The sequence below is a fragment of the Rhizobium sp. L43 genome, assembly GCF_002531725.1.
Classification (GTDB): domain Bacteria; phylum Pseudomonadota; class Alphaproteobacteria; order Rhizobiales; family Rhizobiaceae; genus Rhizobium.
This window is the reverse complement of the sequence record NZ_NWSQ01000016.1, coordinates 1-56,415: the sequence shown is the minus strand read 5'-3', so window position 1 is coordinate 56,415 and position 56,415 is coordinate 1. Positions and strand designations below refer to the sequence as shown.

The 56,415-nt window shown below is 61.4% G+C and carries 55 protein-coding genes (1 of these 55 only partly in view); 30 read left to right on the top strand and 25 right to left on the bottom strand.

The window, feature by feature from the left end:
• Positions 1-466 carry the 5' portion of an NUDIX domain-containing protein gene (locus tag CO667_RS21250; protein ID WP_097620247.1) on the bottom strand. The gene continues 14 nt to the left of window position 1, outside the view, so only the first 466 of its 480 coding nucleotides appear in the window; the start codon lies at positions 464-466; its stop codon lies off the left edge, out of view.
• 70 nt (positions 467-536) lie between these two features.
• On the opposite strand from CO667_RS21250, the gene CO667_RS21245 reads away from it, so the two are divergent.
• The 4 genes from CO667_RS21245 (at position 537) to CO667_RS21230 (ending at position 3,707) form a co-directional block, all read left to right on the top strand.
• The gene (locus tag CO667_RS21245) at positions 537-1,445 is read left to right on the top strand and encodes a metallophosphoesterase (protein ID WP_097620246.1); all 909 of its coding nucleotides are present in this window, start codon (positions 537-539) and stop codon (positions 1,443-1,445) included.
• Between the two features lie 159 nt (positions 1,446-1,604).
• The gene (locus CO667_RS21240; RefSeq protein ID WP_097620245.1) at positions 1,605-2,165 is read left to right on the top strand and encodes a hypothetical protein; all 561 of its coding nucleotides are present in this window, start codon (positions 1,605-1,607) and stop codon (positions 2,163-2,165) included.
• A 187-nt stretch (positions 2,166-2,352) separates the two neighbouring features.
• Positions 2,353-2,862: an RNA polymerase sigma factor gene (locus tag CO667_RS21235; protein ID WP_097620244.1), complete on the top strand. Its 510-nt coding sequence runs from the start codon at positions 2,353-2,355 to the stop codon at positions 2,860-2,862.
• A 2-nt stretch (positions 2,863-2,864) separates the two neighbouring features.
• Positions 2,865-3,707 carry an anti-sigma factor gene (locus CO667_RS21230; protein WP_097620243.1) on the top strand — a complete coding sequence of 281 codons (843 nt, stop codon included), beginning with the start codon at positions 2,865-2,867 and terminating at the stop codon, positions 3,705-3,707.
• Positions 3,708-3,885: 178 nt separating this feature from the next.
• On the opposite strand, the gene leuA is transcribed toward CO667_RS21230, so the two are convergent.
• From leuA to CO667_RS21215, 4 genes are all read right to left on the bottom strand, one after another.
• Complete coding sequence (gene leuA, locus CO667_RS21225) at positions 3,886-5,610, bottom strand: 2-isopropylmalate synthase (protein ID WP_097620242.1); 1,725 nt, start codon at positions 5,608-5,610, stop codon at positions 3,886-3,888.
• A 155-nt stretch (positions 5,611-5,765) separates the two neighbouring features.
• Complete coding sequence (locus CO667_RS36270) at positions 5,766-5,891, bottom strand: hypothetical protein (RefSeq protein ID WP_280953233.1); 126 nt, start codon at positions 5,889-5,891, stop codon at positions 5,766-5,768.
• Positions 5,892-5,952: 61 nt separating this feature from the next.
• A complete protein-coding gene (locus CO667_RS21220; protein WP_097620241.1) occupies positions 5,953-7,182 on the bottom strand; it encodes a benzoate/H(+) symporter BenE family transporter in 1,230 nt (409 codons plus the stop codon).
• Between the two features lie 159 nt (positions 7,183-7,341).
• Positions 7,342-7,926: an ATP-dependent Clp protease proteolytic subunit gene (locus CO667_RS21215; protein WP_097620240.1), complete on the bottom strand. Its 585-nt coding sequence runs from the start codon at positions 7,924-7,926 to the stop codon at positions 7,342-7,344.
• A gap of 231 nt (positions 7,927-8,157) precedes the next feature.
• On the opposite strand from CO667_RS21215, the gene CO667_RS21210 reads away from it, so the two are divergent.
• A complete protein-coding gene (locus CO667_RS21210; protein WP_097620239.1) occupies positions 8,158-8,931 on the top strand; it encodes a DUF2076 domain-containing protein in 774 nt (257 codons plus the stop codon).
• 136 nt (positions 8,932-9,067) lie between these two features.
• On the opposite strand, the gene queF is transcribed toward CO667_RS21210, so the two are convergent.
• The 6 genes from queF to CO667_RS21180 form a co-directional block, all read right to left on the bottom strand.
• Positions 9,068-9,532 (bottom strand): preQ(1) synthase, encoded by a 465-nt coding sequence (gene queF / locus CO667_RS21205; protein WP_097620238.1) that lies wholly within the window; start codon positions 9,530-9,532, stop codon positions 9,068-9,070.
• Positions 9,532-10,446, bottom strand: a complete 915-nt coding sequence (emfA, locus tag CO667_RS21200; protein ID WP_097620237.1) for a CDF family cation efflux transporter EmfA — start codon at positions 10,444-10,446, stop codon at positions 9,532-9,534. Before emfA ends, queF begins: the two co-directional genes overlap by 1 nt.
• Before the next feature lie 211 nt (positions 10,447-10,657).
• Complete coding sequence (locus tag CO667_RS21195; protein ID WP_097620236.1) at positions 10,658-11,329, bottom strand: DUF2161 family putative PD-(D/E)XK-type phosphodiesterase; 672 nt, start codon at positions 11,327-11,329, stop codon at positions 10,658-10,660.
• Between the two features lie 15 nt (positions 11,330-11,344).
• A complete protein-coding gene (locus CO667_RS21190; RefSeq protein WP_003561395.1) occupies positions 11,345-11,584 on the bottom strand; it encodes a hypothetical protein in 240 nt (79 codons plus the stop codon).
• 302 nt (positions 11,585-11,886) lie between these two features.
• A complete protein-coding gene (locus CO667_RS21185; RefSeq protein ID WP_097620235.1) occupies positions 11,887-14,076 on the bottom strand; it encodes an anthranilate synthase in 2,190 nt (729 codons plus the stop codon).
• A gap of 274 nt (positions 14,077-14,350) precedes the next feature.
• Positions 14,351-16,603, bottom strand: a complete 2,253-nt coding sequence (locus tag CO667_RS21180) for a TonB-dependent hemoglobin/transferrin/lactoferrin family receptor (protein WP_097620234.1) — start codon at positions 16,601-16,603, stop codon at positions 14,351-14,353.
• A gap of 250 nt (positions 16,604-16,853) precedes the next feature.
• Between CO667_RS21180 and CO667_RS21175 the strand changes: the two genes are divergently transcribed.
• Both CO667_RS21175 and CO667_RS35935 read left to right on the top strand, forming a co-directional pair.
• Entirely contained in the window at positions 16,854-17,849 is a 996-nt protein-coding gene (locus CO667_RS21175) for an extensin family protein (RefSeq protein ID WP_097620233.1), read from the top strand.
• Positions 17,850-17,949: 100 nt separating this feature from the next.
• On the top strand, positions 17,950-18,159 hold the full coding sequence (locus CO667_RS35935; protein WP_097620232.1) for a hypothetical protein: 210 nt from the start codon (positions 17,950-17,952) through the stop codon (positions 18,157-18,159).
• Here CO667_RS35935 and CO667_RS21165 read toward each other — a convergent pair.
• Positions 18,138-19,817 (bottom strand): formate--tetrahydrofolate ligase, encoded by a 1,680-nt coding sequence (locus CO667_RS21165; protein ID WP_097620231.1) that lies wholly within the window; start codon positions 19,815-19,817, stop codon positions 18,138-18,140. The genes CO667_RS35935 and CO667_RS21165 overlap by 22 nt on opposite strands.
• Before the next feature lie 159 nt (positions 19,818-19,976).
• Between CO667_RS21165 and CO667_RS21160 the strand changes: the two genes are divergently transcribed.
• The gene (locus tag CO667_RS21160) at positions 19,977-20,507 is read left to right on the top strand and encodes a TIGR00645 family protein (RefSeq protein WP_097620230.1); all 531 of its coding nucleotides are present in this window, start codon (positions 19,977-19,979) and stop codon (positions 20,505-20,507) included.
• Positions 20,508-20,578: 71 nt separating this feature from the next.
• Here CO667_RS21160 and CO667_RS21155 read toward each other — a convergent pair whose 3' ends face one another.
• Complete coding sequence (locus CO667_RS21155; RefSeq protein ID WP_245433191.1) at positions 20,579-22,108, bottom strand: hypothetical protein; 1,530 nt, start codon at positions 22,106-22,108, stop codon at positions 20,579-20,581.
• A 465-nt stretch (positions 22,109-22,573) separates the two neighbouring features.
• On the opposite strand from CO667_RS21155, the gene CO667_RS21150 reads away from it, so the two are divergent.
• Positions 22,574-23,299: a LuxR C-terminal-related transcriptional regulator gene (locus tag CO667_RS21150; protein WP_097620228.1), complete on the top strand. Its 726-nt coding sequence runs from the start codon at positions 22,574-22,576 to the stop codon at positions 23,297-23,299.
• A gap of 171 nt (positions 23,300-23,470) precedes the next feature.
• Positions 23,471-23,932, top strand: a complete 462-nt coding sequence (locus tag CO667_RS21145) for a PAS domain-containing protein (RefSeq protein ID WP_097620227.1) — start codon at positions 23,471-23,473, stop codon at positions 23,930-23,932.
• A 9-nt stretch (positions 23,933-23,941) separates the two neighbouring features.
• Here CO667_RS21145 and CO667_RS21140 read toward each other — a convergent pair whose 3' ends face one another.
• The 3 genes from CO667_RS21140 to CO667_RS21130 form a co-directional block, all read right to left on the bottom strand.
• On the bottom strand, positions 23,942-25,066 hold the full coding sequence (locus tag CO667_RS21140) for a DUF2333 family protein (protein WP_097620226.1): 1,125 nt from the start codon (positions 25,064-25,066) through the stop codon (positions 23,942-23,944).
• A gap of 149 nt (positions 25,067-25,215) precedes the next feature.
• On the bottom strand, positions 25,216-26,286 hold the full coding sequence (locus tag CO667_RS21135; protein ID WP_097620225.1) for a hypothetical protein: 1,071 nt from the start codon (positions 26,284-26,286) through the stop codon (positions 25,216-25,218).
• 74 nt (positions 26,287-26,360) lie between these two features.
• Positions 26,361-26,963 carry a thymidine kinase gene (locus tag CO667_RS21130; RefSeq protein WP_097620224.1) on the bottom strand — a complete coding sequence of 201 codons (603 nt, stop codon included), beginning with the start codon at positions 26,961-26,963 and terminating at the stop codon, positions 26,361-26,363.
• A 236-nt stretch (positions 26,964-27,199) separates the two neighbouring features.
• Between CO667_RS21130 and CO667_RS21125 the strand changes: the two genes are divergently transcribed.
• The 6 genes from CO667_RS21125 to CO667_RS21100 all read left to right on the top strand — a co-directional run bounded on the left by CO667_RS21125 (position 27,200) and on the right by CO667_RS21100 (position 33,015).
• A complete protein-coding gene (locus CO667_RS21125) occupies positions 27,200-28,156 on the top strand; it encodes a choline ABC transporter substrate-binding protein (protein ID WP_097620223.1) in 957 nt (318 codons plus the stop codon).
• 72 nt (positions 28,157-28,228) lie between these two features.
• Positions 28,229-29,074: a choline ABC transporter permease subunit gene (gene choW / locus CO667_RS21120; protein ID WP_097620222.1), complete on the top strand. Its 846-nt coding sequence runs from the start codon at positions 28,229-28,231 to the stop codon at positions 29,072-29,074.
• On the top strand, positions 29,071-30,123 hold the full coding sequence (choV, locus tag CO667_RS21115) for a choline ABC transporter ATP-binding protein (protein ID WP_097620221.1): 1,053 nt from the start codon (positions 29,071-29,073) through the stop codon (positions 30,121-30,123). The genes choW and choV overlap by 4 nt, the downstream gene beginning before the upstream one ends.
• Before the next feature lie 31 nt (positions 30,124-30,154).
• A complete protein-coding gene (locus tag CO667_RS21110; RefSeq protein WP_097620220.1) occupies positions 30,155-30,904 on the top strand; it encodes a pyridoxamine 5'-phosphate oxidase family protein in 750 nt (249 codons plus the stop codon).
• Between the two features lie 115 nt (positions 30,905-31,019).
• Positions 31,020-31,337 carry a metalloregulator ArsR/SmtB family transcription factor gene (locus tag CO667_RS21105; protein ID WP_049736138.1) on the top strand — a complete coding sequence of 106 codons (318 nt, stop codon included), beginning with the start codon at positions 31,020-31,022 and terminating at the stop codon, positions 31,335-31,337.
• 352 nt (positions 31,338-31,689) lie between these two features.
• Entirely contained in the window at positions 31,690-33,015 is a 1,326-nt protein-coding gene (locus tag CO667_RS21100) for an aspartate aminotransferase family protein (protein ID WP_097620219.1), read from the top strand.
• Positions 33,016-33,095: 80 nt separating this feature from the next.
• Here CO667_RS21100 and CO667_RS21095 read toward each other — a convergent pair whose 3' ends face one another.
• Positions 33,096-34,010, bottom strand: coding sequence for an HD-GYP domain-containing protein (locus tag CO667_RS21095; RefSeq protein WP_097620218.1), 915 nt, complete (start codon positions 34,008-34,010; stop codon positions 33,096-33,098).
• A gap of 451 nt (positions 34,011-34,461) precedes the next feature.
• Between CO667_RS21095 and CO667_RS21090 the strand changes: the two genes are divergently transcribed.
• Positions 34,462-35,565, top strand: a complete 1,104-nt coding sequence (locus tag CO667_RS21090; protein ID WP_097620217.1) for a branched-chain amino acid ABC transporter substrate-binding protein — start codon at positions 34,462-34,464, stop codon at positions 35,563-35,565.
• A 116-nt stretch (positions 35,566-35,681) separates the two neighbouring features.
• Positions 35,682-37,376: an adenine deaminase gene (ade, locus tag CO667_RS21085; protein ID WP_097620216.1), complete on the top strand. Its 1,695-nt coding sequence runs from the start codon at positions 35,682-35,684 to the stop codon at positions 37,374-37,376.
• A gap of 28 nt (positions 37,377-37,404) precedes the next feature.
• Here the strand turns inward: ade and CO667_RS21080 are convergent, their stop codons facing one another.
• The 3 genes from CO667_RS21080 to CO667_RS21070 all read right to left on the bottom strand — a co-directional run bounded on the left by CO667_RS21080 (position 37,405) and on the right by CO667_RS21070 (position 39,709).
• The gene (locus CO667_RS21080; protein WP_097620215.1) at positions 37,405-37,695 is read right to left on the bottom strand and encodes an addiction module antidote protein; all 291 of its coding nucleotides are present in this window, start codon (positions 37,693-37,695) and stop codon (positions 37,405-37,407) included.
• Positions 37,688-37,912: a type II toxin-antitoxin system RelE/ParE family toxin gene (locus tag CO667_RS21075; RefSeq protein WP_020051162.1), complete on the bottom strand. Its 225-nt coding sequence runs from the start codon at positions 37,910-37,912 to the stop codon at positions 37,688-37,690. The genes CO667_RS21080 and CO667_RS21075 overlap by 8 nt, the downstream gene beginning before the upstream one ends.
• 150 nt (positions 37,913-38,062) lie before the next feature.
• Positions 38,063-39,709, bottom strand: coding sequence for an alpha-glucosidase family protein (locus CO667_RS21070; RefSeq protein ID WP_097620213.1), 1,647 nt, complete (start codon positions 39,707-39,709; stop codon positions 38,063-38,065).
• A 284-nt stretch (positions 39,710-39,993) separates the two neighbouring features.
• Between CO667_RS21070 and CO667_RS21065 the strand changes: the two genes are divergently transcribed.
• The 7 genes from CO667_RS21065 (at position 39,994) to CO667_RS21035 (ending at position 47,001) form a co-directional block, all read left to right on the top strand.
• The gene (locus CO667_RS21065; RefSeq protein ID WP_097620212.1) at positions 39,994-41,574 is read left to right on the top strand and encodes a peptide ABC transporter substrate-binding protein; all 1,581 of its coding nucleotides are present in this window, start codon (positions 39,994-39,996) and stop codon (positions 41,572-41,574) included.
• Between the two features lie 48 nt (positions 41,575-41,622).
• Positions 41,623-42,546 carry an ABC transporter permease subunit gene (locus tag CO667_RS21060; RefSeq protein WP_097620211.1) on the top strand — a complete coding sequence of 308 codons (924 nt, stop codon included), beginning with the start codon at positions 41,623-41,625 and terminating at the stop codon, positions 42,544-42,546.
• Positions 42,543-43,460 (top strand): ABC transporter permease subunit, encoded by a 918-nt coding sequence (locus CO667_RS21055; protein ID WP_097620210.1) that lies wholly within the window; start codon positions 42,543-42,545, stop codon positions 43,458-43,460. The genes CO667_RS21060 and CO667_RS21055 overlap by 4 nt, the downstream gene beginning before the upstream one ends.
• A gap of 3 nt (positions 43,461-43,463) precedes the next feature.
• Positions 43,464-44,471: an ABC transporter ATP-binding protein gene (locus CO667_RS21050; protein ID WP_097620209.1), complete on the top strand. Its 1,008-nt coding sequence runs from the start codon at positions 43,464-43,466 to the stop codon at positions 44,469-44,471.
• The gene (locus CO667_RS21045) at positions 44,464-45,450 is read left to right on the top strand and encodes an oligopeptide/dipeptide ABC transporter ATP-binding protein (RefSeq protein WP_012558549.1); all 987 of its coding nucleotides are present in this window, start codon (positions 44,464-44,466) and stop codon (positions 45,448-45,450) included. Before CO667_RS21050 ends, CO667_RS21045 begins: the two co-directional genes overlap by 8 nt.
• A 109-nt stretch (positions 45,451-45,559) precedes the next feature.
• On the top strand, positions 45,560-45,901 hold the full coding sequence (locus tag CO667_RS21040; protein WP_097620208.1) for a hypothetical protein: 342 nt from the start codon (positions 45,560-45,562) through the stop codon (positions 45,899-45,901).
• A gap of 182 nt (positions 45,902-46,083) precedes the next feature.
• Complete coding sequence (locus CO667_RS21035; RefSeq protein ID WP_097620207.1) at positions 46,084-47,001, top strand: sugar kinase; 918 nt, start codon at positions 46,084-46,086, stop codon at positions 46,999-47,001.
• Positions 47,002-47,085: 84 nt separating this feature from the next.
• On the opposite strand, the gene gstI is transcribed toward CO667_RS21035, so the two are convergent.
• The gene (gene gstI / locus CO667_RS21030) at positions 47,086-47,277 is read right to left on the bottom strand and encodes a glutamine synthetase translation inhibitor GstI (RefSeq protein ID WP_097620361.1); all 192 of its coding nucleotides are present in this window, start codon (positions 47,275-47,277) and stop codon (positions 47,086-47,088) included.
• 117 nt (positions 47,278-47,394) lie between these two features.
• Here gstI and CO667_RS34930 point away from each other — a divergent pair, with 117 nt between their 5' ends.
• From CO667_RS34930 to CO667_RS21020, 3 genes are all read left to right on the top strand, one after another.
• On the top strand, positions 47,395-47,700 hold the full coding sequence (locus CO667_RS34930; RefSeq protein WP_143540733.1) for a hypothetical protein: 306 nt from the start codon (positions 47,395-47,397) through the stop codon (positions 47,698-47,700).
• 10 nt (positions 47,701-47,710) lie between these two features.
• Entirely contained in the window at positions 47,711-48,751 is a 1,041-nt protein-coding gene (locus CO667_RS21025; protein ID WP_097620206.1) for a glutamine synthetase beta-grasp domain-containing protein, read from the top strand.
• A 238-nt stretch (positions 48,752-48,989) separates the two neighbouring features.
• Positions 48,990-50,171 (top strand): glycosyltransferase family 1 protein, encoded by a 1,182-nt coding sequence (locus tag CO667_RS21020; RefSeq protein ID WP_097620205.1) that lies wholly within the window; start codon positions 48,990-48,992, stop codon positions 50,169-50,171.
• Here CO667_RS21020 and CO667_RS21015 read toward each other — a convergent pair whose 3' ends face one another.
• Complete coding sequence (locus tag CO667_RS21015) at positions 50,172-51,191, bottom strand: alpha/beta hydrolase (RefSeq protein ID WP_097620204.1); 1,020 nt, start codon at positions 51,189-51,191, stop codon at positions 50,172-50,174.
• Between the two features lie 162 nt (positions 51,192-51,353).
• On the opposite strand from CO667_RS21015, the gene CO667_RS21010 reads away from it, so the two are divergent.
• On the top strand, positions 51,354-51,791 hold the full coding sequence (locus tag CO667_RS21010) for a MarR family transcriptional regulator (protein ID WP_097620203.1): 438 nt from the start codon (positions 51,354-51,356) through the stop codon (positions 51,789-51,791).
• A gap of 254 nt (positions 51,792-52,045) precedes the next feature.
• On the opposite strand, the gene der is transcribed toward CO667_RS21010, so the two are convergent.
• From der to CO667_RS20995, 3 genes are all read right to left on the bottom strand, one after another.
• A complete protein-coding gene (der, locus tag CO667_RS21005) occupies positions 52,046-53,467 on the bottom strand; it encodes a ribosome biogenesis GTPase Der (RefSeq protein WP_097620202.1) in 1,422 nt (473 codons plus the stop codon).
• A gap of 16 nt (positions 53,468-53,483) precedes the next feature.
• Positions 53,484-54,167 carry a tetratricopeptide repeat protein gene (locus CO667_RS21000; protein WP_097620201.1) on the bottom strand — a complete coding sequence of 228 codons (684 nt, stop codon included), beginning with the start codon at positions 54,165-54,167 and terminating at the stop codon, positions 53,484-53,486.
• 327 nt (positions 54,168-54,494) lie between these two features.
• Entirely contained in the window at positions 54,495-55,079 is a 585-nt protein-coding gene (locus CO667_RS20995; protein ID WP_097620200.1) for an NnrU family protein, read from the bottom strand.
• 121 nt (positions 55,080-55,200) lie between these two features.
• Here CO667_RS20995 and CO667_RS20990 point away from each other — a divergent pair, with 121 nt between their 5' ends.
• Entirely contained in the window at positions 55,201-56,190 is a 990-nt protein-coding gene (locus CO667_RS20990; RefSeq protein ID WP_097620199.1) for a polysaccharide deacetylase, read from the top strand.
• Positions 56,191-56,415 lie beyond the last annotated feature (225 nt).

Below are 56,415 nucleotides of genomic sequence, written 5' to 3'. Positions count from 1 at the left end.
CGGGCTCCTGTTCGCCCCGAAGCTCGGCGAGGCGGCGATGCGTCGCCAGGGTCGTGCCCTCGGGCAGGCTGTCGAGCGAGAAGAAACCGCTGTCGGAGATCTCCCAGTCCGGCGGGCGCGGCGCCGTCTGCTCGACGCTCGCCCGGTAGAACACGACATGGTCGCGCCGTGTGGTCGTGGTGTTGAAATAGACTTGGACCAGCTGCGGTTTGCCGATGATCCTGAGATTGCCCTCCTCGCGCAGTTCCTTGGCGAGCGCTTCTTCGACCGTTTCGTTGCGTTCCAGCCCGCCGCCCGGCATATGCCAGCCACCGACATAGCTGTGACGCACGAGGAAAATCCGGCCTTCCGCGTCGAAGCAGGCAGCCCTGACACCCATCGTCATCCCCCGGGCGAAAGAGAAATAGACATGCAGGAGGCGCAGGGCCGTCCTGATGTGAAGGGGTCGCTTCTCTTTATCCACCATCGCTCCGTTTCAGCTCTTCATCGCGCCGGATGTGTTTGATTTGTCAATAAGCTGGTCTATGTCTCGTAGCATGTTCAAGCTCGCGCATATTTCCGACGTCCACCTCGGGCCGTTGCCCCGCCTTTCCATCCAGGAGTTGTTTTCAAAACGCATAACGGGCTTTGTGAACTGGCATCGAAATCGACGCAAGCACCTTTTCGGCAGCACGCTGGATCTGTTGCTCGACGACATCCGCGCCCATCAGGCCGATCATCTGGCCGTCACCGGCGACCTTGTCAATCTGGCGAGCGGCATTGAGATTCGCGCCGCCGCCGCCTGGCTGCGCGAACTCGGCGACCCCGCCGATACCTCGGTCGTTCCCGGCAATCACGATGCCTATGTGCCCGGCGCCTACGAGAAGTCGATGCGCGCCTGGTACGAATACGTCCGCGGCGATCTTTCCCCGCCGCAATGGCAGGAAGACCGCCACATCTTCCCCTATCTGCGCATCCGCGGCAAAATCGCGATCGTCGGCTGCTCCACCGCGGTTGCCACCCCTCCCTTTGCCGCCTCGGGCTTCTTCGGCGCGCGCCAGGCCCGCGACACGGTCAACATGCTGCGCGCGGCCGGTGAAGCCGGTCTCTTCCGCGTCGTCATGATCCACCATCCGCCGATCCGCGGCGCCACCGCCTTCTACAAGCGCATGATCGGCATCCGCCGTTTCGCCGCGGTGATTTCCACCGGCGGCGCCGAGCTCGTGCTGCACGGCCACACGCACCTCAACACGCTGCACTGGCTGCGCGGCCAGGTGCAGCCGGTGCCCGTCGTCGGCATCGCGTCGGCCTCGCAGGGACCAGGCAGTATCAAGCCGCCCGCCGCCTACAACCTCTTCTCGATCGACGGCTCTCCCGGCGCCTGGGAGCTCAGCGGCCAGCGCTTCAGCATCAACCGGTCCGGCGATGCAGTGATGCCGGAAAGCGCCGATATTTTCGCACGTTAGCGCCGGCTCCGGACTCATTTCATGCAGCACTGGAATCGATCTGCGAGGACGTCGGGCCATCGCCGCAACAATTGCCACGGAGGCCGCTTACCCTCTTGGTATTTTTAGCGGTAAGCGTACAATCCGAGCAACCGCATCGCCTCAGAACGGAGCCCGCCCATGACTTCTTCCTTCCGTCACCTGTCCAGACTTTCGCTCGCCGCCGGCTTCGCCTTCGGCATTGCCACGGCCGCTTTTGCGGTCGGCGGCGGCAATGATGACACCAATCCGCCGCCGAAGACCGAGACGACCAAGACCTGCACCGGCGGCAAGGTTTGGGACAAGGCCAAGAAGGAATGCGTCAACCCGAAGAAGAGCAGCTTCAACGACGACGATCTCTTTAAATTCGCCCGGGAATTTGCCTATGCCGGCCAATATGAGAACGCCATCACCGTGCTCAATCTCGCCCGCAACCAGAACGACCCGCGCATCCTGAACTATCTCGGCTACGCCAACCGCAAGGCCGGCCGCATGGAACTCGGCATGTCTTACTACCGCAAGGCGCTGCAGGCGGATGAAAACTACATCCTCGCCCGCTCCTACATGGGCATGGCGCTGGTGGAACAGGGAGATATCCAGGGAGCCCGCGTCCAACTCGTCGAAATCCGCGATCGCGGCGGCGAGGGCACATGGGCCTATCGCGCTCTGCTGCAGAGCTTGAACGGCTACAAGACATATTGACGCAAGTTTTGTGGGCCACAATACGAAAATCCCTTGAGAAAGGGGGATGAGGACCGCCGGATGCTTGCGAAGTGCAGGAGACTTGTTTCATAAAGCACATGCATCGTCGGCGTCGATAAGGCCGGCTTCGCGCCCGAGGGCGAACCCTTCGTCCGCGAAACCATTGTGAATGCTTCTTGGATAGACAATGCGTCAACCCGCAACGACCATCGATCTCCGGCGTGATCTCGTCGGCCTTCTGCCCCGCCTTCGCCGCTTCGCGATCACGCTCGCGGGTGAGGCTGCCGTGGCCGACGAACTCGTTCAGGCCGTCTGTCAGCGCGCCATCGCCAAGGGTCATCAATGGAGCGGTGAAGGCCGGCTGGAAAGCTGGATCTACACGCTTGCCCGCCAGCAATGGACCGACGACAGCCGCAAGCGCAAGCCGAAGGCTTCCGCCCGCGGCAACGTCACCGATATCAGGGAGGCCGCGCGCGAACGCTCGGCTGCGGTCGATCCCGACGCCATCCATCGCATGATCGCCGATATGCCGGAGGGCCTGTCCAGCATGTTCCTGCTCGTCGACGTCGAAGGCCACAGCTACCAGCAGGCGGCCGACATCATGGGCACGCCAGTGGCAAATGTCGTCTCGCAGCTCGCCACCGCAAGGCTGCACTTTGCCGGGCTTGCCGGCACCCACCCGATTCACAGGTACTGAATTTGCTCGATCTCAGGAAATTGCCGCTCGAAGCCCAGCTCACCGCCCTTCTCGATGGCGAAGTCTCGCCCGAACAGCGCCACGAGCTGGAGCAGCGCCTGGCAGACGACGAGAACGCGCGCCGGCTGCATGAGAAGCTGCGCCACGGCGCCGATTTCGGCCGCCGTCGCTTCGACGACATCCTGAAGGAGCCGGTGCCGCTCGCCCTCGTCCGCTCGATCAAGAGCACGCAGCCGCCGAAGACGCCGATCGCCCAGCGCGCCACGCGCCCGCACGTAAAACTGGCGCCGAGCGGCCCGCAGGCGCTGGCCGCCGCGCTCATCCTCTTCGCCGTCGGTTGCGGCATCGGCTATTTCGTCGGCACCAGCCCGGATGCCGACGAGATCGCCACCACGACCACCGCCACCGCGCCTGTCAACACCAGCGACTGGCTGGGCGATGTCACCGCCTATCAGCGCCTGCTGATCCGTCAGCCCCGGCATCTCGTCGAAGTGCCCGCCTCGCAGGCCGAGGAAATCTCCAGCTGGCTGACAACCGCGATCGGCGTGCCTTTCCGTGTGCCCGATCTCAGCGCCGAATCCTGGACGTTCCAGGGTGCCCGCGTCATTCTCGGCGACAGCCGTCCTGTCGGCCAGCTCGTCTATTCCAATGCCGACGGCGACGTCATCTCCATCTGCTTCCGCAAGGACGCGCAGCCACCGGAGACCGACGACTTCAAGGAAACGATCAAGGACGAGATCGGTCTTGTCACATGGCACAATGCCGGCACGTCCTACGTGCTTGCCGGTCCCTCCGCCGAAGCGGCACTCGGCCAGCTCGCCATGAAAATCGCCACGGCGATCTGATTCCGCCTATCGCATGTGGCGAAGCGTGAGCGTGCCAGCGAACCAAAATCGACCCGTAGGGCGGATGAGGGGGCCACACGGCACGCCCTTCATTGCCCTTCGCTTGCGCTCAGCGAAGCCAGCCTTAATCGTTAGGCCGCGCCGCACCGACGCAATCGCGGCCTGATTCTTTCCGGGATCAGGCCTTGCCGGCCCTCACCTCGAGCACACGGTTGGCTGCCGAGACGATCGCTTCCAGCGAAGCCGCGACGATGTTGGTGTTGATGCCGGCGCCGAAGAGCTTGCCGCCGGGATAGGAGGTCTCGACATAGGAGATCGCCGCCGCGTTCGAGCCGTGCTGCAGCGAATGCTCGGAATAATCCTCGACCGACATCTCGATGCCGAGATAATGCGACAGCGCGTTGATGAAGCCGTCGATCGGGCCGTTGCCGCGCCCTTCGATGCGCTTGATCTCGCCATTGTCGGTGATCTCGGCGGCCACGATCCGCTGACCCTTGCGCTCCGTGTCGGGATAGGTGTGGTGGTCGACGAACTTGAGACGCGCGCTCGGCTGCGTCACGTAGCGCTCTACGAAACGGTCGTGAATCCGCTTCGAAGGAAGCTCCTTGCCCTCGACGTCGGTGATGCGCTGGATATCCTCGCGGAATTCGACCTGCAGGTTGCGCGGCAGGTTGAGCCCGTAATCCTGCTGCAGGATATAGGCGATGCCGCCCTTGCCGGACTGCGAGTTGATGCGGATGATCGCCTCGTAGGAACGACCGACGTCGCGCGGGTCGATCGGCAGATACGGGACCTCCCAAACGGGATGGTTGGCGACCTGGGCCGCCTTCATGCCCTTGTTGATCGCATCCTGATGCGAACCCGAGAAGGCGGTATAGACCAGCTCGCCGACGTAAGGATGGCGCTCGGAAATCGCCATCTGGTTCGAATATTCGAACACTTCCTTGATGCGCTCGATATTCGAGCAATCGATCTCGGGGTCGACCCCCTGCGTGAACATGTTCAGCGCCATCGTCACCATGTCGACATTGCCGGTGCGCTCGCCATTGCCGAAGAGCGTGCCTTCGACGCGGTCGGCGCCTGCCAGCAAGGCCAGTTCGGCGGCGGCGATGCCGGTGCCGCGGTCGTTATGCGGATGCAGGGAAATGATCAGGTTCTCGCGATTGTCGAGGTTGCGGCACATCCATTCGATCTGGTCGGCATAGACATTCGGCGTCGCCATCTCGACGGTAGACGGCAGATTGATGATCAGCTTGTTATCGGGCGTCGGCTTGACGACCTCGATGACGCCATTGCAGATTTCCAGCGCCACTTCGAGTTCCGTGCCGGTAAAGCTCTCCGGCGAATATTCGAAACGGTAGCCGCCGCCGGCCTTGACGGCCATGTCGGTAATCATCTTGGCGGCATCGACGGCGATCTGCTTGATGCCCTGCACATCCTTGGCGAAAACAACACGGCGCTGCAGCTCGCTGGTCGAGTTGTAGAAATGCACGATCGGCCGGTTTGCGCCTTCCAGCGCTTCGAAGGTGCGGGTGATGAGTTCCGGGCGGCACTGCACCAGCACCTGCAGTGAGACGTCGGCGGGCACATTACCCTCCTCGACGCACCAGCGGGCAAAATCGAAGTCGGTCTGCGAAGCCGAGGGGAAGCCGATCTCGATTTCCTTGAAGCCCATCTCCAGCAGCAGCTGGAACATGCGGGCCTTGCGGTCGTGGCCCATCGGGTCGACGAGCGCCTGGTTGCCGTCGCGCAGATCGACCGAACACCAGACCGGCGCCTTGGTGATGGTCTTCGTCGGCCAAGTGCGGTCGGGAATATTCACCTGCGGATAGGGCCGGTATTTCACCGCCGCATCGGGCATGCCTTTTGCAGCGCTTTTGGAGGATTGCGTCTTCGCGTCCATTGTCTTGTCTCCTCGTCCCGGCATTTGCCCGCTCTTAGCCGATCACATCGGGCTTGGCGATAAACAAATGCGGACCTTCGTCGGTCGTTAGGTCAATTTTGAAAGTGAGTCGCGAGGAGCGATGGCCGGGCGGGCTTTCGGCCGCCGGGCGCTCCTCAAAGGACCCGGCAACCGCGCGTAAGGCCGAGGAGAAGAAGCGAGGTCAGGGCGCGCGAGTTGTCACGCAGGGCGATGCGGCCGCGTGCAATCGTCTCGGAAATCTTGGCGCCAGTGGTCTTCATGGCCGCGCTTATAACCTTGGGCGGAGGAACTGGCAAGCCCTCGCGGCGCGCCGACCTTGCCTCACTTCGACTGAGACCCGCTTTTCGCCATCTTCACCAGCTGCGACAGCGCGAGCATCAGGCCGCCCGCGATCAATCCCCAGAAGGCGCCTGAGATGCCGCCGAAGGAAATGCCGGAGGCGGTGACGAGGAAGGTGATTGCCGCTGCCTCGCGCGATTCCGGCGCCTGGAAGGCCGACATTGCCGAGGACGAGAAGGCGCCGACCAGCGCCAGTCCCGCCACCGCCTCGATCAGGATGGGAGGCGCCAAGGCGACGAAAGCCGTCACCGCGCCGGCCAGCAAGCCGAGGATGATATAACCGACGCCGGCGATCAGCGATGCCCAGTAGCGCCGCTTCGGATCGGCATGGGCATCCTGGCTCGCGCACATCGCCGCAGTGATTGCCGCCAGATTGACGGCGTGGCCGCCGAACGGCGCCGACAGCAGCGAGAAGAAGCCGGTGACGGCAAAGAGCGGACCGGGCTTCGGATCGTAGTGATTGACCTTCAGCACCGCGATGCCGGGAATGTTCTGCGATGCCATGGTGACGATGAAGAGCGGCAGCGCGATCGACACGAAACCGGCAAGGTTGAACACCGGCCGGACGATTTCAGCCGTCGGCACCAGCGATCGTTCGAGCGAGGCGAAGGCGCCCTCGGGAATATCGACGCCGAAGGCAAGCACCAGCACGAAGGCCGCGAGTGCCGCCGGCACCGCCCAGAGCCGCTTGAAGGCGCCGACGACGATCCAGGCGACAACGATCGGAAGCCCGAACAGCGGATTGAAGCCGATTGCCTTCACCGGCGCGAAGCAGAGGCCGATCAGCACCCCGGAAAGCATCGCATTGGCAAGCGGCGCGGGAATGGCGGCAACCGCCCGGCCAAGCGGCTTGAACAGCCCGGCGACGATGATCAGCGCGGCGCAGATCAGGAAGGCCCCGACCGCCGCGTTGAAGCCGCCCTCGATCGCCCCGGTGCTTGCCAGCAGCGCCGCACCCGGCGTCGACCAGGCGATACTGATCGGCAATCGCGTCACGGCGCTGAGCACGATCGCGCAGACGCCCATGGAGATCGACAATGCCATCAGCCCGGACGCCGCCTGCGCATCCGTCGCGCCGACCGCCTCGAGCCCGTGCAGCACGACGGCGAAGGAACTGGCGGAGCCGACGAAGGCGGTCAGCAGCCCCATGAACAGGGCCTGGACGGAAAAATGTTTGAGCATGGCAGGACTCGCGGCTGCGGAATGGCGCATGGAGCATGAGGATTGCCTCGCGTGCAAGTCCGGATTCAGCCCTTTCCGTTCAGCGCCCGCGTCATCAGATCGGCCGGCCTCTCTTTGCCGGACAAACAAAACGCCCTCGCCTGCGGTCAGCGGGCAAGGGCGGTACTTTGCAGCTTCGGCTGAGAAAACTCAGATATCGGCCTGCGAGGTCACGATCCGCGAAACCAGGCCGTAGTCCTTCGCCTCTTCGGCCGAAAGCCAGTAGTCGCGATCCGTATCCTTGGCGATCTTGTCGAGCGGCTGGCCGGTGGCCTCCGCCATGATCCTGTTCAGGCGCTCGTTCATCTTGATGATCTCGCGCGCCTGGATCTCGATGTCGGATGCCATGCCGCGCGTGCCGCCGGAGGGCTGGTGCAGCAGGAAGCGGGTGTTCGGCAGGCAGAGGCGCCGCTCCTTCGGAGTGGCGACATAGATCAGCGCACCGGCCGAGGCGACCCAGCCTGTGCCGATCATCCAGACCTTCGGCTTGATGAACTTGATCATGTCATGGATGGAATCGCCGGATTCGACATGGCCGCCGGGCGAATTGACATAGATGCGGATGTCGTCGTCGCTGGCCGCGGCAAGCGCCACGAGCTGCGAGCAGACCTTCTGCGCCAATTCCTGATTGATCGGTCCGTAGATGAAGATCGAACGCGACTTGAAAAGATTCGCCTCCGTTTCCTTGCCGAGCGGCAGTTCCTTCGTCTTGTCGTCCTGGTCTTCGTCGTTCATTCGAACCTCTTGGAGATGAATTCGGGTTCCTCGCACATAGTGCGACTCAATGCCTAAAACAATGCGGGAAAAACACAAGGCACCGAAGCGATGGAGATATCCTTAAGAAGCCGCGCGCCGTTCTGCAAGCCTTACTGAAATGTAACGGTGAAAGGCTTTGAAAAGCCTGAATCGGTTCCTACCTCACCCCTCAAGCGGCAACCGCTCTATGAGATCAACAGGAGGCAGGACATGTCACCGGAAGAACGCCAATTATTGACCGCCCTCTTCGACCGCGTGCGCACCGCCGCGGCCCAGCCGCGCGACCGCGAGGCCGAAGCCCTGATCGACCAGGCAACGCGCGAGCAGCCGTCGGCCACCTATTATCTGGCCCAGGCCGTCATCGTTCAGGAAAAAGGGCTCGAGGCAGCAGCCAACCATATCAAGGAACTCGAGGAGCATGTCCGCCAGCTGGAAGCCGGCGCGAGTGAACACCGCCAGGCCGAACAGGGCGGCGGCTTCCTGAGCTCGATCTTCGGCAATACGCAGACGCAGCAGCCCGCACCTGTCCCGTCCAATCCCGGTCCCTGGGGCCAGTCCTCCCGCGGCTATGACGATTCCCGCGGCTACGACCGCGATGCCCGCCAGCCGCAGCAACAGCCGAGCGGCCCCTGGAGCCAGCAGGCCTCTGCACCCTCGGCCGGCGGCAGCTTCCTGCGCGGCGCGCTCGGCACGGCGGCGGGCGTTGCCGGCGGCATGCTGCTTGCCAATTCGCTGAGCGGCATCTTCGGCAACCACATGTCCTCGCTCGGCTGGGGGTCACCCTTCGGCGCCAATCCTTTCGGCAATGCCAGCGCGCCGACCGAGGAAACCGTCATCAACAATTTTTACGGCAATGACGACAGCCGCCAGGCTTCGGACAACGCCGCCGATGACAAGGACGACGCCAACGTGCAGCAGGCCGATTATGACGACGGCGACGATTATTCCGATGATTCGTCCGGCGACGACGTCACGGATGTCTGAAGTGTAATAGCCGGAGAATGGGCGGCAGTTTGTATTCAGTTGCCGCGCCGTTGCCCGGCCCTTCGCTAAGGCTCAGGGCGTTCGCTGCTGCAATCGATTCACTGGATCGATTGCTCGGGCTGCGCCCGACCGCAACTCACCCACGTCCACGATAGGTGGCAACGCCCTGGTCCGGCAGCCACACACCTTCCGGTGGTTTGCTCGTCTGCCAGAAGACGTCGATCGGAATGCCGCCGCGCGGATACCAGTAGGCGCCGATTCTGAGCCATTTGGGGTCAAGCAGCTCAACGATGCGCTTGGCGATATAGACCGAGCAATCCTCGTGGAAAGCGCCGTGATTGCGGAAGGAATGCAGGAAGAGCTTCAGCGACTTCGATTCCACCAGCCATTCGCCCGGAATATAATCGATGACGATATGGGCGAAATCCGGCTGCCCGGTCATCGGGCAGAGCGACGTGAATTCCGGCGCGGTGAAGCGCACGACGTAATCGGTGCCGGCATGATTGGAGGGCACTTTTTCAAGCACCGCCTCCTCAGGCGATTTGGCGGTTTCGGTTTGCTGGCCCAGCATCGACAGGCTGGAAACATCGGTATTCGGCATCATGCCTCCTTGACGACTTTGACGCGGATGCCATGGGCTTTTTCGCCCTCCGGCTCCACATGAATGGCTATTTTGGCGCCCTCGTGCACCGCACTGATGGCATCCTCAAGGCGGTCGCATATATCATGCGCCTGCCGCACGGACATAGAGCCGGGCACCACCATGTGGAAATCGATGAAGGTGACGGTGCCCGCCCGCCGCGTTTTCAGGTCATGCACACCGATCGAGCCCGCCGCATGGGTGGCGATCGCCTGCTTGATCGCTTCTTCGTCCCGCGGATCGACCGCCTGGTCCATCAGCCCGCCGATTGATTGCGAGATCACCTTCCAGCCCTGATAGAGGATGTTGACGGCAACGAGAATGGCAAGCACCGGGTCGAAGATCGCATAACCCGTCGCCAGCGCCAGCAACAGGCCGATCAGCACGCCGACGGAGGTCACGACGTCGGACATGATATGTTGACCGTCGGCTGCGAGCGCCGCCGAGCGGTATTTGCGTCCGGTCCGGATCAACAGCCGAGCCCAGACCGCATTGATGACACCGGCCGCCAAATTGATCGCAAGGCCGAGCCCCGGCGCGTCAAGCATGCGCGGCTCGGCGAGATAACCCACAGCCTCGTTGACGATCAGCAGGGCGGCGACGACGATCAGCACGCCCTCGGTGACGGCAGACAGATATTCCGCCTTGTGATGGCCGAAAGGATGGTCGTGATCGGCCGGCTTCTGCGCGTAACGGATGACGAAGAAGGCAATGAAGGCGGCCACGACGTTGACCGTTGATTCAAGCCCGTCCGACAGCAGCGCCACCGAGCCGGTGACCCACCAGGCCACCATCTTCAGTCCCATGACGCCGAGCGAAAGCGGAATTCCCCACATCGCCAGCTTCCGAACCGTAAGGTCGCCGTAATCGCTCATATCGTCCCCCTGCGGTTGCGAATGAATTGCAGCTTTCCAGCCGTTGAAACGCAAAACCGCCCACGCGAATGTCGCGCAGGCGGTTCAGTTGAGGGTGATATGGGCGATGACGCAGGATTTGTCAAAGGGAATGACGCGCCGTTCACAGGCCTCGCCATCCTCGGCCGGAAGCAGGCCCGCCACGTGATCCCCGCGCCACCCATAGCCCGGCTCAGGAAGCCGGGTCGGAAAGCACAGCTTGCGGCCACCGCAACAGAGCAGCCTGCCCCGCCGGTGTCAGAGCGTAGATGCCCTTTTCCACTCGCTCGAACCATCCGTAGACATTGTCGCGCAGGATCGGGCCGGCCTTGGGTGCAAGCATCGTCATCTCCCGCGGCCGTTTCAGGCCCTGCTCGAGTGCCGAAGCACAGAGCAGTGCCTGCTGGCGGTAGGCGGTCATGATCGGCGCCCGCGAACCGCCGCCGACGGCAGGATCGCCACGGCGGCGCTGATGCTCCCTGACGAGGCGCGTCCGCCGCTTCGGATTGGTACGCGGCATCGGCGAGACGGAGCTGACGATGACGCTGACCTCGCCGCCGTCGGAGACGCCGAGCATGCCGATGCCGAGCCGCCGGCAGAGGTCGTGGTAGCGTTTGTCGGCCTCCCGCCCCCGCCCCTTGGCCGAAACGCGGGCCGCGATCCAGACTTCATCGCTCATAGCGGCGCGGTCGACCGCCTGCAGAAGCAGCTCGAGGTTGAAGGAAAGTTTCAGTTCGCAGACCACCACGACCGGCGGCTCGCCCTCGCTCAGGCCGACGAGATCGCATCCGCCGACCTCGCCCTTCACGACATAGCCAGCCGCCTCCAGGAAGGTTTTGACCGGCAGGTAAAGCGACGTCTCCATGGCAAAAACGGCGCCTCAGGCGGCGTTGAGATCGGCAATCTCGCCATATCGGGCGAGCAGTCGCGGCGAGGACATGTCGCCGGTTTCCTCGTCGACGATCACGGCATAAGCCGCCACGCCGACGAACCGCTCAGCCATCGCCGAAGCGATTTTTTCCGCACTGACGGAATTCGATGCCTGGCGCATTTCGCCGGGCACGAGATTGCCGCGGTTCTTGCGGTAAGGGAGCACGATGAACTTTTCAGCATTGGCCACGGCGATGGGTTCCGATTGATCGTTCCTGAAATGTTCTGATTTGCCTGATAAAGTCAACCTCGGAATGCCCGCCCCGCCCTTCGAGGCGTCGCCCTACTGGCTACACACCTCAGGCTGAGGCTCTCTCGGCCTCTGCAGCGGCTTGTCGCGGCATCCTCTACGCCCGTGCATCGGCACGGCATCCTCCAACATCCTCATCCTGAGGCGCGCAGCTCATAGGGCGAAGCCTCGAAGGACACGCTCGACGCCGCTTTTGAGCGCCCGGCCCTTCCCGCACGCAGGAAGGGCCGGGCGGATTGCCATCACGCCGCCTTCGTCTTCGCCTTGCGCGCCAGATGCGCCACGACATTCTCGATCATCCGCATGCCGGCATCGCCGCCGAGCGTCATGATCGATTCCGGATGGAACTGGACCGCGGCGATCGGCTCCTTTTCGTGTTCGATGCCCATGATCGTGCCGTCCTCGCTTTCCGCCGTGATGATGAACTCGCGCGGCAGCGTCGAGGGATCGGCGAAGATCGAGTGGTAGCGGCCGACCGTCACTTCCTTCGACAGGCCGGAGAAGACGATGCCCGGTTCCAGCACGCGGATGCGCGAGGGCTTGCCGTGCATCGGCAGCGCCAGATGGCGCAGTTCCCCGCCATAGGCTTCGGCAAGCGCCTGCAGGCCGAGGCAGACGCCGAAGATCGGCAGGTTGCGCGCCCGCGCCTTCTTGATCGTCGCCTTGCAGTCGAAATCCTTGGGCGTCCCGGGTCCGGGCGACAGCACGACGAGGTCCGGGTTCAGTCGATCGAAGATTTCCTCCGGCACCGGCGTGCGCACGGTCGAAACCGTCGCCCCCGTCTGGCGGAAATAATTGGCGAGCGTGTGAACGAAGCTGTCCTCATGGTCGACGAGCAGGATGCTGACGCCCTTGCCGACGCTTGCGACGTCGCGCTGGATCTTGCTGGAATTGCCCGTTTTGGCGTCGCGGATGGCGGAAAGCATGGCGGAGGCCTTCAGTTCTGTTTCGGCTTCTTCTTCCTCTGGAATGGAATCATTCAACAGCGTCGCACCGGCGCGCACCTCGGCAATGCCGTCCTTGATGCGCACGGTGCGCAGTGTCAGGCCGGTATTCATGTCGCCGTTGAAGCCGACCATGCCGATCGCCCCACCATACCATGCACGCGGGCTCTTTTCATGGCTCTCGATAAAGCGCATCGCCCAGAGTTTCGGCGCGCCGGTGACGGTGACGGCCCAGGCGTGGCTGAGGAATCCGTCGAAGGCATCCATGTCGTCGCGCAGCCGTCCCTCGATATGGTCGACCGTGTGGATGAGGCGCGAATACATCTCGATCTGCCGGCGGCCGATCACCTTGACCGAGCCCGGTTCGCAAACGCGGCTCTTGTCGTTGCGGTCGACATCCGAGCACATGGTCAGTTCGGATTCGTCCTTCTTGGAATTCAATAGCTTCAGGATCTGCTCGCTGTCGGCGATCGGATCGTCGCCGCGCTTGATCGTGCCCGAAATCGGGCAGGTCTCGATGCGGCGGCCGGACACGCGCACGAACATTTCGGGCGATGCCCCGACCAGATATTCCTGATGGCCGAGATTGATGAAGAAGGAATAGGGCGACGGATTGATCGCCTTCAACCGCCTGGAAATGTCGGAAGGCTTGCTGTCGCAGCGCTCCATGAATTTCTGCCCCGGCACGACTTCGAAGAGGTCGCCCTTGCGGAAGCTTTCCTTCGCCTTGGTGACGAGCTCGGCATATTCGCCCGGCCGGTGATCGCTCTTCGGTGGAATGGAATCCGTGTGCTTGAAGGGTTCTGGCGCGATATCGCCTGCCTTGCCCTCGGTCGACACGCCGCCCTTTTCGAAATCGTAGCGGTCGACCCAGGCCTTGGCGGCGTAATTGTCGACGACCAGGATCTCGTCCGGCAGGTAGAGCACCATGTCGCGCTGGTCGGCAGGCCGCGTCAGCTTCAGATTGATCGCGTCGAACTGAAAGGCAATGTCGTAGCCGAAGGCGCCATAGAGCCCGAGGCTGGCATCCGCCTGCGAATAGAACAGGTCGGTCACGGCGCGCAGCACGGTGAAGACCGTCGGAATCTTCGAGCGCTCTTCCTCGGTGAACACCCGGTCCGGCATCTTGACGGCAAGGTCGAGACGGCGAGCGGAAGAAGCGCCGAGTACGAGCTCCGACACGGTCTTCAGCCGTTCGGCCACGAAGCCGAGGATCACCTCGCCGCGTTCATTATAGGCCTCGATCCAGACGTCGCGCCCGAAGGAGGAGATGCCGAGCGGCGGATCGACAACCGCCGTATCCCAGCGCGTATAGCGGCCCGGATATTCGTAGTTCGACGAGAACACCGCGCCGCGGCGTTCGTCGAGCTTGTCGATATAGGAAGAGACCGCATCGCCGTAGGGGATTGCCCGCCGCTGCCGCGTGACGGATATGCCGCCCTTGGTCTCGTAGATTTCCGCACCATCATCCCGCAGGATCGTTACCATTGTTCCACTCCGTTATCGGGGCCCGGACGAGAGGCGGCGATAAAAACAAAAAAGCCGCCTCGAAGTTTCGGGCGGCTCACTCGTCGTCGTCTTTGGACACGATTGGTCGAGGCCGCCTTAGCGAGCCCACCACCAAACAGCAATGTTCAAGGACTTGATCATGGGGAAAATTGTTAGCCTGAGATCAGCCATTGCGCAAGAGGCGATCGCGGGAATGAAAAAGGGCGGCCCGAAAGCCGCCCGATCTGACGTCGTGATCTGTCCGGTGATCGGATCAGAAAATTTTCGTCAGCGAGATCTTGAAGGTGCGGCCGGGCTCGGAATACCAGTCGCGCGGCTGCGTTGCTGTCGAGCTCAAGTTGACATCACGCACGGCGAGCGCATTGAAATATTCCTGGTCGAAAATGTTGTAGACGCCGGCCTGCACGCGCAGGCCCGGCACCTGTTCCGGCGTCCACCAGCCGGTCAGGTCGACGATTGCATAGCCGGGCGCATCGAAGGTCGTATCGGGCTTCGTGCCGACGGTATTCAGATGGTCGGTGAGCATGCCGGCCGAAAGCGTCGAGGAAAGATCGAAGCCGAAGGTCTCGTTGCTCCAACCACCGCCAACGATCGCCTTGAATGGCGCCACCGAGCGCAGGCGCTGGGCGGTTTCCTCGTTCCGGCCATAAGCATAGGCAAGCGCTGCATGCAGGTTGATGCCGTTGTCGAACGTCTTATTGGCGCTCGCTTCGACACCCGAGATCGTCACACTGCTGACGTTGGTATAGTTGAACTCCGTGATGCCGGTGGAGGCGTTTACGCTCGTCTTCGTTTCAATGAAGTTGTGATAGCGGTTGTGGAAGAGCGCCAGGCGACCGTTGAAATCGCCTGTGTCGAAATTGGCGCCCATTTCGACACCGTAGCCTGTCTCGGGCTTCAGGTCGGGATTGCCGAGCTGGGCATAGTTGCCGCCCGCATTGTAAAAGCGGCTGTAGAGCTCGTCGACGGTGGGCGCGCGGAAGGCCGACGACAGCTGGGTGTAGATCTGCACATCGGGTGTCAGTTCGTAGGTGGCGAGCACCTTCGGCGAAACATGCTGATCGCTGCGGTCGGACAGCGCACCGAACTTGGCAAGCGCCGGATTGCTGGCGAAACCGCCGCCCGTCGACGGATCATAGCTGAACCAGTCGAAACGAACGCTTGGCGTCAGCGCAAAATTCGTATCTGCGAATTCGATCTTGTCTTCGATCGACAGGCCGATCGTCTTGCTGTCGACGTCCGGCACTTCCGACTGGTTGTTGAGCGAAGGGCACGTCGTCGGCGTCGGGCAAAGCGCAGAGCTGTACTGGTTCCAGCCCGACGTTGTCGCTTCGAGGGTTACCTTCACCGAATGGCGGACGTTCGAATATTCGAAGTCCTTGGTAACAGTGCCGTTGAAGCCCCAGGTCTTATTTTCGATCTCGTTGTTGCGGCCGTAGGCGACATTGGCCGACGTGCGTCCCTTGCTGCCCGACTCCTTCTTCAGATCCTGCCAATAGAGGGTGGCCCGGGCGCTGGTGAAGAATGCATCCGAAGACTGCGCTTCGTAATCGTAGTCGAGAGACACGCGATCGCGGTCGCGCAGTTCGCGGCCGTCATAATTGTCGGTCAGGAAGGTGCGGGGAGCAGCACCCTGGAGTTCGCGCAGGTCGGTCTTGAGATCGCGGCGGAACCGTTCCGCCGTCAGACCGATGCGATGCCCGCCTTCCAATTCCTGGCGGAGCTTGAACAGCAGGTTGTGCTGATCGAAATCGGCGGGATCCGCCTCGGTGCGGAAACGACCGTAACTGTCGTTGTCGCCCATATTGTCGCGTTCATGGCCCTTGCGGTAGCCGCCCTGAAACAGGATCGATGTGCTGCCGATCTTCTTGGCGGCAGCGGCCGAACCGGAAAGGCTGCTGTCTTCGCTGTCATAGGTCGACTTGACGATCGCACCCCAGTCGCGGCCTTCAGGAATGATATCCTCCGGCTCCAGCGTATTGACGACGATCGCACCGCCGAGCATGCCCGAGCCGCCCTTGCTCGAATCCGCGCCGCGCACGATATCGAGCGACGAGAGCGAGTTGAAATCGAACGTGTCGCCGCCGCCATTGGCGTTGGCCGGCGCAAATGCACCCTGGCGCGCGCTGTTCGAGAGATAGGGGATCGGAATGCCGTCGACAACGGTCAGGATGCGTGCGCCGGAGAGGCCGCGCAGATTGACGCCGGCGTCGCCGCGCGAGAAATTCACGCCGGGATCGATGCTGCGACCGAGATCTTCGAGATTGGTAACCTGTTTCTCCTCGAGCTGCTTGTCGGTGATCTCGGTCGCAAGCGGCGTGTCGGCGACGCTGCCCGGCGCCACGCGTTTGCCCTTGACGACGATCTTCTGCAGGACCGTGCTGTCTTCCGCGGTGGCTTGCGGCGCCGTTGCCGGAGCGCTTTGCGCAAAAGACTGTGAAACAGGAAGAACAACTGTGGCTGCCGTGCAGACCAAGAGAACCGAACGCCAATACCGGACGATCATAACCTACCCTCTCATGATGATTACCGGGCTGGCTGGTCGTGGCGCGTCGAACGCTCGAGGGGCTGGCTGGGCTTTGCGGATGAAGACGCAGAATTTCGCCTTCTTTTCGCCGCATAAAAAACATGAGCAATCCTGTCAAGATAAGGCGGAAGCTTATGTTGAATATTATCTTCAAGTTTTAATGATCTTCCCGGACGTTGCGCAATTGCAACGAAAACCGCCACAATGCGTTATATGCTCCGCTATCGACATGACGGAACCGGATGCATTGAGAAAACTTTCGATACTGGCGATCCTCGCCGCTACCGCCTTTCTTGCCGGCGCCCGCCTGCCCCCGCATGGCCCCTTGCCCCAAGCTCGACCGGACGCCGGGGAGACAACTCCCGCCCCGCTGCCCGATGAGGCTGAACCGCCTGCGCCGGGTGATGTGCCAGCGCCGCAGCCGAAGCCTGATGTGCCAAAGCCTGATGTGAAGGGGGAACCGGAAGCACCGGCGCCGGACCAGCCGTCGGCGCCACCGACCGACCCGGCAAAGCCCGAACAGTCAAAGCCGGAGCCTGCAGAACCGATGCAGGGCCCGCCGCTGCCGCCGGGCGGGCTCAAAAGCCCGCAGACGCCGGCGGAAGACGACAAGCCACCTGCCGAGCAGACACTCGAAGAGCAGCATCTGACAATCGAACCCGAAAGCGATGCCGACCACGCCGAATGCACTGCGGCACTCCAGGCGCTCGGCGTCGTCTTCAAGGACACACCGCGCATCGACGACGGCAACGGCTGCGGCATCGACAAGCCGATTATCGTCTCTGAACCCCTGCCCGGCATCAAGCTCAAGCCGGAGGCGACGATCCGCTGCCCGACAGCCCTTGCCCTTGCCCGCTGGATGAAGGAGAGCGTCATCCCCGCCGCCTCCGCCGCCCTGCCGGAACAGGGCCGCATCACATCAGTCAACCAGGCGACGGCCTATATGTGCCGCCTGCGCAATGGTGCCGGAACAGGCAAGATCTCCGAGCACGCCCGCGGCAACGCCATCGATATTGCGAGCTTCCATTTCGAAAAGGGCGAGGATGTCGCCGTCCGCTCGCGCCGCGAGGACGCAACGCTCACCGGCGCCTTCCAGCGCACCGTGAGTGCGGCCGGCTGCCTCTATTTCACCACCGTCCTCGACCCCGAAAGCGACGCCGCCCACGAAACGCATTTCCACCTCGACGTGATCGAGCGGAAGGGCGGCTATCGTTATTGCCATTGATCATTCAGTGGCTGCGATCCTTGCTTGAATCATGCGGCGAAATAACCACATAGAAGCTGCAAAATGGGTGGAGGGGGTCAGCAGCGAATGAAGATCAAGCATCATCGCGGTTCTCCTGATCGTCGCTGTCGGCTATATTTTCACCGGTGAATTGCATTGGCACTTTGCCATCGGAATGCTGTTACTCGGCACGCTACAAGGCCTTTTCATCTGGCTATTTATCGATCCGGATTTTGAAAAACGCCGGGAGCGTCGTCTGGTCGAGCGCTTTGGAAAGCCATCCGCTGATCAGAATAGCCCCTCGATATAGCCCTGATCGTTCAGGAAAATCCGCTCCGCTGACGGCGATTTCGGCAGGCCGGGCATTGTCATGATTTCGCCGGTGATGGCGACGACGAAGCCGGCTCCCGCCGAAAGCCGCACTTCCCGCACGGTGACGATGTGGCCTTCCGGCGCGCCGCGCAGGTTCGGATCGGTAGAGAAGGAATATTGCGTCTTCGCCATGCAGATCGGCAGCTTGCCGTAACCCTGCTCTTCCCATGTCTGCAACTGGTCGCGCACCGCCTTGTCGGCAGTCACCTCGCCGGCGTGATAGATCTTCGAGGCGACGATCTCGATCTTCTCGAACAGCGAAAGATCGTCGCCGTAGAGCGGCTGGAATTTCGCCTGTCCTGACTCGGCCAGTTCCACCACCTTGTGTGCCAGTTCCTCGATGCCCGCCGAACCTTTCGCCCAATGCTGGCAGAGGATCGCCTCGGCGCCGAGTCTCGAGACGAATTCCTTCACCGCGGCGATCTCGGCATCGGTGTCCGAGACGAAATGATTGATCGCCACGACGACGGGCACGCCGAAACGGCGGACATTGGCGACGTGCCGGCCGAGATTGGCGCAGCCCTTCTTCAATGCGACGACATCCTCCGTGCCGAGATCGTCCTTCTTCACCCCGCCATTCATCTTCAGCGCCCGGACGGTGGCGACGATCACCGCCGCATCCGGCTTCAGCCCGGCCTTGCGGCATTTGATGTCGAAGAATTTCTCCGCTCCGAGATCGGCGCCGAAGCCTGCTTCCGTCACCACATAGTCGCCGAGCTTCAGCGCCGTCTTCGTCGCCGTTACCGAATTGCAGCCATGGGCGATGTTGGCGAAAGGCCCGCCATGCACGAAGGCCGGATTGTTCTCCAGCGTCTGTACCAGGTTCGGCTGCATCGCATCTTTCAACAGCACCGCCATGGCGCCGTCGGCTTTCAGATCGCGCGCATGCACCGGCGTCCGGTCGAAACGATAGCCGATGATGATGTCGCCGAGCCGCCGCTCCAGATCCTTGAGATCGGTGGCAAGGCAGAGGATCGCCATCACCTCGGAGGCGACGGTGATGTCGAACCCGCCCTGGCGCGGGAACCCGTTGGCAACGCCGCCGAGCGAAGAGACCATGCTGCGGAGTGCCCGGTCGTTCATGTCCATGACCCGCCGCCAGGTGATGCGGCGGATGTCGATATTCTCTTCGTTGCCCCAGTAGATGTGGTTGTCGACCATCGCCGCCAGAAGATTGTGCGCCGAGGTGATCGCATGGAAATCGCCGGTGAAATGCAGGTTGATGTCTTCCATCGGCACGACCTGCGCATAACCGCCGCCGGCCGCTCCGCCCTTGACGCCGAAGCAGGGGCCGAGCGAAGCTTCGCGGATGCAGACGATCGCCTTTTTGCCGATCCGGTTCAGCCCGTCGCCGAGCCCGACGGTGGTCGTCGTCTTGCCCTCGCCCGCCGGCGTCGGATTGATCGCGGTGACGAGGATCAGCTTGCCGTCCTTCTTGCCCGCCTGCCCGGCGATGAACTCGGCGCTGACCTTTGCCTTGTCGTGACCATAGGGAGCGAGCTGCTCGACCGGAATGCCGAGCTTCGCCCCGATCTCGAAAATCGGCTTCTTGGCTGCGGCGCGCGCGATCTCGATATCGGATTTGATGGATGGCATGAATGTTCCCCGTCCCGACCTCCGCAGACGCGGAGCTATTTGTTCTTTCTTTATCGGGATAGCGAAATATCGGCGGGGTGTGAATAGCGCCACGCCTTGCGGCCGCCACGCCGGATGTTTATGTGGCGGGCAACGATCGCGGTTTTACAGGGTGAAGACATGAAAGCACTGGAACTCATCATCGAGCGCATCATCCTGTCGAGCCGCTGGATCCTCGTCGCCTTCTATATCGGCCTGGTAGCGGCGCTCGCCGTCTACGCGGTTTCCTTCGGCTACAAGCTCCTGAAGATCGCTTCCGGCGTCTTCGCCCTCGACGAGGCGGAGATGATCCTTGCCATGCTCAGCCTGATCGATGCGGCCCTCGTCGCAAGCCTGATCGTCATGGTGATGATCTCGGGTTACGAGAATTTCGTCAGCCGCTTCGATGAGGCCAGCGAAGCCGACAACGAAGTCTCCTTTCTCGGCAAGCTCGATTCAGGCAGCCTGAAGATCAAGGTCGCCTCCTCGATCGTCGCCATCTCCTCCATCCACCTGCTGCAGGTCTTTCTCAATGCCGACAAATACGACGACGGCAAGATCATGTGGCTGACCCTGATGCACCTCGCCTTCGTCGCGTCCGCCGTCATGCTCGGCTTCCTGGAAAAGCTGATGAGCGTGACGTCGAAGAATGATTTGAAGGATAAGGCTTAGAAGTACCTTCGAAGGGTGAACAAGCAGCAGCCCGACGCAAACGCCGAGCTATGCCCTTTCCTGTCGTGAGATCAATTGACCGAAGCAGCAGGAACGATCTTCACCTCAGCCTTTCTGTGGCATCGAAGGCTTTCCTTGGCATCGGGTCCACACAGGTGATAACCGGGCTCTTCATCATCAGGGATGATACCATTGATGATGCCAAGCTCGAGCGCCTGAGAACGAAATATAGTCCCTCGCTCAATTGATGTCGCGAGCATCATCGTCTCATATGCCTCGGCACTGATGCCCATCTCGTCGAAATAGGCGAAGAATTCCCTGTATTCAGCCGCCGTAGGTCTGACGAGGCCGATAGAGGAATATCCGACAACCCGCGGCCTTCCTCCCATCAGGGCCAGAGTACAGGTCGAAAGGCAGGACGCACGGCCGGCAAAGACTTTGCCCTCGGTCGGCCCGCTTTCGGCGATGCTGGCTTTGCAACGCGGATCCAGCTTTGGACAATTCGGCAATTGCGTTCTGCCAATCGAGGTCTCCAGACCTGCAGCACGGATCATACGCCCCACCGCGAAAGCCGCCTCCATGTCCCCGCCATTGGACTGAAAGACGATCGGCAGCTTTCTTCCGCCGAGCGTCTTCAGGATCGCCTCCAACCGCGCCGGCGTCTCCGGCGTGATGTCTCCATCCGCAGAGATCCACTGGGTGCACTCCTCCTGGCAATTGCCATTGGACATCAGCAGAAAATCCATCGGATGGGTGGTCGGCAGCTTCACGCTCGTATCTGCGGCCGCAGCCTGCGCGGGCGCCTCAGCCGCCGCAGGGGCCTCGACCGCCGGATGGCCGTGGCAGACGGCCTCGGCGGCTGCACCTGGCGCGCAGAGCGGCATGCCCGGCCACTCGTTGTAAGCCAGCATGTCGGTGTTCAGCCCCATCCGAATTGCATCTGTGGGCGGTACGATAGTGATGCGATCAGGAGGGGTACTCATCATCAAAGCGATAAGATCGGCACTGACGCCCATTTCCTTCAAATAGCCCGTCAGGGCAGCGGCGGCCTTCTTTCCAAGTTTCGTGGAACTACTCTGCCCCGCGGATTTGCGGCCAACCTCCTTGCGGGAAATTTCCGTCTTCTTGCCATTCACCATCTTGTATTCGATGCGATAGGAGACACGCACCCTGCTGTAGACAGTCGTGATCTGGTGGACGCCGATGAAAGCCCATTGCGACGAGACGCGCGAGGTACCGCCGGCGAAGGCCAGGGGACACGCGGAAAAGCAGTATGCGCCATCCGAATAGGTGACGCCGACCGAGCTGCCATCCTTTGGGATAGCGGCGGCGCAGCGCGTATCGTCCGCTGGGCAATCCTTCAGTCGCGTGCCTCCGACGGCTGTTTCCAGCCCGGCCTTGCGGATCATCCGGCCCATCGCATAAGCAGCATCGACCTCACCACCTTCCGACAGAAAGACCACCGGCAATTTCCGATCCCCGATTTTCTTCAGAACTTTTCGGAGCTGGCCGGGAGTATCGGTGGTTATGCGTCCCTCTGCCGATATCCATTCAGGACAGTCTTCCATGCAGAGAAGGCTGCGTACGATGATGAAACGCATCGGCGGCTGCCCCGCCTGCTTCTTCTGCTCGGCAGCCTGCGAGATCGCGGCACCGATCGGCAAGCTCAAAAATAACAAGGCAAGTAATATAAGGGAAAACAGATACTTTCTAAAAACAAGAAATGCAAAGCGCACGATTAAATCGCCTCAGTTATACATGGGAATACGATTAGCAATTGCACCGAACCGCAGCAAGCCAGATTTCGACGGCGGCTACCGCCCAACCTCTTTCCCGAAGTGATTCTCTTCCTATCCGCCATAGGCGAAACCACAGTTATCCGCCGACGAAAGATGTTACCGATACCACAACGCTACTAGCATCGACGGCAACTCAACCATGACGCGCGCATTTGTGACTAATTCTTCACAATTTGGACTAATCGGCCTGCACGGAGGCAGTTGGGGCTAGCATCCTGGGGACTTTCGGTGTTTGATAGCGTTAACATTGGCTGCCGGGGCGTACAAATGTCTTACATGACCACCTCTGAAAGACAGTCATTGCTTTCTGCAGAGCTTGCTGCTGCACGAACGCGCAGTCTGTTTGCGCAGGCGCTCGGCAGGGTCTCGGCAGCCTTCGGATTGTCGCATGCGACGTTGATGCACGCCCCTACTCCGGAAGACCTGCTGTTGAAACCCCTGCTGATCGAAAGTTCGCTTCCGGCCGCCTATATCAGGGAGTTCGACCGCGCTCACATGATGCGTGGCTGTCCTTTTGGCTTGCGGCTGAGGGAGTCCGCGGTCCCTCCGGTTTGGCACCTCAATGACGCCGTCAATGGTCAGGCCTTCCCCGCCGAACTGCGTGCCTTGATGCTGCGCCACGCCATACCGGCAGGCGTTGCCATGCCGACCATTACGGCCGACGGCCAGCGCTTGGTCTTCTGGTTCTGCGGCGAGCGCACCGCACTTGGCCAGAGCGAGGTCAACGAACTGGCAATGATCATTCTGCATGCACTCGATGCATATAATGCAGTCAAACGCAATGAGGAATCCGCGCATAACGTGCTATCGATCAGAGAACTGGAAGTTGTGCGCTGGACCGCCCAGGGCAAGACCTCGATCGAAATCGGCCAGATCCTGACGCTCTCGGACCACACGGTGAATGCCTATATGACGAACGCGATCAAGAAACTTGATTGCGTCAACCGTACCCAGTTGGTGGCCAAGGCAATTCGATTGAAGCTGATCAACTGAGGAATCGGAAGAGAGTCGGAACGCCGTCCCGTGATCTAGAGCAATTCCAGGAAAAGTGCGAAACGGTTTTCCCAGGCAAAGCGCGAAGCGCTTTTGCCGGGAATTGCGTAAAAACAAAAGGGTAGAGCGGTTCTGCGTTTCCGTTAAAAGCTGAACCGCTCTAGGGGTATCGTGTCTCTTCGCTTCGAACAGCCCGTCATTGACAAAGCAGAGCAATCCCGCGTCCACATCGGCATCACCGATGCGGAAATCGTCCAGATGCTTGCGGCCTATCGCCTCTTCGGCCTCTGGCGCATCGACATCGAGACAGGACATTTCTTCGCAAGCGAGGATGTCCACACGATCTTCGACCTCCTCTATAGCGACGGCCCCGTCAACCTGGCGGAGCTGATGTCGCGCATCCACGAGGAGGATCGCAGCCTGATCGCCCAGACCTTCGAAGAGGCGAGCCGTCACGGCGCCGGCTTCCATTTCGTCTATCGCGTCGACAACCGGCTTGGCGGCTACAAGCTGGTGCGCAGCGTCGGCCGCATTCGTGACGACGAAAGCGGCGGCGGCATCGTCGGCATCACCTATGAGTTCGTCGAGAAACTGCGCGTCGTCGGCTTCGAGGACAATACTGCGTCTCGGTGACATGCTGTTTTAACGGTCGAGCACCGACCGGATCTCGACGAGGTTCGAGCGTACTCTGAGAATATAGAAGCCCATGGTGGCGAGATGGCTCGGCATGATCCAGCCGTCTTCGCGCCCGTTCGAAATGATCGCCGGCTGGATGCGCAGTGCCGCCTGGAACTGCCGGGTCGTGCCGCCCCAGATCGCGCCGAGATTGCGCTCCTGCACCACCTGCGAGAAGTCCGCCTGCGCGGCGGTCAGGATGGCGTAATAGGCGTAGAGCTGGCCGTAGGCGAACCAGAACCGGTCGTCGGCACGTGTATCGAACCAACCGCGATTGTGGTGCTCCGAGCGTTCGGCGAGCATGTCGGAGGTGCTGCCGAGATCGTTGGCGATGCGGTCGATGAACTGCATCAGATTGTCGGCGCGGCCGTCGAAAATAGCATTGCAGGCGGAAAGATCGGTGTTGAATTTGCGCAGGTCCCTGATCGCCGTGCGGTAGTAGGAAGGCGTCGGCGTCTTCGGTCCGAAGGGATTGAGCCCGAAATACCAGCTAGATTCGTCGAACTGCAGATTGCCGCGCGCGCTCTGCAGGTCGTTGTTGATGCCCGAGGTGCCGCGCACGCGCCCGAGCGTATCGACCAGCTCAGCCGAAGTCCGGCGAACCGCCTGGTTGATGCCGCGCTGGAACGAAGCCTTGTTGTCGAGGAAGGGCGTGTGATCCCAGTCGATGCCGAAGAAGCCCATCTTGTAGAGCAGCATGGAGGATATCCATGCGTTCTGGTCGACATTGAAATCCGTCAGGTCGGCCGTGACGTCAACAATGGCCGAGCGCTGACAGGTCTTGGCGGTCGCAGCACCCTCGGCGGCCGGCAGTTCCTGCCCGGCCGGAACCTTGCGTTCGGAGAGCCGGTATTGGTCGACGAAGGCGGTATTGAAATTCGACCAGACCTGCGTCTGCCAGAAGAAATAGCCGTAGAGCACGACGAAAAGCGCCACGAACGCAATGACCGGCAGCCGGATCATCCAGCTCCGGCGCTGATACCAGCCATGCGCGGCAAGAAAGGGCCAGAAGGCCCAGGCGAAAAACAGGCGGGCCCAGCGACCGATCGTCTGGCCGATCAGCCTGAAAAAACCGGCTATCCGGTCAAGCATCGTCGTCTCCTGTCAGGTGAGGCGAACATCGGGACATCGCCGCCCCGTTGCATCCACATATGCGCTCGGTAGGCCGAGCACAACACGAGCCCCTCGATTTTTCCGAATGAAAGCATCGCGGGAAAGGGGTGCGAACCAGGCCCCGAGGCTCAGGAACGCAGGAAAGGCAGGCTGAAACGGAAGGACCTGCGCGCCGTGTCGATCAGAGGCGCTCCCGATGTTTCCGGCGGTTCGGCATAGGCCGGGAACCTGCCGGCGAATTCGAGATCGGCGCGGCTCTTGCGCCGCTCCAGATCCTGGGCGACCAGCATGCCCTTCGCAAACAGCCTGATCGGCGTAGCGATATCGGGAAAGAGTTCCGGCTTGATCCGCATCTTCATGCCCGGCCGGTCGGTATCGACCTGCGCCTGGTAGATGATCAGCCGCTCCTCGACGTCGATCATCAGCTTGCGCAGCAGCACGTTGGAGGCGGCGATCCGGCCATTCAGCGAATCAACAAGGGACTGGAACAGGCCGATGAAACGCTCGCGCCGCTGACTGTCGTCGCGCATCTCGTGCTCCTCGGCCGAAATCTGCTCGGCTTCCGCTTTCAGCGCCCGCCGCTCGGCCTCCATCTGCTCCCAATGCGCCCTGTTGCCGTAGACGCCGATGCGGCCCTGCGTCGTCAGCGCCTTGGCATTGAGTTCCTTCATCTTGAGGCGGGCGAGATCGATGGAATCGACCAACCGGCGCCGCTGTTCGACGATGTCGACGAGACCGCGTTCGGCGGCCCTGTGCCGTTCGGTGATCGAAGCGCGCTGGCCGGCGATCAGCCCGGCGAGCGCGTCCGATTTCGTCAAAAGGTCGAGCAGCCGCTCGATGACGGGCGCCTCGCGCACGCGTTCGGTATACATGCGCCACATCCGCTGGCGCGACGTCCAGCCGGCCATCTTCTCGCGCAGCGTCAGCCCCCGGAAACTGTCGAGATCGGCCGAAACCTCAGCCGTCAGACGGTCGAGGGAAAAGACAAGATCGGCTTGCAGGGCGTCGAGCGCCGCAGCATCGGCGATATGGGCCTGGAAGCGAGCATTCTGCTCGAGGAAGACATCGTCGGCCGAACGCGCTTCATCGCCGTTGAAGGCGCTGATCGCGGCCACGCAATAGGCTCCGTCGGCCGCAATCCTCTCGGCAAGGCTGCCTGCAGCTTCGTATTGGCTGTCGAATGGCCGGGGTTTGCGCACCTGATCTCTCCAGGGAATCTCCTCGCCCAAGCTAGTCGCTTGCGGCGCCAAAGAAAACAGGCGGCATCGCGGCTTCAGACGGGCTCGGCGATCCAGGCCCCGTTCATCGCTTCATCCCAATGCCTGCGGCAGAGCGAAACATATTTCTCGTTGCCGCCGACATCGATTTGCGCGCCTTCGTGCAGCACTTTCCCCTCCGCGTCGAGCCGCACCACCATGGTCGCCTTGCGCCCGCAATGGCAGATCGTGCGCACCTCGCGCATTTCATCGGCGATCGCCAGCAGCTCCTGCGAGGCCGGAAACAGCTTGCCCTGGAAATCGGTTCTGAGCCCGTAGACCATCACAGGAATGCCGAGCCTGTCGACAACGCGGGCAAGCTGCCAGACATGGACAGGCGTCATGAAATGCGCCTCGTCGACGAAGATACAGGCGATCGGCGCCCCTTCTCCGCTCAGCGTCGCGATCAGCTGGAACAGGTCCTCGTGCGGCTCGAAGGGAATGGCGCTCGCCTCCAGCCCGATCCGCGAGCCGATGACGCCGCGGCCGGTGCGCTCGTCGAAAGCAGCGATCAGCTGCACCGTGCGCATGCCGCGCTCCTGGTAATTATAGGAGGCCTGCAGCAGCATCGTCGACTTGCCGGCGTTCATCGTCGAGTAGTTGAAATAGAGTTTTGCCATCCGATCTCTCCTCGATCGGTTTATTGAAAGCTCACAATGGCAAAGGAAAGCCCCCTGAAGGCGATAATCACAGGAATCCCAGCCCGAAAATCGCCGAACGGCCTGAAAACAAAGCGCCGCGAAAAAACTGCCGACGTCGCAATCGCATGGGTCGATACGACGCAAACGCACTGAGGTCGCTTGTCAAACTCGGCTATTGGTGGTTGGCTTGGGAACTTAAAGACTGGGAGTCTAAAATGAAAACAACAAGCACGTTCAAACTCGTCACTGCAACTGCCGTCGCCGCCCTCTCCGTTGGGACTGCCGCTTTCGCCGCCGATCCCGACAGCTGCTCCACCGTCCATTTTTCGGACGTCGGCTGGACTGACATTACCGCTACCACCGCCACCGCGTCCGTCGTCCTGAAAAGCATCGGCTATCAAACCGACATCAAGGTCCTCTCGGTGCCGGTGACCTACACCTCGCTGAAGAACAAGGACATCGACATCTTCCTCGGCAACTGGATGCCGACGCAGGAAAAGGATGTCCGTCCCTATCTCGACGACAAGTCGGTCGAATCCTTCGGCCCCAACCTCGTCGGCGCCAAATACACGCTCGCCACCAACGCCAAGGGCGCGGAACTCGGCATCAAGGACTTCAAGGATGTCGCCGCCCACAAGGACGATCTCGACGGCAAGGTCTACGGCATCGAGCCGGGCAATGACGGCAACCGCCTGATCATGGACATGATCGAAAAGAACACCTTCGGCATGAAGGATATGGAAGTCGTCGAATCCTCCGAACAGGGCATGCTCGCCCAGGTCGCCCGTGCCGACAAGGCTGGCAAGCCTGTGGTTTTCCTCGGCTGGGAACCCCATCCGATGAACACCAACTTCAAGCTGACCTACCTCACGGGCGGTGACGATATCTTCGGTCCGGAGTTCGGCGGCGCCAAGGTCTACACCAATGTTCGCGCCGGTTATCTCGCCGAATGCCCGAATGTCGGCGCCATGCTGAAGAACCTGATATTCTCCCTCGACATGGAGAACCAGATCATGGGCAAGATCCTCAACGACGGCAAAGAGCCGGAGGCTGCGGCCTCCGAATGGCTGAAGGCGAACCCTTCGGCGCTCGAGCCCTGGCTCGCCGGTGTCAAGACCCGCGACGGCAAGGGCGACGCGCTGGCGGCCGCCAAGACCGGCCTCGGCCTTTGATGGTGTGAACGGGGCGGCCAGCCGCCCCGTTTCATTTTGTCCATTGTTGATTTTTTCTGGATAGGCGCGCTCTTGAATTGGATCACCGACTTTAAGATTCCCATCGGCCCCTGGGCTAAATCCTTCGTGGACTGGCTGACCTCGAACGGCGAGTGGTTCTTCAACCAGCTGGCATTCCTGCTGTCGAGCGCCATAGACGGCCTGCTCTTCATACTGCAGAAGCCGCACCCGCTGATCGTCATCGCGGCCATCACCGCGATCGCCTTCTGGCTGCGCCGGTCGATCGCGATCGCCGTCTTCACCTGTCTAGGGCTGCTGCTCATCGTCAACCAGGACTATTGGAAGGAGACGACGGAGACGCTTGCTCTCGTGCTCGCCGCCACCTTCGTCTGTATGGTGATCGGCATTCCGCTCGGCATCGCCGCCGCCCGCCGCCCCTGGGTCTATGCCGCCATGCGTCCGGTGCTCGATCTCATGCAGACGATCCCGACATTCGTCTATCTGATCCCGGCGCTGATCCTGTTCGGTCTCGGCATGGTGCCGGGCCTGATCGCGACCGTGATCTTCGCGATCCCCGCCCCCATCCGGCTGACGCGCCTCGGCATCATCTCGACCCCGCCATCCCTCGTCGAAGCAGCCGTCGCCTTCGGCGCGCGGCCGATGCAGGTGCTGCGCAAGGTCGAGCTTCCCTTCGCCGCGCCGCAGATCATGGCCGGCCTCACCCAGACCATCATGCTGTCGCTGTCGATGGTCGTCATCGCCGCTCTCGTCGGCGCCCCCGGGCTTGGCGTGCCTGTCGTACGCGCGCTGAACACCGTCAATATCGCCAAGGGCTTCGATGCCGGCTTCTGTATCGTCATCCTGGCGATCATTCTCGACCGCATATTCCGTGCAGGGGACGAAGGAGACGGCGCATGACAGCGATAGACTTCAAGAATGTCAGCATCATCTTCGGCGACCGGCCGGAGACAGCCCTTGCCATGGTCGACCAGGGCAAAACGCGCGACGAAATCGGCGCCGCCACCGGACTGGTGCTCGGCGTCGCCGATGCCTCGCTAACGATCGAGGAAGGCGAGATCCTGGTGCTGATGGGCCTGTCCGGCTCCGGCAAGTCGACGCTGCTGCGCGCCGTCAACGGGCTCGCCCCTGTCGTGCGCGGCGATGTCGCGGTCTCCACGACCACCGGTTCCGTCAACCCTTACAAGTGCAATGCCAAGGCGCTACGCGACCTGCGCACCCACACCGTCTCCATGGTGTTCCAGCAGTTCGCCCTCCTGCCCTGGCGCACGGTCGCCGAGAATGTCGGCTTCGGCCTTGAGCTCGCCGGCATGCCGGAGGCCGAGCGCAAGGTCCGCATCGGCGAGCAGCTCGAACTTGTCAACCTGACGAAATGGGCCGATCGCAAGGTCAACGAACTCTCGGGCGGCATGCAGCAGCGCGTCGGGCTTGCCCGCGCCTTTGCCACCGGCGCCCCGATCCTGCTGATGGACGAGCCTTTTTCGGCCCTCGACCCCTTGATCCGCACCCGCTTGCAGGATGAACTCCTGGAGTTCCAGCGGCGGCTGAAGAAGACCATCCTCTTCGTCAGCCACGATCTCGACGAGGCCTTCCGCATCGGCAACCGCATCGCCATCATGGAGGGTGGCCGTATCATCCAGTGCGGCACGCCGCACGACATCGTCAAGAACCCCGCCGACCAGTATGTCGCCGATTTCGTGCAGCATCTCAATCCGATCAACATGCTGACGGCGGCCGACGTCATGCAGCCCGGCCTCGGACAGACCGCCGCCGGCATGAGCGTCAGCGCCACGGCCCGCGCCGCCACCCCGCTCGTCGATGTCCTCGACGCCCTTGCCCGCCAGCCCGGCAGCATCGGCATCGTCGAGAACGGCGCGATCGTCGGCACGATCTCGGCCCAGGATATCGTCGCCGGCCTTACCCGCCATCGCCGCAAGCAGGACGCTTGATGTTTTCAATCCGCTTTGCCACAAAGCGGGTATGAAGGATCAGCCCTCGCCCATACGCGAAACCGACGACGATGCCCGCAAACTCGCCCGCGTGCTTCTGCGCTCTGCGCGGCACGCGGCGATTGCCGTTCTCGACTCCGAGACCGGCTTTCCCTTCGCCAGCCGCGTGCTGGTCGCCACCGATATCGACGGCACTCCCGTCATCCTGGTTTCGAAGCTGTCGGCCCATACCAGGGCGCTCGCCAAGGACTCGCGCGCCTCACTGCTGACCGGCGAGCCCGGCAAGGGCGATCCCCTCGCCCACCCCCGTCTGACGACCCAATGCCTGGCGGAACCGGTCGAGCGCAGCCACGCGTTCTATGACCGTATTCGCACGCGTTTTCTCGCTCGCCACCCCAAGGCAAATCTTTATGTCGATTTTCCCGATTTCCTGTTCTTCCGTCTCAAACCGGAATTGGGGAGCCTCAATGGTGGCTTCGGCCGTGCCTACCAACTCGAGGGGAACGATCTCATCATCCAATCCGCCGCGAATGAGGAGATCGCCGCCTGCGCGGCAGAAACAGTGCGAGATTTAGTAGAACGCCACCCTGATGTGGCCCAGACCCTCGCCATCAGGTTAAACGCGCCAAAATCGGCTTCTTGGCGCATTTGTGGTATCGATCCCTCAGGTTTTGACCTCATTTCCGGCGATTTTCTGTTGCGATATGAATTCGAATGCCTCGCTGAGGAGGCCGATCACATTTGTTCAAACATATCTAAAACAGCATACTCGATACCTTAAATTTAGGTATATACAATCTTCGACCCAAGTTGCTAGTTTTTAGGTGTGGGTGAAAATCGCGGCAGGCGGCCTGTGCCAACACACGTGATGTACGTTTCGCATTAGGAAGATAAATATGGAAACCACTGATTTGGCCGATCACACGAATGTGGCGGCAGCTTTATTGTCGGCCATGGCAAACCCCAAGCGATTGCTGATCCTGTGTAGCCTCGTGAAGGGCGAAGTGGCCGTCGGCGTGCTTGCAACGCAGGTCGGCCTCAGCCAGTCGGCTCTCTCCCAGCACCTGTCGAAACTGCGCGCTCAAAAGCTGGTCAAGACCCGCCGAGACGCACAAACCATCTATTATTCGAGCACCTCCGAGCCGGTGATGAAGATCCTGGCGACGCTCGAAGACATCTACCTCGTGCAAAACAGGAATAGATCCGCCGCTTGATGATAGCGCTGACATGAATGTCGGCCTATGCCGTGCCGTAAGGGGAATGTTCCCGGAGGCGTGGCCAAGATATTTCAGCACGTGAACCTTATGGCACGACCGGCAAATTTGCGATTTGCCGGTCGTGCTTTTTGACAGCCATAGTCTCTCTGCTCCCTTTACCAGAAGGAACTGCAGCATGACCGCGCCGAAGCGCTTGCCCGTGAACGAGCCAAGCAGCTTGCCCCTCCCCTCAGGAGGGCTTCGGGACTTTTCCCGTTGACGCCTTGGGAAGCGCTGATAATTTGACCGGGCAGTCAAAATATGGGCGTAAAGCCCCCGGGAAAGGGCCGTCAGCGGCCAGGAGAACAGCATGTCCAATCGCCTCAACGCACCCAACGATCTTCGCGCCTTCTGGATGCCGTTTACGGCCAATCGCCAGTTTAAGAAGGAGCCGCGCTTGTTCGTCGGCGCCAAGGACATGTATTATACCACCCATGACGGCCGTCAGGTGCTGGACGGCACGGCCGGTCTCTGGTGCGTCAATGCCGGCCACTGCCGCCCGAAGATCACCGAGGCGATCCGCGAGCAGGCCGGCGAGCTCGACTACGCGCCGGCCTTCCAGCTCGGCCACCCCAAGGCCTTCGAACTGGCAAACCGCCTAGTCGACATCGCCCCCGAAGGCCTGGATCACGTTCTCTACACCAATTCCGGTTCTGAATCCGTCGAGACCGCGCTCAAGGTGGCGCTCGCCTATCACCGCGTGAAAGGCAATGGTTCGCGCTTCCGCCTGATCGGCCGCGAGCGCGGCTATCACGGTGTCAATTTCGGCGGTATCTCCGTCGGCGGCATCGTCACCAACCGCAAGATGTTCGGCACGCTTCTGACCGGCGTCGATCACATGCCGCACACCCACCAGCCGGGCAAGAACAACTTCACCCGCGGCGAGCCCGAGCATGGCGGCGATATCGCCACCGAGCTTGAGCGCATCGTCACCCTGCATGATGCCTCCACCGTCGCCGCCGTCATCGTCGAGCCGGTGGCCGGCTCGACCGGCGTACTGATCCCGCCGAAGGGCTACCTGCAGAAGCTGCGCGAGATCTGCACCAAGCACGGTATCCTTCTGATCTTCGACGAGGTCATCACCGGCTTCGGCCGCCTCGGCGCCCCCTTCGCCGCGCAATATTACGACGTCAAGCCCGATATGATCACCGCCGCCAAGGGACTGACCAATGGCGTCATTCCGATGGGCGCCGTCTTCGTCACCTCCGAGATCCATGATGCCTTCATGAACGGCCCGGAGCACATGATCGAGTTCTTCCACGGCTACACCTATTCCGGCAACCCGATCGCCTCGGCCGCAGCACTCGCCACGCTCGACACCTACAAGGAAGAAGGCCTGCTGACCCGCGCCGCCGAGCTTTCCGACTACTGGGCCGACGCGCTGCATTCGCTGAAGGACTGCCCCAATGTCATCGACATCAGGAATACCGGCCTGATCGGCGCGATCGAACTCGATCCGATCGCCGGCGAGCCGACCAAGCGTGCCTTCACCGCCTTCCTGAAAGCCTATGAAAGCGGCCTGCTGATCCGCACCACCGGCGATATCATCGCCCTCTCCCCGCCGCTGATCATCGAGAAGCACCATATCGACGAGCTTTTCGGCAAGCTGCGGACCATCCTGCAGAACAACATCTGAAGCCGCATTGAAAGCTCGGCACAAATAGCCCGCGGGGACATCGTCCTCACGGGCTTTTCTTTTCCGAAAACGAAGAAAACTCAGCTCACCGAGGCGATGGAGAGGCAGAGGGCAAATTTCTTCAGAAGCCGGCGATCGAAGTGCCCTTCAACGCCCAGCATCCATTTCAACGCATCGCCGGCACTCCACGGCGCCTTGTAAGGCCGCACCGAGGTGACGGCGTCATAAACATCGCAGATCGTGGCAATACGCGCATGCAGGCTAACGGCGCTGCCGGACAGCCCATGCGGATAGCCCTTGCCGTCGATGCGTTCGTGGTGATTGAGGCAGACGTCGAGAACGATGTCCGACATGCCCTCCTGCCGTAACAGGATTGCGTGCCCCTGCTCCGGATGCCTTCGCATCAGGCTGACCTCATCCTCTTCGAGGCGCCCTTCCTTGGTGAGCACCTCCAGCGGAATTTCGAGCTTGCCGACATCATGTAACAACCCGGCGGTACCGAGCATCTGAACCGTAGTCTCATCAAGTCCGAGATGCCGGCTGAAAAGGATCATCAGCGCGCTCACCGAAATTGAATGCAGGAACGTCACTTCGTCTTTTGATTTTAGACGCGTCACGCTCAGAAAAACGGAAGGGTTCTCATCCATCGACTTGGAGACGGAGGAAATCACCGGCGCCACCTGTTCGAAGGTGATTCCCTCGCCATTTTGCACCCGGCCGAAAACCTCCTCCAGCATCTGCACGGATTTCTGGACGGTTTCGCGCGCCGCCTTGCTGTCGATCTCGATGTCACGACCCGGGAGGCCGTTGGTATCGAAGCCCTTGCTGGTGTTGATGACGACGACGGCAGTGGCGCATTTACGAATTTTTGCGGCGTCGAGCTCGCGACGAACGGAAAATCTGCGCTTGGACAAAAGCGGATCCTGCCACAGGCCCTCGATAGCCTCTACAAACATTCCGATACGCACCTGGCTGGCGTCGATACGCTTGAGCATTCAGATCTCTAGTCCCGATACGTCTCTAATTTGTGAAGCTTTCATTTGCGCCGCAGCACTATTTGCGTGTCGCATGCTTCTACTACAATCCACCGAATTAACGGTTAATGCGGGAGATAAGGGGGCTCGCATGAACTCAGCTTTCATTCTCGACGAAAGCGTGCGCTTGGCAGCCCGGAAAAATCGACAAACCACGACAAAAATATCCATCTCGATCGAATTTTCGGCTGGACTGACCCGATTTCTCTTCCGTTTTGTTATGATCTTGCGAAATTGCATCAAAATTCCTAGAAATCTGTCGTGAGCCTTCCCGAGTCAAACATGGCCGGCTGGCTCGCTGATCGCGCCCTTACCGATCGTCTTTGGCACGGCCCGACGGGCTGTTGAATGATCGGAAAAACCGGCGCGGCACTCATCGCGGGTCGAAGGACCCCACCCAAGGAGACAGACAATGACCCCCAAGACATTGACGGCGACCCTCGTCGCGTCGCTCGCCTTTGCGCCGCTTGCCCGTGCCGACATCACCATCGGCCTGATCGCACCGCTGACCGGCCCCGTCGCCGCCTATGGCGACCAGGTGAAGAACGGCGCTCAGACCGCCGTCGACGAGATCAATAAGAAAGGCGGGATACTCGGCGAGAAGGTCGTCCTCGAACTGGCCGACGATGCCGGCGAACCGAAACAGGGCGTTTCCGCCGCCAACAAGGTCGTCGGCGACGGCATTCGCTTCGTCGTCGGCCCGGTGACCTCGGGCGTCGCCATTCCGGTTTCCGACGTGCTGGCGGAAAACGGCGTGCTGATGGTCACCCCGACCGCGACGGCGCCTGACCTCACCAAGCGCGGTCTCACCAACGTGCTGCGCACCTGCGGCCGCGACGACCAGCAGGCCGAAGTCGCCGCCAAATACGTGCTGAAGAATTTCAAGGACAAGCGCGTTGCCATCGTCAACGACAAGGGTGCCTACGGCAAGGGCCTCGCCGACGCCTTCAAGGCGACGCTGAATGCCGGCGGCATCACCGAAGCCGTCAATGACGCGATCACCCCCGGCGACAAGGATTTCAGCGCGCTCACCACCCGCATCAAGTCCGAAAAGGTCGACGTGGTCTATTTCGGCGGCTACCACCCGGAAGGCGGCCTGCTCGCCCGCCAGCTGCATGATCTCGCCGCCAACGCGACGATCATCGGCGGCGACGGCCTCTCCAACACCGAATTCTGGGCCATCGGCACGGATGCCGCCGCCGGCACCGTCTTCACCAACGCTTCGGACGCGACGAAGAACCCGGATTCCAAGGCCGCAGCCGAGGCGCTCGCTGCCAAGAACATCCCGGCCGAAGCCTTTACACTCAACGCCTATGCCGCTGTCGAAGTGCTGAAAGCCGGCATCGAGAAGGCCGGCAGCGCCGAGGACGCGGAAGCCGTCGCGGCTGCGCTGAAAGACGGCAAGGAAATCCCGACCGCCATCGGCAAACTCACCTACGGCGAAACCGGTGACCTCACTTCGCAGAGCTTCTCGCTCTACAAGTGGGAAGCCGGCAAGATCGTCGCGGCCGAATAAACCATCGCTGATCGCCATCGACCGGGCACCCCTGTGGCGCCCGGTTTCGTTTGCGGCACTCGCTTGTGGCGGCATATCGGTTATAACTTCTGAATCGCTTGTAATGTGAGCAACTCATGACCAGACTCGAACGTCTCATCGACCAAGGCGTCGGCCGCGTGCCGGCCGATATCGTGCTGAAGGGCGGCAGCTTCTTCGATCTCGTCACCGGCGAATTCGTCCGCTCTGACATTGCCATCGGCGCCGACCGTATCGTCGGCACCTCGGGCGATTATGCGGGCGAAATCGAGATCGATATCTCGGGAAAAATAGTCGTCCCAGGCTTCATCGACACGCATCTGCACATCGAATCCTCGCTGGTCACGCCGCATGAATTCGACCGCTGCGTCCTGCCCTATGGCGTCACCACCGCGATCTGCGATCCGCACGAAATCGCCAATGTGCTGGGCAGCGCCGGTATCGAATTCTTTCTCGAATCCGCGCTGGAGACGATCATGGACATCCGCGTCCAGCTCTCCTCCTGCGTGCCGGCGACGCATCTCGAAACCTCCGGCGCCGACCTGCCGATTGAAAGCCTCCTTCCCTACCGCGACCATCCCAAGGTCATCGGCCTTGCCGAATTCATGAATTTTCCCGGCGTGATCCACAAGGATCCCGTCTGCATGGCCAAGCTCGACGCCTTCCAGGGCGGACATATCGACGGCCACGCCCCGCTGCTCTCCGGCAACGATCTCAATGGTTACCTCGCTGCCGGCATCCGCACCGAGCACGAATGCACGAGCGCTGCCGAAGCACTGGAAAAGATCCGCAAGGGCATGCATGTCCTCGTGCGCGAGGGTTCGGTATCCAAGGATCTCGCCGCTTTGATCCCCATTATCACCGAGCGGTTGTCGCCTTATCTGGCGCTCTGCACCGACGACCGCAATCCGCTCGACATCGCCGAACAGGGCCATCTCGACCACATGATCCGCACGGCGATAGCAGCCGGCGTCGAGCCCCTGGCAATTTATCGCGCCGCCTCGATCTCTGCCGCCCGCGCCTTCGGCCTGAGGGACCGAGGCCTGGTTGCGCCGGGCTGGCGCGCCGATCTGGTCGTTCTCGACAGCCTGGAAAGCTGCCGCGCCGAGATCGTCTTCTCGGCCGGCCGCCGCGTCACCGATGCGCTCTTTTCCACACGCAGGCCGGTTGCCCCGATCGGCCTCGACAGCGTCAAGGCGAGGCCCGTCAACGCCGCCCATTTCGGCGTGCCGGTCGCCGAAGGCGAAACGCCTGTCATCGGTGTCATCCCGGGCAAGATCATCACCGAGCATCGCCGCTACCGCCTGCCCGTCAAGGGCAACGAGACGACGGTCGATCTCGCCAACGACATCATCAAGGTCGCCGTCATCGAACGCCACGGCAAGAACGGCAACCACGCCAACGGCTTCGTCCAGGGCTTCGGCCTGAAGAAGGGCGCGATCGCTTCCACAGTCGGCCATGACAGCCACAATATCTGCGTCGTCGGCGTCAGCGAAGACGACATGGCGCGCGCCGCAAACCGCCTCGGCGAGATCAAGGGCGGCTTCGTCGTCGTCGAGGACGGCAAGGTCACCGGCGAAATCGCCCTGCCCATCGCCGGCCTGATGAGCCTCGAGCCCTACGAGACGGTCCGCGATACGCTGCACCAGCTGCGCAAAGCCGCCTTCGCGCTCGGCGCCACGCTGGAGGAACCCTTCCTCCAGCTCGCCTTCCTGCCGCTGCCGGTCATCCCGCACCTGAAAATATCCGATCGCGGCATGGTTGATGTGGACAAGTTCGCGCTGATCGGGTGATGTGATCGATCGTCGGCGACAAACGCTCTCAGACCGCGTGATGCTTGGTGGTCAGCTCAAGCCCGATTGCTTTCATTACAGCCAGCGTGGTTTCAAGGGTGGGATTTCCGCTTTCGCTGAGTGCCTTATAAAGGTGCTCGCGCGCTAGGCCTGTTTCCCTGGCGATCTTGCTCATGCCCTTGGCACGCGCGACGACGCCAAGAGCAGACGCAATGAATTTCGCGTCTCCCGTCTGCAATGCCTCGATGACAAAGGCTTCAATGGCCTCGTCGGAATCAAGCATCTCAGCCGGGTCGAAGTCGAAAATCTCTTCAGCCATTATCGTCCCTCCATTCCGAGGCAATTCTTTTTGCCGTTCGTATATCGGTTTCCTGCGTGCTTTTGTCACCGCCGCAGAGAAGCACAATGATGGTTTCTCCACGTTTGCAATAATAGATCCGATAACCAGGCCCATAGTGAATGCGCAGTTCGCTCAGCCCTTCGCCGATCGGCGAGGCGTCGCCGGCATGCCCCGTCGCAAGACGCTGAAGGCGCAAAGCAATCGTCGCCTTGGCCTTCCCATCCTTCAACTTTTTGTGCCACTTTCGAAAAGTAGCTGTCTACTTCAAGATGAACAGAGCAATTGTAAGTTAAAAAGTACATCTCTGTCAAATTCGCCATTTCCACAACCGGAAATCGGCCTTGCGTCAAACCCGCGCACAAAACCCACCCAGCGCCGCAAGCTTCACCGACCCCTCGCCCGCCGCCGCCTCGAAGCCCGGCATCTCAAGCAGTTCGCCGCGCGCCATGCCTTCCGGCATGCGGAATTCCGCCGGTTTGCGCGTCAGGTTGAAAACGAAGAGCAGTTTTTCCCCGTCCTTTTCGCGGATAAAGGCGAGCAGGTCCTGATTGGTGCCGATGAAGGTCATGTCGCCGTCGATCAGCGCCGGATGTTGCTTCCGGAATGCGAGCGTTTTGCGGTAGTGATTGAGCACCGAGCTGTCGCTTCCCTCCTGCGTATCCACGGAAAGTGCCGCCTGCTCGTAAGGCACCGGCAGCCAGCTCTTTTCCGCCGAGGTAAAGCCCGCATGCGCCTTGCTCGCCTCCCAGGGCATGGGCGTACGGCATCCGTCGCGGCCCTTGAAGGCCGGCCAGAAGCGGATGCCGTATGGGTCGCGCAGATCCTCGAAGGCAAGCTCCGCCTCCGGCAGGCCGAGCTCCTCGCCCTGATAGAGGCAGATCGAACCGCGCAGCGCCGAAAGCACCGAGATCGCCAGCTTGGCGATGACAGGCCGCTCTTCCGCCGTCAGCGCGAAACGGCTGACATGGCGCATGACGTCGTGGTTGGAAAAAGCCCAGCAGACCCAGCCGTCCGTCACCGACTTCTGGAAAGCCTCGACGCAGCCGCGAATATGCTCGGCGGTGAAATCCGAGCCCAGCAGGTCGAATGTGTAGCACATATGCAGCTTGTCGTCGCCGCTCGTATAGGCGGCCACCGTCTTCAGCGAACGCGCCCCGTCGCCGACCTCGCCGACCGTTGTGCGATCCTCGTACTGATCGAGCAGCACCCGGAAGCGTTTGAGGAAATCGACATTTTCCGGCTGCGTCTTGTCATAGAGGTGGTTCTGCATGCCGTAGGGATTGCTGTCGGGCGCATCGAGGCCCCCGTCACTGGTATCGGGCTCGTGCGGCGGATTGCTTCTGAGCTGCTTGTCGCAGAAATAATAGTTGACGGTATCCAGCCGGAAGCCGTCGACGCCGCGGTCGAGCCAGAACTTCACCGTCTTCAGCACAGCGTCCTGCACTTGCCTGCTGTGGAAATTGAGGTCCGGCTGCGAGGTCAGGAAATTGTGCTGGTAATATTGGCGGCGCACGCCGTCCCACTCCCAGCCCGGCCCGCCGAAGATCGACAGCCAGTTGTTCGGCGCCGTGCCGTCCGGCTTCGGGTCGGCCCAGACATACCAGTCCGCCTTCGGATTGGTCCGGCTCGCCCGGCTCTCGACGAACCAGGCATGGCGGTCCGATGTGTGCGAGATCACCTGGTCGATGACGACCTTGATGCCGAGCCTGTGCGCCTCGGCCATCATCTCGTCGAAATCGGCGAGCGTGCCGAAGATCGGGTCGACGTCGCAATAATCGGAAACGTCGTAGCCCATGTCGGCCATCGGCGATTTGAAGAAGGGCGAAAGCCAGATCGCGTCGACACCGAGGCTGGCGATATACGGCAGCCGGCGGGTGATCCCTTTGAGGTCGCCGAGCCCGTCGCTGTTGGTGTCCTGAAACGAGCGCGGATAGACCTGATAGATCACCGCGCCGCGCCACCAGTCCGCATTCCCGCTCGTCTGCAATGCCATCGGCTACGTCTCCTGCTTGTTTGCGCTCGCCACACTAAAGCGGACGAAACAAAAGACAACCACATCAAGCCGTTATCAAAGTGCTGCCGATGTCGCGACACGTCGTCGCGATCCGACAAGGGGGAGGCGTATATAGGCTTGTCCACAACCCGTTTCGAGCTTCCGGATTTGGGGTTGCAACGCGATTCCTTTGCGATAAGGTGCGCACTGACCTGCACGTAAGAGGTCAAACACCGGGAACAAATGTCTAATAAAGGCGCAAAGCCTAGAAAGGTGGACCCACAATGAACCAGTTCACGAAAAAATTTCTCGCCTCCGCAATGCTTGGCACATTGCTGGCGTTTTCGGCGCATGCGGCCACTCTCAATATTCACAATGGTGGCGATCCGCAGTCGCTCGATCCGCAGAAACTGTCAGGCGACTGGGAGAACCGCATCGCCGGCGACATTTTCGAAGGTCTGGTCACCGAGGACGCCAAGGACAATCCGATCCCCGGCCAGGCCGAAAGCTGGACCATTTCACCCGATGGCAAGGTCTACACCTTCAAGCTTCGCGACGGCATCAAGTGGTCCGATGGCCAGCCGGTAACGGCAGGAGACTTCGTCTTCGCCTTCCAGCGCCTCGTCGACCCGAAAAACGCCGCCGATTATGCCTACCTGCAGTTCACCATCAAGAACGCCGAAAAGATCAACAAGGGCGAGATCACAGACCTCAACCAGCTGGGCGTCAAGGCGATCGACGACAAGACGCTCGAAATCACCCTTGAGAACCCGACCCCCTATTTCCTCAATGCGCTGATGCATTACACCGCCTATCCGTTGCCGAAGCACGTCGTCGAGGCCAAGGGCCAGGATTGGGTCAAGATCGGCAACATCGTCACCAACGGCCCCTACAAGCCGGTCGAGTGGGTTCCGGGTTCCCATGTCACGACAGTCAAGAACGATCAGTGGTACGACACCAAGGACCTGAAGATCGACGGCGCCAAGTTCTTCGTGCTGGAAGACCAGGAAGCCGCGCTGAAACGTTACCGCGCCGGCGAATTCGATATCCTCACCGACTTTCCGACCGACCAGTACGAGTGGATGAAGAAGAACCTGCCCGGCCAGGCGCATGTCGCCCCCTTCTCCGGGCTCTATTATTACGTCGTCAACTCGCAGAAACCGCCCTTCAGCGACAAGCGCGTCCGCCAGGCGCTCTCCATGGCGATCAACCGTGAAGTCATCGGCCCGCAGATCCTCGGCACCGGCGAACTGCCGGCCTATTCCTGGGTGCCGCCGGGCACGGCAAATTACGGCGAACCGGCCTATGTCAGCTGGAAGGACCTGCCCTATAGCGAGAAGGTGGCCGAAGCCAAGAAGCTTCTGACCGAAGCCGGTTTCGGTCCGGACAAGCCGCTGCACGCCGTTCTCAGCTACAACACCAACGACAACCACAAGCGCATCGCCGTCGCCATCGCTTCCATGTGGAAGCCGCTCGGCGTCGATGTCGAGCTCGTCAACGCCGAAACCAAGGTGCATTACGACCAGATGCAGCGTGGGCAAGTCGAAATCGGCCGCGCCGGCTGGCTCGCCGACTACAACGATCCTGATAATTTCCTGAACCTTCTGGTGACAGGCGTGCAGATGAATTACGGCCGCTGGTCCAATCCTGATTACGACAAGATGATCAAGGAAGGCAACGCCGAGACGGATCTCACCAAGCGTGCCGCGATCTTCAAGAAGGCCGAGCAGTTGGCGCTGGATGAATCCGCCGCCCTGCCGATCTACTACTATGTCTCGAAGAATGTCGTTTCGCCGAAGATCGAAGGCTTCGTCGACAATATCCAGGACATCCACCGCACTCGCTGGCTGTCGATGAAAGAGTAAGGGAAAACGGTCCTTTCCGCACATCGCGGAAAGGACCGGCCCACGACCATGATCAAATACGCCCTCCGTCGCCTCCTGTCGACGATCCCCGTCATGTGGATCGCCGTGACAGCCTCGTTTTTTGTTTTGCGCCTTGCTCCCGGCGGCCCTTTCGATGGCGAAAGGCCATTGCCGCCGGTGATCCTGAAGAACCTTGCGATCCACTACAATCTCGACAAGCCGCTCATCCAGCAGTACCTGATCTATGTCGGCGACCTGCTTAGGGGCGATCTCGGCCCCTCCTTCGCCAGCGAGGATTTCACCGTCGCCCAGCAGATCATGATCGGCCTGCCCTACACCTTCACCATCGGTGCGGCCGCCTTCCTGATTGCCATCATCGTCGGCGTCGCCGTCGGCTGTCTTGGGGCGCTCTATCAGAACAAGGCACCGGATTATATTCTGGGTGCGCTCATCCTGATCGGCGTCGTGCTGCCGAACTTCCTGATTGCGCCCATCCTGCAGCTCGTCTTCGGCATCCATCTCGCCTGGTTTCCAGTCGGCGGCTGGGGTGACGGCTCGATCAAATACCTCATCCTGCCGATCGTCGTTCTGGCGCTGCCGCATGCCGGCCGCATCTCGCGCATCACCCGCGGCTCGATGATCGAGGTGATGAACCAGAACTTCATCCGCACCGCCAAGGCCAAAGGCATCGGCCCGCGGCTGACCGTGATGCGCCACGCGCTGAAGCCTGCGCTGATGCCTGTCGTTTCCTATCTGGGTCCGGCGGCAAGCTACCTTCTCACCGGCTCGCTGGTTGTCGAAAGCATCTTCGGATTGCCCGGCATCGGCCGCTATTTCGTCAACGCGGCGCTGAACCGCGATTACGGCATGGTTCTCGGTACGGTCATCTTTTACATGGTGCTGATCGTGTTCCTGAACCTTCTGGTCGATATCGCCTATGCCTGGCTGGACCCGAAAGTGAGAAACCGATGATCCTCAACCCCGCAAAACGCGAGCTGCTTGCCCAGGAACTGCTGGCGGCGGAAGGCCTTGCGCCCGAAAGCCGTTCGCTCACCAAGGATGCCTTGCGCCGCCTTGGGCGCAACAAGGCGGCCGTCCTGTCGATCGTTGTCCTGACGGTTCTGATCCTCGCCGCCTTCCTCGGCCCCTGGTTCATTCCCTTCAACTATGAGGATCCGGATTGGGCCGCCTTCCGCATCCCGCCCTCGATCGAGACCGGCCACTATTTCGGCACCGACCCGAACGGCCGCGACCTACTTGCCCGCGTCCTTTACGGCACCCGCGTCTCGCTCGCCGTGGCGCTGACGGCGACCGTCGTCTCCGTCGTCATCGGCGTGCTCTACGGCGCGATCTCGGGCTATATCGGCGGCAGGCTGGATGCGATCATGATGCGCTTCGTCGATATCATGTATGCGCTTCCCTACATCCTCTTCGTCATCCTGCTGATGGTCATCTTCGGCCGCAACGTCTATCTGCTCTTTGCCGCGATCGGCGCGCTGGAGTGGCTGACCATGGCCCGCATCGTGCGCGGCCAGACGCTATCGATCAAGCATCGCGAATTCATCGAGGCGGCCCGCGCCTCCGGGCAGCGGCCGTTCAAGATCATCATCAAGCACATCATTCCGAACCTCGTCGGACCGGTGGTGATCTTCGCGGCGCTGACGGTGCCCGAAATTATCGCCACCGAAAGCTTTCTGTCCTATCTCGGCTTCGGCGTGCAGGAACCGCTGACCTCGCTCGGCACGCTGATCGCCGAGGGAACCGATGCCATGGAAAGCATGCCCTGGCTTTTGATCTTCCCGGCAAGCTTCCTCGTCGCCCTGCTGCTCAGCCTGCTCTTCATCGGCGACGGCCTGCGCGACGCGTTCGACCCGAAGGATCGCTAAAGAATGGCCCACGAAACACAAAAAGACGTCCTCCTCGAACTCAAGGACTATGCGATCACCTTCAAGACGCCTGACGGAGAGGTGAAGGCGGTCTCCAACATGAACCTCACCGTCCGGCGCGGCGAGCGCATCGCCATCGTCGGCGAGTCCGGCTCCGGCAAGAGCCAGACCTTCCTCGGCATCATGGGCCTGCTCGCCAAGAACGGCAAAACGACGGGACAGGCGCTGCTCGAAGGCAAGGATGTGCTGTCGCTGAAGCCGCGCGAACTCGACCAGATCCGCGGCAAGGACATGGCGATGGTCTTCCAGGACCCGATGACCGCCTTGAACCCGTCGCTGAAGATTTCCCGGCAGCTGACCGAACAGCTCGAGGTTCACCGCGGCCTGACGGCGCGCGCCGCCTCGGACGCCGCCCTCGACATGCTGAAACGCGTCGGCATTCCCGACCCGACACGGCGCTTTCACCTCTATCCGCACGAGCTCTCCGGCGGCATGCGCCAGCGCATCGTCATCGCCATGGCGCTGCTCACCAAGCCGAAGCTCCTGATCGCCGACGAGCCGACGACGGCACTCGACGTCACCATCCAGGCCCAGATCCTCGATCTCTTCAACGACCTGACGGCGGAAATGAACACGGCGCTCATCATGATCACCCATGATCTCGGCGTCGTCGCCGGCCTCGCCGACCGCGTCGCCGTCATGTATGCCGGCCGCATCGTCGAGGAGGCGCCCGTCGACGAACTCTTCGACAACCCGGCCCATCCCTATACCGCAGCACTGCATGCCTCGATCCCGCGCCCGGACCAGGATGTCGACGACCTCGTCGTCATCCCCGGCCGGCCGCCGAACCTGCAGCACCTGCCGAAGGGCTGCAATTTCTCGCCGCGCTGTTCGCAGGTCCAGGATGATTGCATCGACCGTCCGCCACCGCTCGAAACCCTGGCGCCGCGCCACTGCGCCGCCTGTTACCACCCCTTCCCGCGTCGTGAGGAGCTGCTGAACCATGGCTGACCGATCGCTTCTGAGGGTCGAAAACCTGACGACCCAGTTCGAACTGCCGGCAAAGGGCTTGTTCAAGCCGCCGATCTTCCTCACCGCCGTCAACAATGTCAGCTTCGACCTCGCCGAAGGCCGCACGCTCGGCGTCGTCGGCGAATCCGGCTGCGGCAAGTCCACGCTCGGCCGCTCCATCCTGCGGCTCCTGAAATCGCAGAAGGGCCGCATCCTCTGGCAGGGCCGCAATCTTCTCGACCTCTCGGAAGAGGAAATGCGCGCCGCCCGCCGCGACATGCAGATCATCTTCCAGGATCCGATCGCCTCGCTCGACCCGCGCATGACGGTCGGCGACATCATCGCCGAGCCGCTCACCGTTTTCGAGCCGAAGCTGTCGAAGGCCGAGCGCACCGAACGCGTCCGCGAGATCATGACCGCCGTCGGCCTGGTGCCGGAGATGATCAACCGCTATCCGCACGAATTCTCCGGCGGCCAGGCGCAGCGCATCGGCATTGCCCGGGCGGTCGTCACCAAACCCAAGCTGATCATCTGCGACGAACCGGTCTCGGCCCTCGACGTCTCGATCCAGGGCCAGGTGATCACGCTTCTGCGCAAACTGCGCAAGGAATTCGGCCTGACGCTGATCTTCATCAGCCACGACCTTTCCGTCGTGCGGCTGATCTCCGACGATGTGCTGGTGCTCTATCTCGGCCGCGTGGTGGAAGCTGGCGACTGCGCCACCGTCTTCGATCATCCGGCCCATCCCTATACGCAGGCGCTGTTTTCCGCAGCACCCATCCCGGATCCGAAGCTCGCGCGCCTGCGCACCCGCATCCGCCTGCAGGGCGATCCGCCCTCGCCGCTCAACCCGCCGAAAGGCTGCGTCTTCTCGCCGCGCTGCTGGAAGGCGACCGACATCTGCCGCACCGAAATGCCGCCGACCGAGGAAGTCCGCCCCGGCCAGAAGGCCGCCTGTTATCATATGGACAGGCCGTGAAACGCTGCAAAAGCGGACTTATTTTGGGATTCAAATTGCCTGATAAGGAAGATTTATAGGCGCGCATGCTACCTCGTTCCCGCCCGATCATGGGCTGGGGAACGCATATATGAAATCGAAACTATCCGGGTTGATCGCGGTTACGGCCGCGATTATCGCCGCCTCCGCCGTCTCGTCGCATGCCGAAGATCTGAAGTTCAAGCTCATCAACGGCACGAACTCCGTCCTGACGCGCTTCTACAGCGCGCCGACCGGAGTCGATAACTGGGAAGAAGACGTCTTCGGCGATGACGTTCTCAATCCGGGCGAGAGCATGGATATCACCATCGCCGATGGCCGCACCGTCTGCAAATACGATATGCGCTTCGAGTTTGACGAGGATTCGAACCTCGACACAACCGAAGATACGCAGGATCTTTGCCAGATGGGCAGCTACACCATCCACGAATAAGCAGCCTTCGCCGGCGCCCGCCTTCGCTTGGCCGAAGGCGGGCTTTCATTCCTTGTCGGATCGGCGCTCGCAACATCGGCGCTTGTCACTCCGCCCGGCTCCGCGTATCAGCGGATGAAGCGTCAATTCAAAGCGATAGAGCGTCCTGCTGATCAGCGGCGCTCCGATGCCGGGAGGACAAGGTGAGCAGACGGCTTCTATCGATCGGTGAATGCATGGTGGAGCTTTCGCAGGCAGGTGACGGCCTGCTGCGCAAAGGTTTCGCCGGCGATACGTTCAACACCGCCTGGTATGCCCGCGCCTGCCTTGCCGCCGACTGGTCTGTCGATTATTTCACTGCGCTTGGCGACGACGCCATGTCGGATGAGATGGTGGCCTTCATCGACGCGGCAGGCATCGGCACGAGCCTCATCCGCCGCATCAGGGGTAAGACGCCCGGCCTTTACATGATCAACCTGAAGAATGGCGAGCGCTCCTTCAGCTACTGGCGCGACAATTCGGCCGCCCGCAGCCTCGCCGCCGATCCTGACAGTCTGCGCGAGGCAGTGGAAAGCGCCGACGTCGTCTACTTCTCCGGCATCACCCTCGCCATCCTGCCGCAGGAGGATGCCGCAACGCTGCTGGCTGAAATCCGCCGCGCCAAGGCTGCCGGCAAGCTCGTGGTCTTCGACCCCAATATCCGTCCCCGCCTCTGGTCGAGCTACGACGTGATGCACGCGACGATCAGCGAAGGCGCCCGTTCCTCCGTGCTCGTCATGCCGAGCTTCGACGACGAGGCAGCCCATTTCGGCGACGATTCCATCGAGGCGACCATCCATCGCTACAGAGCGCTCGGCGCCGTCAATATCGTCGTCAAGAACGGCGCGGACGGCGTCAGGTTGAATTTCGCCGGCGAGGAGAGCTTCGTTCCGGCCGAGAAGGTGAAAAAAGTGGTCGACACGACAAGCGCCGGCGACAGTTTCAATGGCGCCTTCCTCTCCCGGTATCTCGAAACCGGCGATGCGCCCGCCGCCGCCCGCTTCGCTGCAGGGGTTGCAGCCCGCGTTGTCAGTGAACATGGCGCGTTGGTCGTGAAGGAAAAGCTTGGTTTGGGCGGCTGAGTCCGCGCACGAGGGCCTAACAAGAGCGCGTGCGCCGGCGCTCTCCGCCCTATCGGCATTCTGCTCCGGAAGCGAAGCAGGAAATCAGGATTTCGTCGGCCGATCGGTCTCGCGAACCGCCTCGTCATGATACCAGCAGCTGTCGAGCGCAGCATCACAGACTTCGGCTGCCTCGCGTTCCATCACCCGGGCGCGTTCGAACCGGCTGGCGGCCCGCGGCGGCCGGACGGGAAACTGGTAGATCGTTGCGGATTCACGATGGAAACCGGTGGGCATGAGATCGCCTCCATTCAGCCTGCGCATCAACATTTGCCACCGAAACCATAGCACGATGCACAGAGTTTATGCAAATTGCATAAAATATATGCACAACCATCGCGGTGATTGATCGCTATGCTGTCTACGCCAGAAGCTTCCGCCTATTTGTTCAACACTTCATCACTTCAGGCTAACGCCCAATTTTTCATCCGGTTCCAAGGCCAAAAAATTCCGTTCTTCCTGATGATTCAGCCTTCAGCCGCGAAATCGGGCAGCTTTCGGGGAAGCGGAAAAAAGCGTGCCGGCCCGTTGATTCGCGATTTTTCTTTCGCAGGGCGTCAAACTGGCACGCTACATGCTTCAACAGATGCATCCCCTGGCGGTCGGATGCGTTTGCGCGCCGAGATCGTCTCCGGATTTGCTCACCTTCGTAGCATTTGAGAGAGTCACGATGACAAAATATAAGCTCGAGTATATTTGGCTCGATGGGTACACTCCGGTACCGAACCTGCGTGGCAAGACGCAGATCAAGGAATTTGACGCATTTCCGACGCTGGAACAGCTTCCGCTCTGGGGCTTTGACGGCTCTTCGACGCAGCAGGCCGAAGGCCGCAGCTCCGATTGCGTGCTGAAGCCGGTCGCCATCTATCCCGACCCGGCCCGCACCAACGGCGCGCTCGTCATGTGCGAAGTCATGATGCCCGATGGCGTCACGCCGCACGCATCGAATGCCCGCGCCACCATCCTCGACGACGAAGATGCCTGGTTCGGCTTCGAGCAGGAATATTTCTTCTACCAGAACGGCCGGCCGCTCGGCTTCCCCGAGCAGGGCTACCCGGCTCCGCAGGGCCCTTATTACACCGGCGTCGGCTATTCCAATGTCGGCGACGTCGCCCGCGAAATCGTCGAGGAACATCTCGATCTGTGCCTGGCTGCCGGCATCAACCACGAAGGCATCAATGCCGAAGTGGCCAAGGGCCAGTGGGAATTCCAGATTTTCGGCAAGGGCTCCAAGAAGGCCGCCGACCAGATCTGGATGGCACGCTACCTCCTGCAGCGCCTGACCGAAAAATACGGCATCGACATCGAGTATCATTGCAAGCCGCTCGGCGACACCGATTGGAACGGTTCGGGCATGCACTGCAACTTCTCGACCAAGTACATGCGCGAAGTCGGCGGCAAGGCCTATTTCGAAGCGCTGATGGCGCAGTTCGAAAAGAACCTGATGGACCACATCAACGTCTACGGTCCTGACAATGACAAGCGCCTGACCGGCAAGCACGAAACGGCTCCGTGGAACAAGTTCTCCTACGGCGTTGCCGACCGCGGCGCTTCGATCCGCGTCCCGCACTCCTTCGTCAAGAACGACTACAAGGGCTATCTGGAAGATCGCCGCCCGAACTCGCAGGGCTGCCCCTACCAGATCGCTTCGCAGGTTCTGAAGACGATCTCGGAAGTTCCACTCGCAGGCTCGGCTTCCGCTGCCGCTTAACCTCCCAAACGGCGCCGGTCCACGACCGGCGCCGTCATTCCTTCCGCATGAAATCTGCGATCGTCCGCTGACATATTCGCGGCGATCGAGCCGCTAAGGCCCTGCAAACGCTGGCATGCGGCTGTAATATTTCCATCATGGTCATGCCTCAAAATAGGTAAGCGGGAATCGCCGTTCCGGAACCCCGCTTTGGGGTTGAGCGTTGACAGATCACTGCAACGCGGATGGAAATCGCGACATGCTGCAACGTCCGGCAAACACTTACAGCGGCGAGAGCTGGGCCAATGCCGCCTCCCCCGGCAAACTGCCGGAACGGCTGGTCATCGTCACCGATGCCTGGCATCCGCAGGTCAATGGCGTGGTGCGCTCGATCGAGAACACCAATCGCGAGCTTGCGAAGATGGGCGTCGAGGTTTCGATGGTGACGCCGGAGCGCTTCAACAGCATCCCCTGCCCCACCTATCCCGAGATCCGCCTGTCGATCGCCAGTTATCGCCGCATCGCCCGCGAGATCGCAAAGCACAATCCCTCCTACGTGCATATCGCCACCGAAGGGCCGCTCGGTCTGACCGCCCGCCGGTGGTGCCTGAAGAACCGCATGCCGTTTTCGACGAGCTACCATACCCGCTTCCCGGAATATGTCGCGGCCCGCCTGCCGATCCCGAAGAGCTGGCTCTATTCCTTCGTCCGCTGGTTCCACAATGGCGGCGCCGGCTGCATGGTGGCGACACCGAGCCTGGCGCGCGAACTGTCGGAAAAGGGCATCCGCAATCTCATGCCCTGGAGCCGCGGCATCGACGCCGCGCAGTTCCGTCCTATGGCGCTCGAGGAAAAGCCCTTCGGCCTGCCGCGCCCGATCTTCATGACCGTCGGCCGCGTGGCGCTGGAAAAGAACCTGCCCGCCTTCCTCGATCTCGATCTGCCGGGCTCGAAGGTCGTCGTCGGCGATGGGCCGGCGCGCGCCGAGCTCGAAAAGCAATATCCTGATGTCTTCTTCGCCGGCGTGAAGTTCGGCGAGGAGCTGGCGCAAGCCTATGCCCAAGCCGACGTCTTCGTCTTTCCCTCGCTCACCGACACTTTCGGCAACACCATCCTCGAAGCGCTGGCATCGGGCGTTCCGGTCGCAGCCTATCCGGTGACCGGCCCTCTCGACATCATCGGCGAGGACAGCGAGGTTGGCGCGCTCGATACGGACCTGCGCGCCGCCTGCCTTGCCGCCCTCTCCGCTTCGCGGGAGAAGGCGCATGCGCTCGCCATGCAATATTCCTGGGAAGCGGCGACGCTGCAATTCATCAACAACATCCGCGCCGCCAACGGCGTCATCACCCCGAAATGGAAGAAGGCCTGGCAATTCGCCAAGTCGCTTCCGAGAAGCAGAAAGCCCGGCGAAACCGCCGGGCCTCTCCCTTCCGGAGACTGATCAATCCTTTTTGTGCAGGGCGCTGCGAAGCGTGTCGTTGGCGATCGCAATCGCGCTGCGGACGGCCGGCGTTTCGGTAATTGCATTGAGCAGCACGAAGTCGTGGATCGTGCCGTTGTAGCGGATCGAGGTGACCTTGACGCCAGCCTGGCTGAGCTTGCGGCCATAGGCTTCGCCTTCATCGCGCAGCACATCGTTTTCATCGGTGATGATGAGGGCCGGCGGCAGACCGTTGAGCTGCTCGAGCGATGCCTGCAGCGGTGAAGCGGTCGGCTCCTTGCGCTTGGCCTCGTCTGGCAGATAGGCGTTCCAGAACCACTTCATCGCTTCCTTGGTCAGCCACGGGCCGTTAGCGAACTGGTTATAGGAACCATTGTCGAAATTGGCGTCGGTGACAGGGTAGAACAGCACCTGCTGGTCGATCGCAGGGCCGCCGCGCTCCTTGGCAAGCAGCGTCACCACGGCCGCCATATTGCCGCCGACGCTGTCGCCCGCAACCGCGAGCCTGCTGGCGTCGACCTTGAATTCCTTGGCATGTTCGGCGACATATTTGGTCGCGGCATAGGCCTGCTCGATGGCCACGGGATAACGGGCCTCCGGCGAGCGTTCGTAATCGACGAAGACGACGGCGGCATCGGCGCCGTTGGCGATCTCGCGCACCAGCCGGTCATGCGTGTCGGCATCGCCGAGCACCCAGCCGCCGCCATGGAAATAGAGAATGACCGGCAGCCTGCCCTTGGCATGTTCCGGGCGGACGATGCGCAGCTTGATGCTGTCCGTCGGGCCTGCCTTGATGACCTTGTTCTCTTCCTGCGCAGGAAGCTTCTTGACATCGCCTTTCTGCGCGCCGGCCAGCACATTGCGGGCATCGGCCGGCGACAGCGTGTAGATCGGCTTGCCGCCGGCAAGCCCGTCGATGAATTTCTGCGTCGTCGGTTCGAGTACCGGATCGGCAAGCGCGCCGACGGCGGACGCTGCCAGGAGTGCTGCTGCGGAAATTGCGGTCTTGATGGTCGACATTGTCTCGTCCTCTCGGGTTTTGATGTTCGTCCTGAACACTGTTTTTATATCGCGCACGATTATTTATCGAACAATCTAAATTTGCACATAGCTGTCATGCATAAAAATCGCTTTCGATTATTTATCGCGCGATATAGATTCCATCAGTTTTGGAGACAACCCATGCAGGATCCGCTGAAGCTCGACAATTTCATCTGCTTCGCCGTCTATACGGCAAGCCACGCACTGAACCGCGTCTACAAGCCGCTTCTCGACGCGCTCGGCCTCACCTATCCGCAATATCTGGCGATGGTTTCACTCTGGGAGCAGGACGGTCAAACCGTCGGCGGCCTCGGCGAAAAGCTTTTCCTGGAATCAAGCACGCTGACGCCTCTGCTGAAACGCCTGGAAACCGCTGGTTATGTCAGACGCGAACGCAGCAAGGACGACGAGCGCGTCGTGGTCCTCCGGCTGACGGAGGAAGGCAAGCACCTCAGGGAAAAGGCAATCGGCATCCCCGGCTGCATCGTCGCTGCCAGCGGTCGCTCTGCAGTCGACCTCACCCGGCTGCAGAGCGAGATCGTGGCGCTGCGCGAGGCGCTGAATAGGAGTGTGGCTTAGCTACTGAGCAGCAGATGGCTATGACAGAGTTTGTGACACCCCCTCTGCCCTGCCGGGCATCTCCCCCACAAGGGTGGAGATCGGCTGGGAGCAACGGCTTCCCCAAACAACTGGCCGTCACATGAACCGTAAATTTAGGGCGAAGCATGGCTTCTTGCCAATCTCCCCCCTTGTGGGGGAGATGTCCGGCAGGACAGAGGGGGGTGGCCGCACGGGCGCACACCCAATGAACCACCAACCAGCGCCCTAAAACCCTACGTCCGCCTCTTCTTGCCTTCGAACGGATTGTCGGCCGAGCGGAAATGGATGCGGATTGGCACGCTCGGCATGTCGAAATCGGCGCGCAACCCATTGATCAGATAACGCGTATAGGATTCCGGCAGCGCGTCGGAGCGGGTACAGGAGATCATGAAAGCCGGCGGACGGGCCTTCACCTGCGTCATATATTTCAGCTTGATGCGGCGGCCGGAAACAGCAGGTGGCGGATGCTGGATCTGCTGTGTCTCCAGCCAACGATTGAGCCGCGCCGTCGAAATGCGCTTGTTCCAGACCTTGTCCGTATCGATGATCGACTGCATCAGCTTGTCGAGACCCCAGCCGGTCTGGCCGGAGATCGGCACGGCGCGAATGCCGCGCGCCTGTGGCAGCAGCCGGTCGGTCTTTTCGCGCAGATCCGCAAGCACCGCCTGCCGATCCTCGATCATGTCCCATTTGTTGAAGGCGAGAACCGCCGCGCGGCCCTCGCGCAGCACCAGATCGACGATCTGCAGGTCCTGCTTCTCGAAGGGGATCGTCGCGTCGAAGACGATGACGACGGTTTCGGCAAAACGGATGGCGCGCAGCGCGTCGGCGACAGAGAGCTTCTCCAGCTTCTCGATCACCCGCGCCTTGCGGCGCATGCCTGCGGTGTCGAACATCTTGATGGTGCGGCCGCGCCAATCCCATTCGACCGAGATGGAATCGCGCGTGATGCCCGCCTCCGGCCCGGTCAAAAGCCGGTCCTCGCCGAGGAAGCGGTTGATCAGCGTCGACTTGCCGGCATTCGGCCGGCCGACGATCGCGACCCTGAGCGGCTTCGTTTCGTCATAGGCGGGCTCATCGTCCTCGTCGCCCTCGCCCTCCGCCTGGGAGACGTCGACGTTGGTGACGGCGACATCCTCCTTGGTCGGATAGGCCCGGTCTTCGCCGATCGCCGCGACGATCGCGTCGCGCAGATCGATCATGCCCTGCCCGTGCTCGGCCGAAATCGGCGTCGGTTCGCCGAGGCCCAGCGTATAGGCGTCATAGAAGCCGCTGTCGGAGCCGCGCGCTTCGGATTTGTTGGCGACGAGCACCACCGGCTTGCCGCGTCGGCGCAGCATTTCCGCAAGGGCCGTATCGACCGGCGTCAGCCCGCTCTTGGCATCGACGACGAAGAGCGAAAGATCGGCCTCGTCGATCGCCGCTTCCGTCTGGGCGCGCATGCGGCCCTGCAGGCTTTCCTCGTCGGCCTCTTCGAGGCCGGCCGTGTCGATGATGGTGAAGGTCAGACCCATCAACCGGGCATCGCCCGGCCGCCGGTCGCGGGTCACGCCTGGCGTGTCGTCGACAAGCGCCAGCTTCTTGCCGACCAGCCGGTTGAAAAGCGTCGATTTGCCGACATTCGGACGACCGACGATCGCGACCGTGAAACTCATTCTTTTTCCTTAAAACTCAGCCCTGCGCGGCGGGCGCCTTGCCGGATGCTGTAATGAGATCAAGCATCATATGGGCGCGATTGGCAACATTGCGCGGGCTGTCGGTATCGTCGACGATCGACTGGAACCATTGCCGCGCCTGCGCCATGTTGCCGGCCTTATAGGAAGCAAGGCCGAGCGCTTCGCGCGCCGAATGGCGGAAGGCATTGCCCGGCACGGCCATTTCCTCGATCGCGGCCGAAACCTGCTCGTAGGAACCGTTTTCGATCAGCAGCCAGCCGGCGCGCATTTTGGCGGCATCACGCACGGCAGCCGGAACGCCGTTGTCCTTGCCGATCTCGTTGAAGGCGGCGATCGCGGCGCTCGCATCGCCCTTCTGCGCCTGGACGGTCGCAGCCCGCATCCGCGCCAGCACCGGATAGGCGCCGTGGCCTTCCTTTTCGAGCTTGTCGAGTGCGGCCAGCGCCTCATCGTTCTTGTTCTCGTCGGCAAGCTTCATCGCCGCCAGGAACTGGTCGCCGGCGCCCGACGAGCGGTTGTCGTCCCAATATTCGTAGAGAACCTTGCCGGCGGTGCCGACGACGATCAGGATGGCGACGACGATGATATAACGGCCGAAGCGGCGCCAGGCGCCCTTCATCTGATCGGACCGCAATTCCTCATTGACTTCACGGATGAAGCTGTCGTCGTTGAATGCCATTCTCGTCTCCGGCCGCGGAAATACCCATACACTATGCATAATGCATATTGTCGGGCCTTCTACTCCATTTTGCCGCCGTTGTAAGGGGGATGTGAAAGATTAGAGCAATTCCAGGAAAAGTGCGCCGCGGTTTTCCCAGGCAAAGCGCGAAGCGCTTTTGCCGGGAATTGCGTAAAACAAAAAGTTAGAGCGGTTCTGCGCTTCCATGAAAAGCTGAACCGCTCTATCCCTAGCGAGTCCGACAGGACCCGCAAAGGACGCTCTAACACTTTGAATCCGCGCATAATCCTTTCCGAAAATCGGAATCGATTTTTGGGTATGCGCCGGTCACATCGCGAGCGGCGAGACCCCGATCAGCCATTCGTGCAGCTTCCAGATGATCAACGCCCAGGCGACGATGCCGATGACGACGGCATAGAGGTCGTATTTGGCCGAGACGAAGGGCCGGAGTACAATCTCGCCCGCCCGCTGCCGCCGTTTGAGCGAGATGCGAAGGATCACGCCCCAGGCGAGAAAGGCCGCAAACAGCAGCACAGACGACGTCTCGCCATTGGCGAGCAGATGCGCCAGCGCCCAGATCTTCACCGACAGCACCATCGGATGTTTGGTCTTCGCAGCGATATGCCCCGCCGGCAGCAGCGAGGCGACGAGACAGATCATCGCGATCAGCATCAGCGTGATCGCGATATGCGCCGTCCAGACCGGCGGATTGTAAAGCATGCCGGTTACCGCACGCGCCTGCCCGAATCCGTAGATCAACAGGATCAGCGTGGCCAGACTCGCGATCGAATAGGCCACCCGCCAGCTGGTCTCGCCGAGGCTTGCGATCATCGAACGGCGGAAGCCGGGGGCCACCACCCGCACCAGATGTACCCCGAGGAAAAGTATGATGCCGACGATAAGCAAAGTCATTGCGGATCCCTTCCGTGCCGTTTGTCATGGCTTAGCGGGTGACGTGAAAAAATGCCAGCAAGACCGCAGCTTCGCCGCAATTCTATCGGAGGGAAACCGCGAACAAATTGTCGCGGTGTCCATGTCCCGTTCTCTCCTCTCCACTTGTCTGGCTGCCTCGTTCCTGCTCCCGGCAATCGCCGAGGCGGCCGACCAGCCGAAACAGCTCGTCATCATTTCCTTCGACGGCGCCCACGACAATGCGCTCTGGCTGAAGAGCCGCGAGATGGCGGCGAAAAACGGCGCCCACTTCACCTATTTCCTCTCCTGCACCTTCCTGATGAACGAGGCGGCGAAGAAGGCCTACCAGGCGCCGCACCAGAAACGCGGAAAATCCAATGTCGGCTTCGCCCAGAGCGACGACGAGATCCGCGAGCGCCTCGGCAATATCTGGCACGCCCATCTCGAAGGCCACGACATATCAAGCCATGCCTGCGGCCATTTCGACGGCCGGCTCTGGAGCGAGACCGACTGGTCGGCCGAATATGCGACCTTTCACGCGACCCTTGAGAATGCCTGGAAAAGCGTCGGTCTCGACGAGCCCGCCGGCTGGCAGGACCTGGTCGATCACGGCATCAAGGGCTTTCGCGCCCCCTATCTCTCGGCGACCGCGGGCGCCGATATGATCGCCGCCGAAAAGAAGGCGGGCTTCAGCTATGATGCGAGCCTCGTCACCAAAGGCCCGGCCATGCCCGTCGAGGAAGATGGCATCATCCGCTTCGGCCTGCCGCTGATTCCAGAAGGCCCGAGCGAAAAGCCGATCATCGGCATGGACTACAATCTCTTCGTGCGGCACTCCAAGGGTGAGGAAGATTCCGCAGACAGCGCGGCCTTCGAGCAGCGCGCCTATTCAGCCTTCAAAGAGGCTTTCGACAAGCAATATGCCGGCGGTCGAACTCCCCTCCAACTCGGCTTCCACTTCGTCGAAATGAACGGCGGCGCCTACTGGCGCGCCCTCGACCGCCTGGTCAGCGACGTCTGCCACCGGGCTGACGTCGCCTGCGTCAGCTACTCCGAAGCGATCCCGATGATCGAGGCGCGCGGGAAACTGGAACGCGCGTCGGGGCTTTGAAGGGGCATTTTGACAACTGAGACGAGCTGCCGTGCGAGCCCCTCGACCCTTCGGGCTACCTTCTACCCGCTGGGGAGAAGGGAATGAGCCGCCGTCGAGACATACTCTCCAGAATGATAGATGAAGACGAGGTTGCCACGAATCTCTCCTCCCCTCGGGGCTATGGCATTCACACATTTAAAATTGCCTATGGGATTGCCTTCTGATTCTCTTGTTGCAAGCAGG

Bases quoted from the DNA above. Each gene is read 5' to 3' on its own strand.
- CO667_RS21130 (WP_097620224.1), bottom strand. From the start codon at position 26,963: ATGGCAAAACTCTATTTCAACTACTCGACGATGAACGCCGGCAAGTCG.
- CO667_RS21140 (WP_097620226.1), bottom strand. From the start codon at position 25,066: ATGCTTGACCGGATAGCCGGTTTTTTCAGGCTGATCGGCCAGACGATC.
- CO667_RS21195 (WP_097620236.1), bottom strand. From the start codon at position 11,329: ATGGAGACGTCGCTTTACCTGCCGGTCAAAACCTTCCTGGAGGCGGCT.
- CO667_RS21165 (WP_097620231.1), bottom strand. From the start codon at position 19,817: ATGCCATCCATCAAATCCGATATCGAGATCGCGCGCGCCGCAGCCAAG.
- CO667_RS21000 (WP_097620201.1), bottom strand. From the start codon at position 54,167: ATGGCATTCAACGACGACAGCTTCATCCGTGAAGTCAATGAGGAATTG.
- CO667_RS21215 (WP_097620240.1), bottom strand. From the start codon at position 7,926: ATGAACGACGAAGACCAGGACGACAAGACGAAGGAACTGCCGCTCGGC.
- CO667_RS20995 (WP_097620200.1), bottom strand. From the start codon at position 55,079: ATGACTTTGCTTATCGTCGGCATCATACTTTTCCTCGGGGTACATCTG.
- CO667_RS21050 (WP_097620209.1), top strand. From the start codon at position 43,464: ATGGCCCACGAAACACAAAAAGACGTCCTCCTCGAACTCAAGGACTAT.
- CO667_RS21090 (WP_097620217.1), top strand. From the start codon at position 34,462: ATGACCCCCAAGACATTGACGGCGACCCTCGTCGCGTCGCTCGCCTTT.
- CO667_RS21160 (WP_097620230.1), top strand. From the start codon at position 19,977: ATGAAAGCACTGGAACTCATCATCGAGCGCATCATCCTGTCGAGCCGC.
- CO667_RS20990 (WP_097620199.1), top strand. From the start codon at position 55,201: ATGTCCCGTTCTCTCCTCTCCACTTGTCTGGCTGCCTCGTTCCTGCTC.
- CO667_RS21065 (WP_097620212.1), top strand. From the start codon at position 39,994: ATGAACCAGTTCACGAAAAAATTTCTCGCCTCCGCAATGCTTGGCACA.
- der (WP_097620202.1), bottom strand. From the start codon at position 53,467: ATGAGTTTCACGGTCGCGATCGTCGGTCGTCCGAATGTCGGCAAATCG.
- CO667_RS21235 (WP_097620244.1), top strand. From the start codon at position 2,353: ATGCGTCAACCCGCAACGACCATCGATCTCCGGCGTGATCTCGTCGGC.
- CO667_RS36270 (WP_280953233.1), bottom strand. From the start codon at position 5,891: ATGAAGACCACTGGCGCCAAGATTTCCGAGACGATTGCACGCGGCCGC.
- CO667_RS21220 (WP_097620241.1), bottom strand. From the start codon at position 7,182: ATGCGCCATTCCGCAGCCGCGAGTCCTGCCATGCTCAAACATTTTTCC.
- CO667_RS21055 (WP_097620210.1), top strand. From the start codon at position 42,543: ATGATCCTCAACCCCGCAAAACGCGAGCTGCTTGCCCAGGAACTGCTG.
- CO667_RS21175 (WP_097620233.1), top strand. From the start codon at position 16,854: ATGACGGAACCGGATGCATTGAGAAAACTTTCGATACTGGCGATCCTC.
- CO667_RS21025 (WP_097620206.1), top strand. From the start codon at position 47,711: ATGACAAAATATAAGCTCGAGTATATTTGGCTCGATGGGTACACTCCG.
- CO667_RS21020 (WP_097620205.1), top strand. From the start codon at position 48,990: ATGCTGCAACGTCCGGCAAACACTTACAGCGGCGAGAGCTGGGCCAAT.
- CO667_RS21080 (WP_097620215.1), bottom strand. From the start codon at position 37,695: ATGGCTGAAGAGATTTTCGACTTCGACCCGGCTGAGATGCTTGATTCC.
- CO667_RS21060 (WP_097620211.1), top strand. From the start codon at position 41,623: ATGATCAAATACGCCCTCCGTCGCCTCCTGTCGACGATCCCCGTCATG.
- CO667_RS21040 (WP_097620208.1), top strand. From the start codon at position 45,560: ATGAAATCGAAACTATCCGGGTTGATCGCGGTTACGGCCGCGATTATC.
- CO667_RS21095 (WP_097620218.1), bottom strand. From the start codon at position 34,010: ATGCTCAAGCGTATCGACGCCAGCCAGGTGCGTATCGGAATGTTTGTA.
- CO667_RS21180 (WP_097620234.1), bottom strand. From the start codon at position 16,603: ATGATCGTCCGGTATTGGCGTTCGGTTCTCTTGGTCTGCACGGCAGCC.
- CO667_RS21240 (WP_097620245.1), top strand. From the start codon at position 1,605: ATGACTTCTTCCTTCCGTCACCTGTCCAGACTTTCGCTCGCCGCCGGC.
- CO667_RS21010 (WP_097620203.1), top strand. From the start codon at position 51,354: ATGCAGGATCCGCTGAAGCTCGACAATTTCATCTGCTTCGCCGTCTAT.
- CO667_RS21210 (WP_097620239.1), top strand. From the start codon at position 8,158: ATGTCACCGGAAGAACGCCAATTATTGACCGCCCTCTTCGACCGCGTG.
- CO667_RS21100 (WP_097620219.1), top strand. From the start codon at position 31,690: ATGTCCAATCGCCTCAACGCACCCAACGATCTTCGCGCCTTCTGGATG.
- ade (WP_097620216.1), top strand. From the start codon at position 35,682: ATGACCAGACTCGAACGTCTCATCGACCAAGGCGTCGGCCGCGTGCCG.
- CO667_RS21185 (WP_097620235.1), bottom strand. From the start codon at position 14,076: ATGGTAACGATCCTGCGGGATGATGGTGCGGAAATCTACGAGACCAAG.
- CO667_RS21245 (WP_097620246.1), top strand. From the start codon at position 537: ATGTTCAAGCTCGCGCATATTTCCGACGTCCACCTCGGGCCGTTGCCC.
- CO667_RS21015 (WP_097620204.1), bottom strand. From the start codon at position 51,191: ATGTCGACCATCAAGACCGCAATTTCCGCAGCAGCACTCCTGGCAGCG.
- leuA (WP_097620242.1), bottom strand. From the start codon at position 5,610: ATGGACGCGAAGACGCAATCCTCCAAAAGCGCTGCAAAAGGCATGCCC.
- CO667_RS21125 (WP_097620223.1), top strand. From the start codon at position 27,200: ATGAAAACAACAAGCACGTTCAAACTCGTCACTGCAACTGCCGTCGCC.
- CO667_RS21155 (WP_245433191.1), bottom strand. From the start codon at position 22,108: ATGCGTTTCATCATCGTACGCAGCCTTCTCTGCATGGAAGACTGTCCT.
- queF (WP_097620238.1), bottom strand. From the start codon at position 9,532: ATGCCGAATACCGATGTTTCCAGCCTGTCGATGCTGGGCCAGCAAACC.
- CO667_RS21150 (WP_097620228.1), top strand. From the start codon at position 22,574: ATGTCTTACATGACCACCTCTGAAAGACAGTCATTGCTTTCTGCAGAG.
- CO667_RS34930 (WP_143540733.1), top strand. From the start codon at position 47,395: ATGCTGTCTACGCCAGAAGCTTCCGCCTATTTGTTCAACACTTCATCA.
- CO667_RS21045 (WP_012558549.1), top strand. From the start codon at position 44,464: ATGGCTGACCGATCGCTTCTGAGGGTCGAAAACCTGACGACCCAGTTC.
- CO667_RS21070 (WP_097620213.1), bottom strand. From the start codon at position 39,709: ATGGCATTGCAGACGAGCGGGAATGCGGACTGGTGGCGCGGCGCGGTG.
- CO667_RS21110 (WP_097620220.1), top strand. From the start codon at position 30,155: ATGAAGGATCAGCCCTCGCCCATACGCGAAACCGACGACGATGCCCGC.
- CO667_RS21105 (WP_049736138.1), top strand. From the start codon at position 31,020: ATGGAAACCACTGATTTGGCCGATCACACGAATGTGGCGGCAGCTTTA.
- gstI (WP_097620361.1), bottom strand. From the start codon at position 47,277: ATGCCCACCGGTTTCCATCGTGAATCCGCAACGATCTACCAGTTTCCC.
- choV (WP_097620221.1), top strand. From the start codon at position 29,071: ATGACAGCGATAGACTTCAAGAATGTCAGCATCATCTTCGGCGACCGG.
- emfA (WP_097620237.1), bottom strand. From the start codon at position 10,446: ATGAGCGATTACGGCGACCTTACGGTTCGGAAGCTGGCGATGTGGGGA.